The sequence below is a fragment of the Klebsiella sp. GB_Kp056 genome (assembly GCF_040064755.1).
Classification (GTDB): Bacteria; Pseudomonadota; Gammaproteobacteria; order Enterobacterales; family Enterobacteriaceae; genus Klebsiella; species Klebsiella quasipneumoniae.
On the sequence record NZ_JBEAJA010000035.1, the window covers coordinates 169839 to 226853 of the forward strand.

At 59.1% G+C, this 57015-nt stretch carries 55 protein-coding genes and 1 pseudogene (1 of these 56 cut by a window edge); 40 read left to right on the top strand and 16 right to left on the bottom strand.

What is annotated here, in order from left to right; all coding sequences use genetic code 11:
* Nucleotides 1–2 precede the first annotated feature (2 nt).
* From dinI to mdtH, 4 genes are all read right to left on the bottom strand, one after another.
* The gene (gene dinI / locus ABLV52_RS03385) at nt 3–254 is read right to left on the bottom strand and encodes a DNA damage-inducible protein I (protein ID WP_023289125.1); all 252 of its coding nucleotides are present in this window, start codon (nt 252–254) and stop codon (nt 3–5) included.
* A 73-nt stretch (nt 255–327) separates the two neighbouring features.
* Nucleotides 328–1374, bottom strand: a complete 1047-nt coding sequence (gene pyrC / locus ABLV52_RS03390; protein WP_023289126.1) for a dihydroorotase — start codon at nt 1372–1374, stop codon at nt 328–330.
* Between the two features lie 125 nt (nt 1375–1499).
* Complete coding sequence (locus ABLV52_RS03395) at nt 1500–2060, bottom strand: lipoprotein (protein ID WP_004204546.1); 561 nt, start codon at nt 2058–2060, stop codon at nt 1500–1502.
* A gap of 113 nt (nt 2061–2173) precedes the next feature.
* Complete coding sequence (gene mdtH, locus ABLV52_RS03400; protein ID WP_023289127.1) at nt 2174–3382, bottom strand: multidrug efflux MFS transporter MdtH; 1209 nt, start codon at nt 3380–3382, stop codon at nt 2174–2176.
* A 228-nt stretch (nt 3383–3610) separates the two neighbouring features.
* On the opposite strand from mdtH, the gene rimJ reads away from it, so the two are divergent.
* The 4 genes from rimJ to murJ all read left to right on the top strand — a co-directional run bounded on the left by rimJ (nt 3611) and on the right by murJ (nt 7432).
* A complete protein-coding gene (gene rimJ / locus ABLV52_RS03405) occupies nt 3611–4195 on the top strand; it encodes a ribosomal protein S5-alanine N-acetyltransferase (protein WP_348890001.1) in 585 nt (194 codons plus the stop codon).
* Between the two features lie 9 nt (nt 4196–4204).
* Nucleotides 4205–4858: a YceH family protein gene (locus ABLV52_RS03410; RefSeq protein WP_023289129.1), complete on the top strand. Its 654-nt coding sequence runs from the start codon at nt 4205–4207 to the stop codon at nt 4856–4858.
* A gap of 15 nt (nt 4859–4873) precedes the next feature.
* Entirely contained in the window at nt 4874–5785 is a 912-nt protein-coding gene (locus ABLV52_RS03415; protein WP_072096704.1) for a Gfo/Idh/MocA family oxidoreductase, read from the top strand.
* Between the two features lie 111 nt (nt 5786–5896).
* The gene (gene murJ, locus ABLV52_RS03420; protein ID WP_023289131.1) at nt 5897–7432 is read left to right on the top strand and encodes a murein biosynthesis integral membrane protein MurJ; all 1536 of its coding nucleotides are present in this window, start codon (nt 5897–5899) and stop codon (nt 7430–7432) included.
* A 54-nt stretch (nt 7433–7486) separates the two neighbouring features.
* On the opposite strand, the gene ABLV52_RS03425 is transcribed toward murJ, so the two are convergent.
* The gene (locus ABLV52_RS03425; protein WP_023289132.1) at nt 7487–8701 is read right to left on the bottom strand and encodes an MFS transporter; all 1215 of its coding nucleotides are present in this window, start codon (nt 8699–8701) and stop codon (nt 7487–7489) included.
* Between the two features lie 16 nt (nt 8702–8717).
* Here ABLV52_RS03425 and ABLV52_RS03430 point away from each other — a divergent pair, with 16 nt between their 5' ends.
* Complete coding sequence (locus tag ABLV52_RS03430; protein WP_348890009.1) at nt 8718–9746, top strand: LysR family transcriptional regulator; 1029 nt, start codon at nt 8718–8720, stop codon at nt 9744–9746.
* Nucleotides 9747–9785: 39 nt separating this feature from the next.
* On the opposite strand, the gene rne is transcribed toward ABLV52_RS03430, so the two are convergent.
* The gene (gene rne / locus ABLV52_RS03435; protein ID WP_348890002.1) at nt 9786–13028 is read right to left on the bottom strand and encodes a ribonuclease E; all 3243 of its coding nucleotides are present in this window, start codon (nt 13026–13028) and stop codon (nt 9786–9788) included.
* A 699-nt stretch (nt 13029–13727) separates the two neighbouring features.
* Between rne and rluC the strand changes: the two genes are divergently transcribed.
* Complete coding sequence (gene rluC / locus ABLV52_RS03440) at nt 13728–14681, top strand: 23S rRNA pseudouridine(955/2504/2580) synthase RluC (protein WP_012542245.1); 954 nt, start codon at nt 13728–13730, stop codon at nt 14679–14681.
* A 37-nt stretch (nt 14682–14718) separates the two neighbouring features.
* Here rluC and ABLV52_RS03445 read toward each other — a convergent pair whose 3' ends face one another.
* Complete coding sequence (locus tag ABLV52_RS03445) at nt 14719–15303, bottom strand: nucleoside triphosphate pyrophosphatase (RefSeq protein WP_023289135.1); 585 nt, start codon at nt 15301–15303, stop codon at nt 14719–14721.
* Nucleotides 15304–15444: 141 nt separating this feature from the next.
* Between ABLV52_RS03445 and yceD the strand changes: the two genes are divergently transcribed.
* The 22 genes from yceD (at nt 15445) to ABLV52_RS03555 (ending at nt 34420) form a co-directional block, all read left to right on the top strand.
* Nucleotides 15445–15966, top strand: a complete 522-nt coding sequence (gene yceD / locus ABLV52_RS03450) for a 23S rRNA accumulation protein YceD (protein WP_017900733.1) — start codon at nt 15445–15447, stop codon at nt 15964–15966.
* A 16-nt stretch (nt 15967–15982) separates the two neighbouring features.
* On the top strand, nt 15983–16156 hold the full coding sequence (gene rpmF, locus ABLV52_RS03455; RefSeq protein WP_000290724.1) for a 50S ribosomal protein L32: 174 nt from the start codon (nt 15983–15985) through the stop codon (nt 16154–16156).
* Nucleotides 16157–16359: 203 nt separating this feature from the next.
* Nucleotides 16360–17457 carry a phosphate acyltransferase PlsX gene (plsX, locus tag ABLV52_RS03460; RefSeq protein ID WP_201785712.1) on the top strand — a complete coding sequence of 366 codons (1098 nt, stop codon included), beginning with the start codon at nt 16360–16362 and terminating at the stop codon, nt 17455–17457.
* 53 nt (nt 17458–17510) lie between these two features.
* A complete protein-coding gene (locus tag ABLV52_RS03465) occupies nt 17511–18464 on the top strand; it encodes a beta-ketoacyl-ACP synthase III (protein WP_002899288.1) in 954 nt (317 codons plus the stop codon).
* Nucleotides 18465–18479: 15 nt separating this feature from the next.
* Complete coding sequence (gene fabD / locus ABLV52_RS03470) at nt 18480–19409, top strand: ACP S-malonyltransferase (RefSeq protein WP_048334680.1); 930 nt, start codon at nt 18480–18482, stop codon at nt 19407–19409.
* Nucleotides 19410–19421: 12 nt separating this feature from the next.
* The gene (gene fabG, locus ABLV52_RS03475; protein WP_002899294.1) at nt 19422–20156 is read left to right on the top strand and encodes a 3-oxoacyl-ACP reductase FabG; all 735 of its coding nucleotides are present in this window, start codon (nt 19422–19424) and stop codon (nt 20154–20156) included.
* Nucleotides 20157–20366: 210 nt separating this feature from the next.
* A complete protein-coding gene (acpP, locus tag ABLV52_RS03480) occupies nt 20367–20603 on the top strand; it encodes an acyl carrier protein (protein WP_000103754.1) in 237 nt (78 codons plus the stop codon).
* Between the two features lie 89 nt (nt 20604–20692).
* Entirely contained in the window at nt 20693–21934 is a 1242-nt protein-coding gene (fabF, locus tag ABLV52_RS03485; protein WP_002900666.1) for a beta-ketoacyl-ACP synthase II, read from the top strand.
* Nucleotides 21935–22059: 125 nt separating this feature from the next.
* The gene (gene pabC, locus ABLV52_RS03490; protein ID WP_032452437.1) at nt 22060–22869 is read left to right on the top strand and encodes an aminodeoxychorismate lyase; all 810 of its coding nucleotides are present in this window, start codon (nt 22060–22062) and stop codon (nt 22867–22869) included.
* Between the two features lies 1 nt (nt 22870).
* Nucleotides 22871–23893, top strand: a complete 1023-nt coding sequence (gene yceG, locus ABLV52_RS03495; RefSeq protein WP_348890004.1) for a cell division protein YceG — start codon at nt 22871–22873, stop codon at nt 23891–23893.
* Nucleotides 23883–24524, top strand: a complete 642-nt coding sequence (gene tmk, locus ABLV52_RS03500) for a dTMP kinase (protein WP_023289141.1) — start codon at nt 23883–23885, stop codon at nt 24522–24524. The genes yceG and tmk overlap by 11 nt, the downstream gene beginning before the upstream one ends.
* A complete protein-coding gene (gene holB / locus ABLV52_RS03505) occupies nt 24521–25525 on the top strand; it encodes a DNA polymerase III subunit delta' (RefSeq protein WP_048297234.1) in 1005 nt (334 codons plus the stop codon). The genes tmk and holB overlap by 4 nt, the downstream gene beginning before the upstream one ends.
* Before the next feature lie 10 nt (nt 25526–25535).
* Complete coding sequence (locus ABLV52_RS03510) at nt 25536–26330, top strand: metal-dependent hydrolase (RefSeq protein ID WP_032452441.1); 795 nt, start codon at nt 25536–25538, stop codon at nt 26328–26330.
* 296 nt (nt 26331–26626) lie between these two features.
* Nucleotides 26627–28060, top strand: coding sequence for a PTS glucose transporter subunit IIBC (ptsG, locus tag ABLV52_RS03515; protein ID WP_002900680.1), 1434 nt, complete (start codon nt 26627–26629; stop codon nt 28058–28060).
* A gap of 261 nt (nt 28061–28321) precedes the next feature.
* Complete coding sequence (gene hinT / locus ABLV52_RS03520) at nt 28322–28678, top strand: purine nucleoside phosphoramidase (protein WP_032452442.1); 357 nt, start codon at nt 28322–28324, stop codon at nt 28676–28678.
* Nucleotides 28679–28682: 4 nt separating this feature from the next.
* Nucleotides 28683–29057 (top strand): YcfL family protein, encoded by a 375-nt coding sequence (locus ABLV52_RS03525; protein WP_004204572.1) that lies wholly within the window; start codon nt 28683–28685, stop codon nt 29055–29057.
* A 21-nt stretch (nt 29058–29078) separates the two neighbouring features.
* Nucleotides 29079–29717 (top strand): penicillin-binding protein activator LpoB, encoded by a 639-nt coding sequence (gene lpoB / locus ABLV52_RS03530; protein ID WP_072096711.1) that lies wholly within the window; start codon nt 29079–29081, stop codon nt 29715–29717.
* Complete coding sequence (gene thiK / locus ABLV52_RS03535) at nt 29698–30525, top strand: thiamine kinase (RefSeq protein ID WP_080819858.1); 828 nt, start codon at nt 29698–29700, stop codon at nt 30523–30525. Before lpoB ends, thiK begins: the two co-directional genes overlap by 20 nt.
* Before the next feature lie 23 nt (nt 30526–30548).
* Complete coding sequence (gene nagZ, locus ABLV52_RS03540; protein WP_072199202.1) at nt 30549–31559, top strand: beta-N-acetylhexosaminidase; 1011 nt, start codon at nt 30549–30551, stop codon at nt 31557–31559.
* A gap of 35 nt (nt 31560–31594) precedes the next feature.
* A complete protein-coding gene (gene ycfP, locus ABLV52_RS03545) occupies nt 31595–32137 on the top strand; it encodes an alpha/beta hydrolase YcfP (RefSeq protein ID WP_002900775.1) in 543 nt (180 codons plus the stop codon).
* A gap of 245 nt (nt 32138–32382) precedes the next feature.
* Nucleotides 32383–33687 carry an NAD(P)/FAD-dependent oxidoreductase gene (locus tag ABLV52_RS03550; protein WP_348890005.1) on the top strand — a complete coding sequence of 435 codons (1305 nt, stop codon included), beginning with the start codon at nt 32383–32385 and terminating at the stop codon, nt 33685–33687.
* 193 nt (nt 33688–33880) lie between these two features.
* On the top strand, nt 33881–34420 hold the full coding sequence (locus ABLV52_RS03555) for a glycine zipper 2TM domain-containing protein (protein WP_002900781.1): 540 nt from the start codon (nt 33881–33883) through the stop codon (nt 34418–34420).
* A 57-nt stretch (nt 34421–34477) separates the two neighbouring features.
* On the opposite strand, the gene ABLV52_RS03560 is transcribed toward ABLV52_RS03555, so the two are convergent.
* Nucleotides 34478–36667: a TonB-dependent siderophore receptor gene (locus ABLV52_RS03560; RefSeq protein ID WP_048297236.1), complete on the bottom strand. Its 2190-nt coding sequence runs from the start codon at nt 36665–36667 to the stop codon at nt 34478–34480.
* Nucleotides 36668–36735: 68 nt separating this feature from the next.
* Between ABLV52_RS03560 and ABLV52_RS03565 the strand changes: the two are divergent.
* Nucleotides 36736–36857 (top strand): annotated as a pseudogene (locus ABLV52_RS03565) (hypothetical protein).
* A gap of 52 nt (nt 36858–36909) precedes the next feature.
* On the opposite strand, the gene ABLV52_RS03570 reads toward ABLV52_RS03565, so the two are convergent.
* Nucleotides 36910–37545 (bottom strand): TetR/AcrR family transcriptional regulator, encoded by a 636-nt coding sequence (locus ABLV52_RS03570; protein ID WP_023289148.1) that lies wholly within the window; start codon nt 37543–37545, stop codon nt 36910–36912.
* Nucleotides 37542–37661, bottom strand: coding sequence for a hypothetical protein (locus tag ABLV52_RS03575; protein ID WP_044522093.1), 120 nt, complete (start codon nt 37659–37661; stop codon nt 37542–37544). The genes ABLV52_RS03570 and ABLV52_RS03575 overlap by 4 nt, the downstream gene beginning before the upstream one ends.
* A gap of 133 nt (nt 37662–37794) precedes the next feature.
* Between ABLV52_RS03575 and bhsA the strand changes: the two genes are divergently transcribed.
* A complete protein-coding gene (bhsA, locus tag ABLV52_RS03580) occupies nt 37795–38052 on the top strand; it encodes a multiple stress resistance protein BhsA (RefSeq protein ID WP_002900788.1) in 258 nt (85 codons plus the stop codon).
* Between the two features lie 128 nt (nt 38053–38180).
* Here bhsA and ABLV52_RS03585 read toward each other — a convergent pair whose 3' ends face one another.
* Together ABLV52_RS03585 and mfd are read right to left on the bottom strand one after the other, a co-directional pair.
* A complete protein-coding gene (locus ABLV52_RS03585; RefSeq protein WP_023289149.1) occupies nt 38181–39134 on the bottom strand; it encodes a L,D-transpeptidase family protein in 954 nt (317 codons plus the stop codon).
* 165 nt (nt 39135–39299) lie between these two features.
* Nucleotides 39300–42746, bottom strand: a complete 3447-nt coding sequence (gene mfd, locus ABLV52_RS03590) for a transcription-repair coupling factor (protein WP_032452446.1) — start codon at nt 42744–42746, stop codon at nt 39300–39302.
* Between the two features lie 39 nt (nt 42747–42785).
* On the opposite strand from mfd, the gene ABLV52_RS03595 reads away from it, so the two are divergent.
* The 9 genes from ABLV52_RS03595 (at nt 42786) to ABLV52_RS03635 (ending at nt 52062) form a co-directional block, all read left to right on the top strand.
* Nucleotides 42786–42917, top strand: a complete 132-nt coding sequence (locus ABLV52_RS03595; RefSeq protein WP_032428740.1) for a hypothetical protein — start codon at nt 42786–42788, stop codon at nt 42915–42917.
* A 133-nt stretch (nt 42918–43050) separates the two neighbouring features.
* Nucleotides 43051–44250 (top strand): lipoprotein-releasing ABC transporter permease subunit LolC, encoded by a 1200-nt coding sequence (gene lolC, locus ABLV52_RS03600; RefSeq protein WP_023289151.1) that lies wholly within the window; start codon nt 43051–43053, stop codon nt 44248–44250.
* Complete coding sequence (gene lolD / locus ABLV52_RS03605; RefSeq protein WP_032452447.1) at nt 44243–44944, top strand: lipoprotein-releasing ABC transporter ATP-binding protein LolD; 702 nt, start codon at nt 44243–44245, stop codon at nt 44942–44944. Before lolC ends, lolD begins: the two co-directional genes overlap by 8 nt.
* Nucleotides 44944–46188, top strand: coding sequence for a lipoprotein-releasing ABC transporter permease subunit LolE (lolE, locus tag ABLV52_RS03610; protein ID WP_023289152.1), 1245 nt, complete (start codon nt 44944–44946; stop codon nt 46186–46188). The genes lolD and lolE overlap by 1 nt, the downstream gene beginning before the upstream one ends.
* A gap of 48 nt (nt 46189–46236) precedes the next feature.
* Entirely contained in the window at nt 46237–47148 is a 912-nt protein-coding gene (gene nagK, locus ABLV52_RS03615) for an N-acetylglucosamine kinase (protein WP_044522096.1), read from the top strand.
* 14 nt (nt 47149–47162) lie between these two features.
* The gene (cobB, locus tag ABLV52_RS03620; protein WP_017898959.1) at nt 47163–47993 is read left to right on the top strand and encodes a Sir2 family NAD+-dependent deacetylase; all 831 of its coding nucleotides are present in this window, start codon (nt 47163–47165) and stop codon (nt 47991–47993) included.
* Between the two features lie 90 nt (nt 47994–48083).
* Entirely contained in the window at nt 48084–48428 is a 345-nt protein-coding gene (locus tag ABLV52_RS03625) for a hypothetical protein (RefSeq protein ID WP_348890006.1), read from the top strand.
* A 284-nt stretch (nt 48429–48712) separates the two neighbouring features.
* On the top strand, nt 48713–50341 hold the full coding sequence (locus tag ABLV52_RS03630) for a long-chain fatty acid--CoA ligase (protein WP_348890007.1): 1629 nt from the start codon (nt 48713–48715) through the stop codon (nt 50339–50341).
* On the top strand, nt 50338–52062 hold the full coding sequence (locus ABLV52_RS03635; protein ID WP_194859436.1) for an aldehyde dehydrogenase family protein: 1725 nt from the start codon (nt 50338–50340) through the stop codon (nt 52060–52062). Before ABLV52_RS03630 ends, ABLV52_RS03635 begins: the two co-directional genes overlap by 4 nt.
* A gap of 45 nt (nt 52063–52107) precedes the next feature.
* On the opposite strand, the gene potD is transcribed toward ABLV52_RS03635, so the two are convergent.
* From potD to potA, 4 genes are read right to left on the bottom strand one after another with little or no spacing between them, the layout of a single operon-like run.
* Complete coding sequence (gene potD, locus ABLV52_RS03640) at nt 52108–53154, bottom strand: spermidine/putrescine ABC transporter substrate-binding protein PotD (RefSeq protein ID WP_023289157.1); 1047 nt, start codon at nt 53152–53154, stop codon at nt 52108–52110.
* Entirely contained in the window at nt 53151–53936 is a 786-nt protein-coding gene (gene potC / locus ABLV52_RS03645; RefSeq protein WP_004150813.1) for a spermidine/putrescine ABC transporter permease PotC, read from the bottom strand. Before potC ends, potD begins: the two co-directional genes overlap by 4 nt.
* A complete protein-coding gene (gene potB, locus ABLV52_RS03650) occupies nt 53933–54790 on the bottom strand; it encodes a spermidine/putrescine ABC transporter permease PotB (RefSeq protein ID WP_004150812.1) in 858 nt (285 codons plus the stop codon). Before potB ends, potC begins: the two co-directional genes overlap by 4 nt.
* Complete coding sequence (gene potA, locus ABLV52_RS03655; protein ID WP_032452454.1) at nt 54774–55910, bottom strand: spermidine/putrescine ABC transporter ATP-binding protein PotA; 1137 nt, start codon at nt 55908–55910, stop codon at nt 54774–54776. Before potA ends, potB begins: the two co-directional genes overlap by 17 nt.
* Nucleotides 55911–56167: 257 nt before the next feature.
* On the opposite strand from potA, the gene pepT reads away from it, so the two are divergent.
* Nucleotides 56168–57015: the 5' portion of a peptidase T gene (gene pepT / locus ABLV52_RS03660; RefSeq protein ID WP_023289160.1), read on the top strand. It continues 385 nt past the right edge of the window; only the first 848 of its 1233 coding nucleotides appear in the window; it begins with the start codon at nt 56168–56170; its stop codon lies off the right edge, out of view.

Here is a 57015-nt window from a genome sequence, read left to right on the forward strand (position 1 = left end):
CTTCAGGAGAGATCGTGGACAAACCAGTCGTCCGCGCTTTCCCAGGTTTCTTGCAGGATTTCGCTTATCCGGTCTTTGTCTTCTTTCAGGCCGCCGAACACCGAGAGCTGATTGCCCGTGGCGTAGCGGACGCTCACCTGGCTGTCGATGGCCGGGAACTGTTCGGCGATACGGCGAGAGAGTTCGTTATTCAGCGCTTCCAGCGCGCCGTTGGGTAAGGCGGTCGTTTTGGCGATAGAGACTTCAATGCGCATAATTGCCCCCTGTGTTTGATACTGGTTATTTATACAGTATCTGGTGAGCGTTGACAACAGGGGGCCGCGTTTTTTATCGCTTCATGGTCCAGCGGACGGTTTCACCTGCCAGGAACGGCACCAGGGTGTCATTGGGCAACGCAATACTGTCGACGACGGTCGTCTCTTCACGCACCAGTTCAACATAGCTTTCATTGACCGGCAGACCGTAAAAGCGCGGGCCGTTCAGCGAGCAGAAGGCCTCAAAGTGCTGCAGAGCGTTCATTTCTTCAAACACGGTGGCGTAGCTGCCGAGGGCGGTCGGGGCGTTGAAGCAGCCGGCGCAGCCGCAGCTGGCTTCCTTACGATGGCGGGCGTGCGGCGCGGAATCGGTGCCAAGGAAGACGCGGCTAAAGCCGCTGGCGACCAGTTCGCGCAGTGCCTGCTGATGAATATTGCGTTTGAGTACCGGCAGGCAGTACAAGTGAGGACGAATACCGCCGACCAGCATATGGTTACGGTTGAACATCAGATGCTGCGGGGTGATAGTGGCCGCCAGCAGTTCATTGCCGTCACGCACATACTCGGCGGCATCTTTGGTGGTGATATGCTCAAAGACCACCTTCAGGCCGGGCAGGCGCTGGCGCAGCGGCTCCATCACGGTTTCAATAAAGCGCGCTTCGCGGTCGAAAATATCAATCTCGGCGTGGGTGACTTCGCCATGTACCAGCAGCGGCATCCCCAGTTTTTCCATCCGCTCCAGCACCGGCATAATGGCGTCGGTGCTGGTGACGCCGTGGCTGGAGTTGGTGGTGGCATTGGCCGGGTAAAGCTTGGCGGCGGTGAACACGCCTTCGTTAAAGCCGCGCTCCAGCTCCGCCGGGTCGAGGGAGTCTGTCAGATAGCAGGTCATCAGCGGGGTAAAATCGTGCCCGGCCGGGACGGCGTCCATAATGCGCTGGCGATAGGCGATAGCCGCCGCGACGGTGGTGACAGGCGGCACCAGATTCGGCATCACGATCGCCCGGCCATAAAACTCACTGGTATAAGGCACGACGGTTTTCAGCATATCGTCATCACGCAGATGGATATGCCAGTCGTCTGGGCGGCGGATTTTCAATACCTGGGATTGTGCTGTCATGGAAGGCTCCGGCTAATAGGTTCAGTCATCAGGGCTGTTTTTTGCCGGGCACTAAGGATAAGCGTAAACGTTTTCCTTTGCACTCATTTCCGTAAAAAATTGAGGGCGCCGCGGCGCCCTGGAGATTAATTGGTAAAGGGGATGACAATCTCGCCCGGCTTCACCTCTATGCCTTTGGCGTATTTCTTCGCCAGCGCTTCACCGGTGCTGGCGTCCTCACGCAGGACATAGGCAGGCTGCTGGCTGAAGTAACTGCGCAGCGACTGATTCAGATAGGGGAGCAGGGCCTGAATGACCGACTGCAGTTTCTCGGGCGCCACTTTGGCATCCACCACCTCCATTTCCTGCAGGAAGATGGCGCCTTTCTCTCTGTCAAAGGTTGGCAGCGCTTTGAGCTTCAGATCGATCGTCGCTTTCTGCGTGCCGAACAGGGAGTTCAGGTCGACGTTAGCGATCCCGGTCAGCGTGACTTTGCCCGGCTCCTCGCGCCCGATGGCGCTGGTGAGGTTCTGCAGTTCGATATGGGCGTCGGCAACGCCTTTCAGACCAATATCTTTGGCAAAATGGTTTCGCTTCTGCAGGGCCTGGTTAATCTCCTGCTCGCTTACTGTGTATTGGGTCAGCTGATTACAGCCGCTCAGCAGGCCGCTGACAATCAGCGCGGCGGCGATCAAAATCTTTTTCATGGGGGTCCTCTGGCTCATATCTTCATTCATCCTGACACAAAGCATCATGACCTGTCAGCACCCTCGATACCAGCAGAATAGGCTGAAAGCAGGAGAAACCGCCGCCGCGCGCATCAGGTCCGCGGCTCCAGCATGCCGGAGGCAGAGCGTTTCGGACTAAACTGCCACCACAGCGCCAGGAAGGTGATAACCCCGATGGCCCCGAGCATCAGCCACGGCAGCTCGGGCTGACCCGCAGCCTTACCGGCATCGAACAGCCAGCCGCCGCCCGCATATCCCAGCGCGCCGCCAAAGGCGAGCCCCAGGCGGCTGAAGCCCATATAGCTGCCGCGCGCCCGGGCGTCCGCCAGCGAGGCGCCCAGCGTCTCCCGGGCGGGTTCGGCAATGATGGATCCGATGTAAAACAGGCAGATCAGGGTAAACAGCTGTTGCAAACTGCTGGTCATGCCGATGGGGAGCATGGCCAGAGTCATCACCAGCAGACCGGCCATCAGCCGGTGCTCAAGGCGAAAACGTTTTTCGCTCCAGCGGGCAATGGGATAGAGCAGGGTCAGCGAAATGGTGGCTTCGATGGCATACATCCACTTCACGGCGGCCGGCGAGCCGGCGATGTCATTCACCATGATCGGCAGCATCAGCATCACCTGCACCGCCAGCATGTAATAGCCCGTCAGCGTCAGGACATAGGTGACGAAGCGCTTGTCCCGCAGCACCCGGCCCAGCCCCTCGCGGATCGGCGTTTTCACCGTCGAGAGCTTCCATGCCGGCAGATACCAGGCGTTAAATGCCGCGCAGGCGATAAACAGCGCGGCGCCGGCGCTGCACACGAGGCGGAAATCATACTGCAGCAGCCAGCTGCCCAGCAGCGCGCCAATCACCGCGCCGGCGCTATCCTGCATCATCAGGATGGAGAAAAAGCGGCCGCGCTGATGCGGGCGCACCAGCTTAACCACCAGCGCCGCCCGCGGCGGATCGAACAGCGTGCCGCCGAGCCCGGAAAGTATGCACGAGAACCACAGCACCCACGGCTCATGGGCGACGGCCATCGCCGCGAAGCCGCCGGCGCGCATCAGCATACCGGTGACGATCATCGGTTTGGCGCCGAAGCGGTCGGCGATAGCGCCGCCAAAGATACCTAATCCCTGCTGCACCAACTGGCGCAGGCCGAGCGCGATGCCGACCATCAGCGCCGCCCAGCCCATCTGATCGACAAAGCGGATGGAAATCAGCGGGAAGACGACAAAAAAGCCCAACACGACCAGCATGTTATCGACTAACAGGAAATATTTACCCAGGCTCCTTGCCTGCGAGACGCGGGACATTTCCCCTCCAGGGAAAAATAGAGATAAGCGTGGATATTCTGCGGGCAATCTGCTGCTTTTCCCAGCGCCCTTGCGACAATATTTTTTTATCAAAATGCAAGTTCGATTGAGGCTATTCATCGAAAAGAGGAGATGGCGCAGAAAATGGTATGTTGCTGTTTTCACACCGTCGCGCAGGACAGGTATAGTGAAGGCAGCAAGAATGAAGTCAGGGGGACTGAAAAGGAAATGTTTGGCTATCGCAGTAACGTGCCGAAGGTGCGTTTGACGACGGACCGGCTGGTGGTGCGCCTGGTTCACGATCGTGACGCCTGGCGTCTGGCCGATTATTACGCCGAGAATAAGGCGTTCTTAAAACCCTGGGAGCCGGTTCGTGACGACAGCCACTGCTATCCTTCCGGATGGCAGGCGCGTCTGTCGATGATCGCCGAGTTTCATAAACAGGGGTCAGCTTTTTATTTCGCGCTGCTCGATCCGGAGGAAAAGGAGATCGTCGGCGTGGCGAACTTTTCCAACGTGGTGCGTGGATCATTCCATGCCTGCTATCTCGGCTACTCTATTGGCGAGAAGTGGCAGGGGCAGGGGCTGATGTTTGAAGCGCTGACGTCGGCGATTCGCTATATGCAGCGTACGCAGAATATTCATCGCATTATGGCCAACTATATGCCGCATAATCAGCGCAGCGGCGCGCTGCTGGTGCGGTTGGGGTTTGAAAAAGAGGGTTACGCCAAAGATTACCTGCTGATCGACGGGCAGTGGCGTGACCATGTATTGACGGCGCTAACGACGCCGGACTGGTCAGCGGGACGTTAAGGAGAGAGGATGAAATATCAGTTAACCGCGCATGAAGCGCGCGTCATTGGCTGTCTGCTGGAAAAGCAGGTCACCACGCCCGAGCAGTATCCGCTGTCGGTGAACGCCGTCGTGACCGCCTGCAATCAGAAAACCAACCGCGAGCCGGTGATGTCGCTGAGCGAAGGCGAGGTCCAGACGCTGCTGGATACCCTGGTGAAACGCCACTATCTGCGCACGGTCAGCGGATTCGGCAATCGGGTAACCAAGTATGAGCAGCGCTTTTGCAACTCCGAATTTGGCGATCTGAAGCTCAGCGCCGGCGAGGTGGCGGTGGTGACGACGCTGCTGCTGCGCGGCGCCCAGACGCCGGGTGAATTACGCAGTCGGGCGCAGCGGATGCATGAGTTCAGCGATATGGCGGAAGTGGAAAGCGTGCTGGAAGGGCTGGCGACCCGTGAAGATGGTCCCTTCGTCGCCCGTCTGCCCCGGGAGCCGGGAAAACGGGAAAGCCGCTATATGCATCTGTTTTGCGACGAGATGGACACGCTGATCACAACGGTGGAAGCACTCGCGCCGCTGGAAGAGGATGACGATCTGCGAGCCAGGGTTGAAGCGCTGGAAGGCGAGGTGGCGGAGCTGAAAGCGCGCCTCGATTCGCTGTTACACCATCTGGGGGACTAAAACGTGGGGACAAGATTGCGCATCGGAGTGGTTGGCTTAGGCGGCATTGCGCAGAAAGCGTGGCTGCCGGTGCTGGGGGCGGCGGAAAGCTGGACGCTGCAGGCGGCCTGGTCGCCCGGAAAAGAGAAGGCGCTGAGGGTCTGCGAAACCTGGCGGATCCCCTACGCTGAATCACTGGATGCTCTGGCGGCGCAGTGCGATGCGGTTTTTGTCCATACGTCGACGGCTTCACATTATGAAGTGGTGAATCATTTGCTGAATGCCGGGGTTCATGTTTGCGTGGATAAACCGCTGGCGGACAAGCTGAGTGAGGCGGAGATGCTGGTCGAGCTGGCGGCGCGGCGGCGTCTGACGCTGATGGTCGGTTTCAATCGCCGCTTCGCACCGCTCTACCGGGAGCTGAAGGGACGGCTGGGCGAGGCGGCCTCGCTGCGGATGGATAAGCACCGCAGCGATAGCGTGGGCAACGATCTGCGCTTTACCCTGCTTGATGACTATCTACACGTGGTGGATACCGCGCTATGGCTGGCCGACGGTCAGGCGCGTCTGCGCGGTGGCGCGCTACAGATCACTCCGCAGGGCGAGATGCTCTATGCCGAACACCAGTTCAGTTCGCCCCGGCTGCAGGTCACCACCAGCATGCACCGCCGCGCAGGCAGCCAGCGCGAGTGGGTGCAGGCGGTGACGGATGGCGGGCTATATGCCGTCAGCGAGATGCGCGAATGGCAGGAAGAGTGCGGTCACGGCGTGGTCCAGCGCCCGGTCGCCGGCTGGCAAACCACCCTGGAGCAGCGCGGCTTTGTCGGCTGCGCGCGCCATTTTATCGAATGCGTGCAAAATCAGACCGTTCCTGAAACTGCAGGCGAACAGGCGCTGCTGGCTCAGCGGGTGGTCGACAAACTCTGGCGCGACGCCATCAGCGAATAATCCGTTGTAACAACTGACAGTAGTAATTCATGTTGAACCCGGTAGACTATCGCCACTTTCCAGCGCCCGCATTTGCGGGCGTTTTACTCCAGGGTTTGGAATAACAGCGTAATGAACCTTTTAAAATCACTGGCGGCCGTCAGTTCGATGACCATGTTTTCGCGCGTGCTGGGCTTTGCCCGCGATGCGATTGTGGCGCGCATTTTTGGCGCCGGGATGGCGACCGACGCCTTTTTCGTCGCCTTCAAACTGCCTAATCTGCTGCGGCGTATTTTTGCCGAAGGCGCCTTCTCGCAGGCGTTTGTGCCGATCCTTGCCGAATATAAAAGCAAGCAGGGCGAAGATGCCACCCGGGTGTTTGTCTCGTATGTCTCCGGATTGCTGACCCTGGCCCTGGCGATCGTCACCGTTATCGGGATGCTGGCGGCGCCGTGGGTGATCACCATCACCGCCCCCGGGTTTGCTGATACCGCCGATAAATTTGCGCTGACCACCCAATTGCTGCGCATTACCTTCCCCTATATTTTGCTGATCTCCCTGGCCTCGCTGGTGGGGGCGATCCTCAATACCTGGAACCGCTTCTCGGTGCCGGCCTTTGCGCCGACGTTCCTTAACGTCAGCATGATTGGCTTTGCGCTGTTTGCCGCGCCGTACTTCCATCCGCCGGTGCTGGCGCTGGCCTGGGCTGTCACGGTCGGCGGCGTGCTGCAGCTGGCCTACCAGCTGCCGCACCTGAAGAAGATTGGCATGCTGGTCCTGCCGCGCATCAATCTGAAAGATGCCGGCGCGATGCGGGTGGTGAAGCAGATGGGCCCGGCGATCCTCGGCGTGTCGGTAAGCCAGATCTCCCTTATCATCAATACCATCTTCGCTTCGTTTCTCGTGTCGGGATCGGTGTCGTGGATGTACTATGCCGACCGCCTGATGGAGTTTCCGTCCGGTGTTCTGGGGGTGGCGCTCGGCACTATCCTGCTGCCCTCGCTGTCAAAAAGCTTCGCCAGCGGTAATCATGACGAGTATTGCCGGCTGATGGACTGGGGGCTGCGTCTCTGCTTCCTGCTGGCGCTGCCGAGCGCGGTGGCGCTGGGGATCCTCGCTAAACCGCTGACCGTGGCCCTGTTCCAGTACGGCAAATTTAGCGCCTTTGATGCGGCGATGACCCAGCGCGCGCTGGTGGCTTATTCCGTGGGGCTCATGGGGCTTATCGTGGTGAAGGTGCTGGCGCCGGGTTTCTATTCCCGTCAGGACATCAAGACCCCGGTCAAGATTGCCATTGTCACCCTGATTATGACCCAGGTGATGAACCTGGCGTTTATCGGCCCGCTGAAGCATGCGGGTCTGTCGCTGTCCATCGGTCTGGCGGCCTGCCTGAACGCTGCGCTGCTTTACTGGCAGTTGCGTAAACAGAAAATTTTCACCCCCCAACCGGGCTGGCTGGCGTTCCTGCTGCGTCTGATTGCTGCGGTGCTGGTCATGGCCGCGGCGCTGCTGGGCGTCATGCATCTCATGCCGGAGTGGTCGCTGGGGACGATGCCGTTCCGTCTGATGCGTCTGCTGGTGGTGGTGATCGCCGGAGTGGTGGCCTATTTCGCCACACTGCTGCTGCTGGGCTTCCGCGTGAAAGAGTTTGCCCGTCGTACAGCGTAAGCGCTTGAATGGGAATTGATGAACCCGCTTCGCCTCAGGCGAAGCGGGTTTTTTTTATGATGCGCGGCGTTCGGCTGCAACGATACGGGCATTCTCCAGCAAGCGGATCGCCAGGGCGATCGCCCCGCTGACCACCGCCAGGGTAACCACCCCGTTCCAGCCGGCCAGTACGTAAAGCTTGCTGCCCAGCACCGACCCCAGCGACATCCCAATGAAGACCACGGTAAACAGCAGAGCGTTCAGGCGGCCGCGGGCCTGTGGCTCGAGGCCATACACCAGGTTCTGATGCGCCACCAGGCTTGACTGCAGGCCAAGGTCGAAGCCAATCGCCGACAGGGCAATCAGCGCCAGCTGGCCATGCAGTGGCAGCAGCGGCAGTATAAACATCAGGGCGAAGGAGACGGTGACCAGCGCCGCCCCCATTTGCGTCACTTTACCGGCGCCAAATTTATCGGCCAGTCCGCCGGCCAGCGGCGCGGCCAGCGCCCCGGCGGCCCCGGCGATACCAAAGCCGCCCGCTACCGCGCTGCCCATGTGATAGTGTTCGGAGAGCATCACCGCCAGCGTCGACCAGAAGGCGCTGAAGGCGACAGAGAGCGCCCCCTGAGCCAGCGCAGCGCGGCGTAGCGCCGGGTAACGCTGCCACAGATGCGCCATCGAGGCCATCAACTGCGGATAGCTCAGCGTCGAGTGAATGGCGAAGCGCGGCAGCACCCGCCACATCACCAGGCCAATCAGCGCCACGCTGACCGCCGCCGCCTGATACATCACCCGCCAGCCGAACACTGCGCCCACCACGCCGCTGACCGTCCGGGAAAGCAGGATCCCCAGCAGCAGCCCGGTCATCACCGTGCCCACCATTTTTCCCTGCTTGCCCGCCGGGGCGAGGATCGCCGCCGCCGGGACGATATCCTGCGCCATGGTCGCCGCCATACCGATCAGCAGACTAACCACCAGCAGTGAGCTGAGCTGGCCGGTGAGGCTGCACAGCAGCAGCAGGAGCGCCAGCAGCGCGCTTTTCACCAGGATCAGCCGGCGGCGATCGTGGCGGTCGCCGAGCGGAAGCAGGAACAGAATGCCGAGCGCATAACCCGCCTGCGTCAGGGTAGGGACCAGACCCATACCTTCTACCGTCAGGTGGAGATTGGCGCCCATCAACGGCAGCAGCGGCTGCGCGTAGTAGATAGAGGCGACGCTAAAGCCAGCGCCGAGCGCGAGAATGAAGATAATCCAGCCTGCGTCGCGGGCGGAAAGAGAAGTCGGTGTCATGATCAGTGCCTCGTGTATGCGATGGGGCTATTTTTCCCTGAACGCGGCTGGTGCGGTAGCCGGGCTGGTGGTAAAACGGTTATACGTAGCACGTATAGGCAAAAGAAGAATGAAAAGACAGGAGCGTATAGACCGCATTGAGCTAATGCGCACTTATATCCGCATTGTGGAGACAGGATCGCTCTCCGCCGCGGCGGGGCAGATGGATACCACTCAGGCGACCGTCAGCCGCCGCCTGCAGTCCCTTGAAGGGCTGCTGGGGGTCAAGCTGATCCTGCGTACCACCCATGCGATGAAGCTCACTGACGATGGCGAACGCTGCTACCGTCACGCTCGCCAGCTGGTGGATGCCTGGCTGGCGCTGGAAGATGACCTGCGTATTGCCGACGATCGGCCGGTAGGGGTGCTGCGGGTGAGGGCACCGCACGCTTTTGGCCAGCAGCAGCTGCTGGGGCCGCTGGTCGCCTTTCTCCAGCGTCATCCGCAGCTGTCGGTGGAGTGGATGCTGAATGATAATACTGTCGACTTTCTCAGCGATAATATCGACTGCGCCATCCGCGTGGGGGCGGAGGTGGATCCGGCCACGGTCTCCGTGCTGCTGGCGGAAGTGCCGCGCTGCGTGGTGGCCTCTCCTGAACTGCTGGCGAAGTACCCGCCGTTAACCTCGCTGGAGGCATTATCCGGCCTGCCGTGGATCGCCATTAACACCTTTTATCAGCATGAGGTACGGCTCCGACATCAGGTAAGCGGGCAGATCGTCTCCACGGCGATTACCCCCTGTCTGAGCACCGACAGCCTGTACGTCGCGCGCAATACCGCGCTGGCGGGTCTGGGGTTGGCGATGGTGTCCAGCTGGACGGTGGCGGAGGATCTTGCCGCCGGAAGGTTGACAGAGCTGTTCCCGCAGTGGCGTCCCGCCTCGCTGCCGGTCCATCTGGTCTATCCCTGGGCGCGCTATTATCCGACGCGGCTGCGTAAGTTCCTCGACCTGATGCGGGAGATCATGCCGGACCTCGCCGGCATGCAGCCTCCGCAAAGCGCATAAAAAAACCGGCCAGGAGGCCGGTTTTTTTATTTAGCACGCTTACTCGACGGGCTGTGGGCGGGTCGGTTCAGCGGTGGCTTTATGGGTCGCGCTATGACCGCCGGCGGCGCCTTTACCTTCAAAGGCAAATGGCGGCCGCACCCAGGTGCTGTGGCGCGGTGCTTCCGGGACATAGTCCGGCGCTGGCGCACGGGTCATTGGCGCGGTGGCATGGCGATGACTCGCCACCACTACCGGCTTGCTCACCGGTGGCTCGGCTTTGACCGGCTCGACAGGCGCTGCTTCGACAACCGGTGCTTCAACCGCGGTTTCCGCCGCCGGGGCGATGGTTTCCACTGGCGCTTCAACGACAGGCGCCGTTTCCACCACTTCAGGTTCTACCACCACCGGCTCGGCGTCGATCGTCACTGGCGCGATAGCCTGAGGCGCTTCGACAGCCGGCGCTTCGGTGACCAGCTCCTGCGGCGCAGGCTCGACGGCTGCTGGCGCGACAACTTCCGCAGCATCAACGACCACCGGCTCGGCGGCCGCGACCGGCTCGACGACCACAGGCTCAGCGGTAACCGGCTCCATGGTTGCCGGCTCGACGGTGACCGGCGCAGCGGTAACGGTTTCAACGACGGCAACCGGGGCCGCGACGGCCGCGACGGTTTCCACGACGTTGTCGTCCTGAACCTGAACCTCTTCCGGCTGCTGGTCCTGCGGACGAACTACCGGGTAGCGGATCCAGACTTTACCGGAAGCCATCTCCGGCGATGCGCAGGCCACGGTCAGCGGCATTGGCGACTGGGTCGGATAGCGTTCGTCACGATAGCGACGACGACGCTGACCGCTGACGCGCAGGTGACGCGGGGAACGACGTGAACGACGTGGCATACCGTTCGCTTCACGGGATTCGCCATTTTCGTCCTGGTCCGCCACACTCTCCACGACTGCTGGCAGCTCGGCTTTCACCGGCTCGCTGCGCGGAGCGATAACTTCCGCCACTACGGCTTCTGGCTCGATCTCGGCAACCTGCTCAACGACAGCGGACTCGACGCGTACTTTCTGTGCCAGCTGGCGCGGTTTACGACGCGGCAGGGTCTGCACACGCTCTTCCTGCTCCGTCTCCTGCACTACCGGCTCTTCGCGTGTCTGCGCTTTGGCTTCCTGCTGCGCCTGACGTTTGTCGTCATTGCGGCGGCGGGTGCGTTCGCGGCGCGGCTGCTGCTCGTCACGAGATTTCGCTTTTTCCGCATCGTCACCTGAGGTCTGGCGAACATCGCGGGCTTCCACGTTCTGCGACGGCTTCTCGCGACGGTTGCGACGGTTCTCTTCACGCGATTCGCGCGGTTCACGGCCTTCGTTATTCTCGGCACGCGCGTCGCGGTTATCACGGTTGTCGCGGTTGTCTCGATTATCACGATTGTCGCGATTGTCACGACGGTCGTTGCGATCGCGGCGGTTGTTGGCGCGCGGTTTACGGCGCTCCTGCTGACGCTCCGGTTTTTCTTCCGCTTTCTTCTCGACCTGAACTTCAGCCGGTTTGGCCTCTTCGGCGCCAGAGAAGATATTCTTCAGCGCGCTGAAGAAGCGCGAGAGCAGGCCAGGCTGCGCCGGTGCGGCGGCCGCGACCGGGGTCGCTGCGGCGACAGGCGCGGCGGCTGGCTCTTCGAGCATCGGGGCCGGCGGCGCGTCAGGCATGACAAAAGCGGCGAGGGCCGGTTGTTCCGGACGTTTCCGTTCTGCCGGCTCATCGTCGCCCGGCAGCGCCATCTCTTCTTCATGCAGCTTCGGCAGCAGGTAGCTCAGCGTTGAGGTCTCTTCACCTTTGCGCACGCGCAGGACGGAGTAGTGCGGCGTCTGCATTTCGTCGTTTGGCACGATGATCACGCGCACATCGCCCTGGCGGGATTCGATAGCGCTCACCGCGGCACGTTTTTCGTTCAGCAGATAGGAAGCGATCGGTACCGGAACGATGGCATGAACTTCTTTGGTGTTCTCTTTCAGCGCTTCTTCTTCAATCAGACGCAGAATAGAGAGCGACAGCGATTCGTTATCACGCACGGTGCCGGTGCCGGAGCAGCGCGGGCAGACGTGGTGGCTGGATTCGCCCAGCGACGGACTCAGACGCTGGCGGGACATCTCCAGCAGGCCGAAGCGCGAGATATGGCTGATCTGAATGCGCGCCCGGTCCTGACGGACGGCTTCGCGCAGACGGTTCTCCACGGCGCGCTGGTGGCGAACCGGAGTCATATCGATAAAGTCGATAACGATCAGGCCGCCGAGGTCGCGCAGACGCAGCTGGCGGGCAATCTCGTCAGCCGCTTCGAGGTTGGTGTTGAACGCCGTCTCTTCGATATCGCCGCCGCGGGTAGCGCGGGCGGAGTTGATATCGATAGCGGTCAGCGCTTCAGTGCTGTCGATGACGATAGAGCCACCGGACGGCAGACGGACTTCACGCTGGAAGGCGGACTCAATCTGGGATTCGATCTGGTAGTGGCTGAACAGCGGGATTTCACCGGTGTACAGTTTGATTTTGCTGCTGAAATCCGGACGACCCAGCGCGGCGATATGCTGGCGCGCCAGCTCAAGCACTTTCGGGTTATCGATCAGGATTTCGCCGATATCCTGGCGCAGGTAGTCACGGAAGGCGCGGACAATGACGTTGCTTTCCTGGTGGATCAGGAACGGCGCCGGACGGCTTTCCGCGGCTTTCTGAATCGCTTCCCAGTGTTTCAGACGGAAGCTCAGGTCCCACTGCAGGGCTTCGGCGGATTTGCCGACGCCAGCGGTGCGAACGATAAGGCCCATGCCGTCCGGAAGCTCCAGGCTCGCCAGCGCTTCTTTCAGTTCGGTACGGTCGTCGCCCTCGATACGGCGGGAAATTCCCCCCGCGCGCGGGTTGTTCGGCATCAGTACCAGATAGCTGCCCGCCAGGCTGATAAAGGTGGTGAGCGCAGCGCCTTTGTTGCCGCGTTCTTCTTTATCAATCTGCACGATAACTTCCTGACCTTCACGCAGTACGTCTTTGATATTAGGACGACCATGCGCATTGTAGTTGGCGGGGAAGTATTCGCGGGCGATTTCTTTGAGGGGGAGGAAACCATGACGCTCGGCGCCGTAATCAACAAACGCGGCTTCAAGGCTGGGTTCAATGCGGGTGATTTTGCCTTTGTAGATGTTCGCTTTTTTCTGTTCGTGCCCGGGGCTTTCGATATCCAGGTCGTACAGGCGCTGCCCATCAACAAGGGCGACGCGCAACTCTTCCTGCTGAGTTGCGTTGATTAACATTCTTTTCATCGTAACTTACTCATTATTCTTACATTGACGACTAAGCTGCGGGCAGAGTAATGCCTTTCCGGGGGAAAACCGATGGCCTCGTGTCTGGTTCACGTCGCCAACCTCACGGTTGTCGCGCGCTTAAGAGGCGCAGAGTGTCGGTCGCCTGTGTTTCAAACGGAAACACAGCGCAATTATTCAGGGGAACAGCCTGGGATGTATCACCAGAGAATATTCCATTTATACTCGTCGTCTTTCGCGTTGCAGGCATGATGGCTTAACCTGCTCACCTCGATCGGCTGATCCAGATGAGCTCCCGGGAGTCCCGGAGTTGACGCCTTCCTGCGACTTGAAATCCATAGAGCCTGTACCGGTAAGGACTGCAACCCGCAGCCCGCTAACTGTCTGAAAGATCACAACGTCTTACGCCATTGCTGCGTGGGCGATCGGTCAGACAAAATTGGTCATTCCGCTAATGTCTTGTTCTAACAAGATGCAATACGGAAAACGGTCTCATTATTCCATTGCTAACCTTGTTATAGCAAGTTGACTTTCACCTTTTATCACCCGGTTACTCACAGTTTTATCACCTGCCCATACAGATTGTTCTAATAACAAACAATATGGCGGTCAGGCAAACCGTGAAAACAGGATAATGATAAATATAAGCATATAAAAATGAGTGGCGCTAATGCGTCCGGCTATTTAGAATCGCGCACCATGAAAACTGAGACCCCAACCGTAAAAATGGTTGCCATTGCTGCTGATGAAGCGGGGCAACGTATCGACAACTTTTTGCGTACGCAATTGAAAGGCGTACCGAAGAGCATGATTTATCGCATCCTGCGTAAAGGCGAGGTGCGGGTGAATAAAAAACGCGTGAAGCCGGAGTATAAGCTGGAAGCGGGCGATGAAGTCCGTATCCCGCCGGTGCGCGTGGCGGAGCGTGAAGAAGAGGCGGTATCGCCGCATCTACAGAAAGTCGCGGCGCTCTCTGAGGTGATCCTCTATGAAGACGATCATATTCTGGTCCTCAATAAGCCTTCCGGCACTGCGGTACATGGCGGCAGCGGCCTGAGCTTCGGGGTGATTGAAGGGTTGCGCGCCCTGCGCCCGGAGGCGCGCTTCCTTGAGCTGGTGCATCGACTCGACCGCGATACTTCAGGCGTGCTGCTGGTGGCGAAAAAGCGCTCGGCGCTGCGTTCGCTGCACGAGCAACTGCGCGATAAAGGCATGCAGAAAGACTATCTGGCGCTGGTGCGCGGCCAGTGGCAGTCGCATACCAAAGTAGTGCAGGCCCCGCTGTTGAAGAACATTCTGCAGAGCGGGGAGCGAATTGTCCGCGTGAGTCAGGAAGGCAAGCCGTCAGAGACGCGCTTTAAAGTGGAAGAGCGTTATGAATTCGCCACGCTGGTGCGCTGCAGTCCGGTCACCGGGCGCACCCATCAGATTCGCGTTCATACCCAGTATGCCGGCCATCCTATCGCCTTTGACGACCGCTATGGCGACCGCGAATTTGATAAGCAACTCTCAGGTACCGGCTTAAACCGCCTGTTCCTCCACGCTGCTGCGCTGAAGTTTACCCACCCGGGGAGCGGGGAGGTGATGCGCGTTGAGGCGCCGCTGGATAACCAGCTGAAGCACTGTTTACAGGTGCTACGGAAGAGCAAATAAGCGCAACGGCGGAATCAGTTCCGCCGTTTTTTTTGCCTTAGCCTAACAGCGGGTTGTCGTTTTCGCGGCGCAGCATCTGACACAGCGCGATTAAGGGTAACCCGACCAGCGTATTCGGGTCGCGGCCTTCCAGCCGTTCGAACAGCGTAATGCCTAACCCCTCGCTCTTGAAACTCCCGGCGCACTGCAGCGGGTTCTCTTTGCGCACATAGCCTTCGATCTCTTTATCGCTGAGATGGCGGAAGTGGACGTCAAAGGGCTCGCATTCGGTTTGCAGATGACCGCTGGCGGAGTTATACAGCGCCAGGCCGGTATAAAAGGTGACGATTGACCCGCTGGCCTTTCTCAACTGCCTGCGGGCATTTTCCTCGGTGTGCGGTTTACCGGTGATCTCACCGTCCAGTACGCAAACCTGATCGGAGCCTATAATAAGGTGATTGGGGTAGCGCGAGGCCAGGCTCTGCGCTTTGGCCTGCGCCAGCCGGGTGACAAGCTGACGCGCGGATTCTTCAGGACGGGGCGTTTCGTCGACGTCAGGCGCCGCGCATTCAAACGGTAATCCCAGTTTTTCCAGCAGCATGCGCCGCCAGGGAGAGGTTGACGCCAGGATAAGTTCAGACATATTTTTTCATCCACATATAGCGCTTCGCAGAGCATCATCTTAAACTATGCGCCGCAATGTGTGCGAATAAATGGCAAAAGGCAACCTGAGGCTGCCTTTTTCTTTGACTCTATGACATTACAAAGTTAATATGCGCGCCCTATGCAAAAGGTAAAATTACCCCTGACTCTTGATCCGGTACGCACGGCTCAAAAACGCCTTGATTACGAAGGCATCTATGCCCGCGATCAGGTTGAACGTGTAGCCGATTCTGTAGTCAGCGTGGACAGCGATGTGGAATGCAGCATGTCGTTCGCTATCGATAACCAGCGTCTCGCCGTCATTACAGGCGATGCGAAGGTAACGGTAACCCTCGAATGCCAGCGTTGCGGGAAACCGTTCTCCCATCACGTCCACACCACGTATTGTTTTAGCCCCGTCAGAAATGACGAACAGGCCGAAGCACTACCGGAAGCGTATGAGCCGATTGAGGTTAACGAATTCGGTGAAATCGACCTGCAGGCAATGGTCGAGGATGAAATTATCCTCTCCCTGCCCGTAGTTCCGGTGCATGATTCTGAACACTGTGAAGTGTCCGACGCGGACATGGTCTTTGGCGAACTGCCTGAAGAGGCACAAAAACCAAACCCATTTGCCGTATTAGCCAGCTTAAAGCGTAAGTAATTGAGGAGTAAGGTCCATGGCCGTACAACAGAATAAACCAACCCGTTCCAAACGTGGCATGCGTCGTTCCCATGACGCGCTGACCGCAGTCACCAGCCTGTCTGTAGATAAAACTTCTGGTGAGAAACACCTGCGTCACCACATCACTGCCGACGGTTTCTACCGCGGTCGCAAGGTTATCGCTAAGTAATCACGCGATACTCGCAGGATTTCCCGTTGCAGGCCATGGCGGGCGTGTGCGTACCTGGACACTCGGTTAACCCGGTAACCAGAAGCGTCAATGCCCGGATTGTTGCGTCTGCAGCGTGAAAATTCGCGGGTGCCAGCGTGATGAAGCTTAGTGAGGACTCCCCGGGCAACTGGGGAATCACCGAACCGGGCAGCGACGATACCTTGACACGTCTAACCCTGGCGTTAGATGTCATGGGGGGCGATTTCGGCCCATCCGTGACAGTGCCTGCAGCACTGCAGGCACTGAACTCTAATTCGCAACTCACACTTCTTTTAGTCGGCGATCCCGACGCCATCACGCCATTACTCGCCAAAGCTGACTTCGAACAACGTTCGCGTCTGCAGATTATTCCTGCGCAGTCAGTTATTGCCAGTGATGCGCGACCCGCACAGGCTATCCGCAGCAGTCGCGGAAGCTCAATGCGCGTGGCGCTGGAGCTTGTGAAAGAAGGGCGGGCGGAAGCCTGCGTTAGCGCCGGCAACACCGGCGCGCTGATGGGCCTGGCGAAACTGCTGCTCAAACCGATTGAAGGTATTGAGCGGCCGGCGCTGGTGACGGTTTTGCCGCACCAGCAGAAGGGCAAAACCGTGGTGCTGGATCTCGGCGCCAACGTCGACTGCGACAGCACGATGCTGGTGCAGTTCGCAGTGATGGGCGCGGTACTGGCGGAAGAGGTGGTCGGCATTGCCAATCCACGCGTCGCCTTGCTGAACATCGGCGAAGAAGAGATGAAAGGCCTCAGCAGCATCCGCGATGCTGCCGCAGTGCTCAAAACGCTGCCTTCCCTCAACTACATCGGCTATCTTGAAGCCAATGAACTGTTGACCGGAAAAACCGATGTGCTGGTTTGTGACGGATTCACGGGCAACGTCACATTAAAAACCATGGAAGGTGTTGTCAGAATGTTCCTTTCACTGCTGAAATCTCAGGGAGAGGGCAAAAAACGGTCGTGGTGGCTGCTGTTACTAAAACGTTGGTTACAAAAAAGCCTGGCGAGGCGATTCAGTCACCTCAACCCCGACCAGTATAATGGCGCCTGTCTGTTAGGATTGCGCGGTTCCGTGATCAAGAGTCATGGTGCTGCCAATCAGCGCGCCTTTAGCGTCGCGATAGAGCAGGCAGTGCAGGCGGTGCAGCGGCAAATTCCTCAACGGATCGCCGCGCGCCTGGAATCTTTATACCCAGCTGGTTTCGAGCTGCCGGAAAGCGACAGTGACGTGAACGCCCGACAGCAAAGCGGGACGAATGGACACCACTGACGCCGCGGCGGTTGAACGAGGCGGGTATATTACCCAAGAGTGACTGAGCGTACATGTATACGAAGATTATTGGTACCGGCAGCTATCTGCCCGAGCAAGTGCGTACAAACGCCGACCTGGAAAAAATGGTAGAGACCTCTGACGAGTGGATTGTCACCCGCACAGGTATCCGTGAGCGTCGTATTGCCGCAGCGCATGAAACAGTTGCTACGATGGGCTTTGAAGCCGCAAAGCAGGCGCTGGCGATGGCGGGCGTGTCCGCGGAGCAAATTGGTCTGATCATCGTTGCGACCACCTCCGGCACGCACGCGTTTCCGAGTTCGGCTTGCCAGATTCAGTCTATGCTGGGCGTCAAAGGCTGCCCGGCGTTTGACGTCGCGGCCGCCTGCGCCGGTTTCACCTATGCGCTGAGCGTCGCCGATCAGTATGTGAAAAACGGCGCGGTGGATTATGCGCTGGTCGTTGGCGCTGATGTGCTGGCGCGCACCTGCGATCCGGCCGATCGCGGGACGATTATTATTTTCGGCGATGGCGCCGGCGCGGTGGTGCTGGGCGCCTCCGAAGAGCCTGGCATTATCTCGACGCATCTGCATGCTGACGGTAGCTATGGCGAACTGCTGACCCTGCCGAACGCCGATCGCGTCGATCCGGAAAATCCGATCTATCTGACGATGGCCGGTAATGAAGTCTTCAAAGTGGCGGTCACCGAGTTAGCGCATATCGTTGATGAGACGCTGGCCGCGAACAATCTTGAACGTTCAGCGCTGGACTGGCTGGTGCCGCATCAGGCAAACCTGCGGATCATCAGCGCGACGGCGAAGAAACTGGGCATGTCGATGGATAACGTCGTAGTGACCCTCGACCGCCATGGCAACACCTCCGCGGCGTCAGTCCCTTGCGCGCTGGATGAGGCCGTCCGCGATGGCCGCATTCAACGTGGGCAGCTGATTTTGCTGGAAGCCTTTGGTGGCGGTTTCACCTGGGGTTCCGCGCTGGTTCGTTTTTAGTATAAGGATTTAAACATGACGCAATTTGCTTTTGTGTTCCCGGGACAGGGCTCTCAGGCCGTAGGCATGCTGGCCGATATGGCGGCGACCTGGCCGGTCATTGAAGAGACCTTCGGTGAAGCTTCCGCAGCGTTGGGTTACGATCTGTGGGCGCTGACGCAACAGGGCCCGGCAGAAGAACTGAATAAGACCTGGCAGACCCAGCCGGCGCTGCTGACCGCCTCCGTGGCGCTGTACCGCGTCTGGCAGCAGCAGGGCGGCAAAGCGCCGGCGCTGTTGGCAGGCCACAGCCTTGGCGAATACTCCGCGCTGGTTTGCGCGGGCGTTATCGCTTTCGCTGACGCCGTTCGCCTGGTTGAGCTGCGCGGCAAATTCATGCAGGAAGCCGTACCGGAAGGTACCGGCGCCATGTCAGCGATTATCGGTCTGGACGACGCGGCTATCGCCAAAGCCTGTGAAGACTCGGCCGAAGGGCAGGTCGTCTCTCCGGTGAACTACAATTCCCCGGGACAGGTGGTTATCGCCGGTCACAAAGAGGCCGTCGAACGCGCAGGCGCCGCCTGTAAAGCCGCGGGCGCTAAACGCGCGCTGCCGCTGCCGGTGAGCGTGCCCTCCCACTGTGCGCTGATGAAGCCCGCTGCGGAAAAACTGGCGCTTGAGCTGCAGAACATCACCTTCAACGCGCCGACGATTCCGGTGGTAAATAACGTCGACGTGAAGTGCGAAACCGCGCCGGACGCCATTCGCGACGCGCTGGTACGCCAGCTGTATAGCCCGGTTCAGTGGACCAAAACCGTTGAGTTTATGGCTGCTCAGGGCGTCACGCATCTGTATGAGGTTGGCCCGGGTAAAGTCCTCACCGGCCTGACCAAACGTATTGTTGACACCCTGACCGCTTCCGCGCTTAACGAGCCGGCGGCGATGTCTGCGGCGCTTGAGCAATAAAAGAGGAAAACCATGAGTTTTGAAGGAAAAATCGCGCTGGTTACCGGTGCAAGCCGCGGTATTGGCCGCGCCATCGCTGAAACGCTCGTCGCCCGCGGCGCGAAAGTTATCGGTACTGCGACCAGCGAAAGCGGCGCGCAGGCTATCAGCGACTATTTAGGCGCCAACGGTAAAGGTCTGATGTTGAATGTGACCGACCCGGCATCTATTGAATCTGTTCTGGAAAATGTGCGCGCAGAGTTTGGCGAAGTGGATATCCTGGTGAATAATGCCGGGATTACTCGCGACAACCTGTTAATGCGCATGAAAGATGACGAGTGGAACGATATTATCGAAACCAACCTGTCATCGGTTTTCCGTCTGTCAAAAGCGGTAATGCGCGCTATGATGAAAAAGCGTCATGGACGTATTATCACTATCGGTTCTGTGGTTGGTACCATGGGAAATGCGGGTCAGGCCAACTACGCTGCGGCGAAAGCGGGTCTGATCGGCTTCAGTAAATCACTGGCGCGTGAAGTTGCGTCACGCGGTATTACTGTAAACGTTGTTGCTCCGGGCTTTATTGAAACGGACATGACGCGTGCGCTGACCGATGAGCAGCGTGCGGGTACGCTGGCGGCAGTTCCTGCGGGGCGCCTTGGCACCCCAAATGAAATCGCCAGCGCGGTGGCATTTTTAGCCTCTGACGAAGCAAGTTACATCACTGGTGAAACCCTGCACGTCAACGGCGGAATGTACATGGTCTGACCGAGATTTGTGCAAAACGTTCAGGAACCGCGCACTTCGCACGGTTCTGTGTGCGGTTTTGTGCGAAAAGATTTGCGTTCTTAGGGCAAACGGCCTCAAAATAGCGCAAAATCGTGGTAAGACCTGCCGGGATTTAGTTGCAAATTTTTCAACATTTTATACACTACGAAAACCATCGCGAAAGCGAGTTTTGATAGGAAATTTAAGAGTATGAGCACTATCGAAGAACGCGTTAAGAAAATTATCGGCGAGCAGCTGGGCGTTAAGCAGGAAGAAGTTACCAACAATGCTTCCTTCGTTGAAGACCTGGGCGCTGATTCTCTTGACACCGTTGAGCTGGTAATGGCTCTGGAAGAAGAGTTTGATACTGAGATTCCGGACGAAGAAGCTGAGAAAATCACCACCGTTCAGGCTGCCATTGATTACATCAACGGCCACCAGGCGTAAGTGAACATCTCCAGGCGGTCATTCGACCGCCTGAGTTTTATCTTTTTTTTGTCCCACAAGAATCTATTTTCCCTCCCTGGAGGACAAACGTGTCTAAGCGTCGTGTAGTTGTGACCGGACTGGGCATGTTGTCTCCTGTCGGCAATACCGTAGAGTCTACCTGGAAAGCTCTCCTTGCCGGTCAGAGTGGCATCAGCCTGATCGACCATTTCGATACTAGCGCCTATGCAACGAAATTTGCTGGCTTAGTAAAGGATTTTAACTGTGATGACATTATCTCGCGCAAAGAGCAGCGCAAGATGGATGCCTTCATTCAATATGGAATTGTCGCTGGCGTTCAGGCCATGCAGGATTCTGGCCTTGAAGTGACGGAAGAGAATGCTACCCGTATTGGCGCCGCGATCGGCTCCGGTATTGGCGGCCTCGGCTTGATCGAAGAAAACCACAGTTCGCTGGTCAACGGCGGACCGCGTAAGATCAGCCCATTCTTCGTTCCCTCCACAATTGTTAACATGGTGGCCGGGCATCTGACCATCATGTTTGGTCTGCGTGGACCAAGTATCTCCATCGCGACCGCCTGTACTTCAGGCGTGCACAACATCGGTCAGGCTGCGCGCATCATCGCCTATGGCGATGCCGATGCGATGGTGGCAGGCGGTGCGGAAAAAGCCAGTACCCCGCTTGGCGTGGGCGGCTTTGGCGCAGCGCGGGCGCTCTCCACGCGCAATGACAACCCGCAGGCGGCAAGCCGTCCGTGGGATAAAGATCGCGACGGCTTCGTGCTGGGCGACGGCGCGGGCATGGTGGTGCTGGAAGAGTACGAGCATGCGAAAAAACGCGGCGCGAAAATCTACGCTGAGATCGTCGGCTTCGGCATGAGCAGCGATGCTTACCACATGACGTCACCGCCGGAAGATGGCGCGGGCGCCGCGCTGGCGATGGTGAATGCCATTCGCGATGCGGGCATCGAACCGGGCCAGATCGGCTACGTCAATGCCCACGGCACCTCGACGCCGGCTGGCGATAAAGCGGAAGCGCAGGCGGTTAAGTCTGTCTTCGGCGATGCGGCGAGCCGCGTACTGGTGAGCTCCACCAAATCCATGACCGGGCATCTGCTGGGTGCGGCAGGGGCGGTAGAGTCGATTTACTCTATCCTGGCGCTGCGCGATCAGGCGGTTCCGCCGACGATCAACCTCGACAACCCGGATGAGGGCTGCGACCTCGACTTCGTTCCGCACGAAGCGCGTCAGGTTTCCGGTATGGAGTACACCCTGTGCAACTCCTTCGGCTTCGGCGGCACTAACGGTTCGCTGATCTTCAAAAAAGTGTGACAGGGCTTGCCCCGGTACTGCTTTAACAAAAGGCCCGTTCGTCGGGCCTTTTTTATTCGGCTTTCTCCGCTTGTCCTCTGCTCCGTGTCCTGAGACACTCACCGACCTGTGAAAAGGAGTCCTTTATGTTCTTGATAAATGGCGTTGAACAGGACACGCTGGCGGCGAACGATCGCGCCGTCCAGTTTGGCGACGGTTGTTTTACCACCGCCCGTATACAGCACGGGCAGGTTGCGTTACTGGACGCCCATCTGCAGCGTTTGCAGACGACCTGCGAAAAATTACGCATCCCATTTGACGACTGGCTGACGTTGAGCGACGAGATGCAGCGTCTGGCTCGGCCGCACGCCCAGGGTGTGCTTAAGGTGGTCCTCACCCGCGGCGTCGGGGGGAGGGGATACAGCACGGCGGGCTGCACGTCGCCCACCCGCATTCTGAGCGTCTCTTCGCTTCCGGCGCACTACGCGCGCTGGCGGGAGGAGGGCATTACCCTGACCCGGAGCCCGGTGACCCTGGGGCGCAACCCGTGGCTGGCCGGTCTGAAGCATCTTAACCGTCTGGAGCAGGTGCTGATCCGCTCTCATCTTGAACAGACGGACGCCGATGAGGCGCTGGTCCTTGACAGTGACGGGTGGCTTACGGAATGCTGTGCCGCGAATTTATTCTGGCGTCAGGGACGGGATGTCTTTACTCCGCGACTCGATTATGCCGGGGTCAACGGCATAATGCGGCAGCGTTGTATCGCGCAGCTGGCACCATCGACGTTTCGCGTTGTCGAAGTGACAGCGCGTCCCGAGACGTTGCGGGAGGCCGATGAAGTGCTGATCTGCAATGCGCTTATGCCGCTGGTGCCGGTTCGTCGCTGGGAGGAGACCGTCTGGTCCTCTCGCGAGCTTTACCATTTTTTAGCCCCTTTGTGTGAGCTGTCTGGTTAGTATGAAGAAAATGTTACGTTTTATCCTGTTGCTGGTCGTGCTGTTGGGCATCGCCGCGGCGGCAGGAATGTGGAAGGTACGCCAGCTGGCGGACAGCAAGCTGCTGATTAAAGAAGAGACCATCTTTACCCTTGAAGCCGGCACCGGCCGGCTGGCGCTGGGGCAGGATCTCTATCATGAGAAGGTGATCAATCGTCCGCGCGTGTTCCAGTGGCTGCTGCGGATGGAGCCTGAGCTGTCTCACTTCAAAGCCGGGACCTATCGCTTCACGCCGCAAATGACGGTACGCGAAATGCTGCAGCTGCTGGCCAGTGGCAAAGAGGCGCAGTTTCCGCTGCGCTTTGTCGAAGGCATGCGCGTCAGCGACTACCTTCGTCAGCTGCGCGATGCCCCCTACGTGAAGCACACGCTTGAAGACGATAGCTACGCGACGGTGGCTAAGGCGTTAGGTCTTGACCACGCCGACTGGGTGGAAGGTTGGTTCTGGCCGGATACCTGGATGTACACCGCCAATACCAGCGACATCGCCATCCTCAAGCGCGCGCATCAGAAAATGGTCACCGAAGTGGCGAAGGTCTGGGAAGGACGGATGGATAATCTGCCCTATGACGATCAGAATCAGCTGTTGACCATGGCCTCGATTATTGAGAAAGAGACCGCGGTGGCGGAAGAGCGCGATCGCGTCGCGTCGGTGTTTATCAACCGCCTGCGCATCGGCATGCGTTTACAGACTGATCCAACGGTGATCTACGGGATGGGCGAAGGGTATAATGGTAAGTTAACGCGTAAGGATCTGGAGACGCCGACCGCGTACAATACCTATACCATCAGCGGCCTGCCGCCAGGCCCTATTGCGGTGCCGGGCGAAGCGTCGCTGAAGGCGGCCGCCCATCCGGCGAAAACGCCATACCTCTATTTTGTCGCCGACGGGAAAGGGGGCCATACGTTTACCACAAACCTGGTCAGCCATAACCGCGCGGTGCAGGACTATCTGAAAGTACTTAAGGAAAAAAATGCGCAGTAACTATATCGTCATCGAGGGGCTGGAGGGCGCCGGGAAGACCACCGCACGTCAACTGGTGGTGGAGACGCTGCAGTCGGCAGGTATTCACGATATGGTGTTTACCCGTGAGCCGGGGGGCACAATCCTTGCCGAAAAACTGCGTAGCCTGGTGCTGGATATCCAGTCCACGGGCGATGAAGTGATTAACGATAAAGCGGAAGTGCTGATGTTTTACGCGGCGCGCGTCCAGCTGGTGGAGACCGTGATTAAGCCTGCTCTGGCTCGCGGCCAGTGGGTGATCGGCGATCGTCACGATCTCTCCACTCAGGCCTATCAGGGCGGCGGCAGGGGGATTGACCGCACGATGCTGGCGACGCTGCGTGATGCCGTTCTCGGCGATTTTCGACCTAATTTGACGCTGTATCTCGACGTCACGCCGGAAGTGGGGCTGCGGCGCGCCCGCGCCCGCGGCGAACTGGATCGCATTGAGCAGGAGTCCATGAACTTCTTCAATCGTACCCGCGCGCGCTACCTTGAGCTGGCCGCGGCGGATCCTTCTATCCGCACGGTGGACGCGACGCAGCCGCTGGATGCCGTCGCGCGCGATATTCGCGCCACGATCGTCCAGTGGATGGCGGAGCAACCGGCATGAAATGGTATCCGTGGCTGCGCCCCTCGTTCGAGCAACTGGTCGGTAGCTATCAGGCCGGACGAGGCCACCACGCCTTACTGTTACAATCCCTGAGCGGGATGGGCGGCGAGGCGTTGATGTATGCGCTGTGCCGCTTCCTGATGTGCCGCCAGCCCGAAGGGCATAAAAGCTGCGGTCACTGCCACAGCTGCCAGCTGATGCAGGCCGGTACGCACCCCGATTACTACCCGCTGAGCCCCGAGAAAGGCAAGAGCGCGCTGGGTATTGACGCGGTGCGCGATGTCAACGACAAGCTCTATGAGCGCGCGCGCCTCGGTGGGGCGAAGGTGGTATGGATTAGCGATGCCGCCTTGCTGACCGATGCCGCCGCCAACGCGTTGCTGAAAACGCTGGAGGAGCCGCCGGAAAATACCTGGTTCTTCCTCGCCTGCGAGGAGCCGGCGCGTCTGCTGACTACTCTGCGCAGTCGCTGCCGCCTGCACCACCTGTCGCCGCCGACGGAATCTTATGCCCTGGCCTGGCTGGAGCGTGAGGTGAACCTGCCGCAGGAGGCGCTGCTGACCGCGTTACGTCTGTGCGCCAGCGCGCCGGCCGCCGCGCTTGAGCTGCTTAAGGAGCCGCAGTGGACGGCGCGACAGCAGCTGTGTCAGGCGCTGGCGACCACGCTGGCGAGCGGTGACTGGCTGGCGCTGCTGCCAATACTCAATCATGAACAGGCGGCGGTTCGCCTGCACTGGCTGGCATCGCTGCTGGTCGATGCGCAAAAACGACAGCAGGGAATTGCCCTGGTGAGTAATCCGGATGTCTGGCCGCTGCTGGAGCAGCTGGCGCATAGTCTGCCCGCCTCCCGGCTGCAGGCGATTGCCCATGACGTCTGTACCTGCCGCGAGCAATTGCTGAACGTCGTCGGCGTCAACCGCGAACTGCTGCTCACCGAGCGCCTGCTACGCTGGGAACATTACCTGCAACCCGGGACGGTTTTACCCGTCTCCCACCTCTGAGTGAGACATTATGTTTTTAGTCGACTCCCACTGCCATCTTGATGGTCTGGATTATCAAACTCTGCACAAAAACGTCGATGACGTGCTGGCAAAAGCGGCCGCGCGCGATGTGAAATTTTGCCTGGCGGTCGCCACGACGCTGCCTGGCTACCGCAGTATGCGCGAGCTGGTAGGGAGGCGTGACAATGTCGTTTTCTCCTGTGGCGTGCACCCGTTAAACCAGGACGAGCCCTACGAGGTGGAGACGCTGCGCACGCTGGCGGCGGAAGAGGGCGTCGTCGCGATGGGAGAGACCGGGCTGGATTATTTTTATACCCCGGAAACCAAAGCCCAGCAGCAAACCTCATTCCGTGACCATATCCGCATCGGCCGGGAGCTGAATAAGCCAGTGATCGTGCATACCCGTGACGCTCGCGCCGATACCCTGGCCATTTTACGTGAAGAAAAGGTGACGGATTGCGGAGGCGTACTACACTGTTTCACTGAGGACAGGGAGACGGCGGGTAAGCTGCTCGACATGGGGTTCTATATCTCGTTTTCCGGTATCGTCACTTTCCGTAACGCCGAGCAACTGCGCGATGCGGCGCGCTATGTTCCGCTGGATCGTCTGCTGGTGGAGACCGATTCGCCGTACCTGGCGCCGGTACCCCATCGCGGCAAAGAGAACCAGCCGGCGATGGTTCGTGACGTTGCTGAATACATGGCGGTACTGAAGGGTGTGTCGCTGGAGCAACTGGCTCAGCAGACCACCGACAATTTTGCCACGCTGTTCCACATTGACCCCGCCCGCTTGCAACCTGCTTGATCTGCTTATTATTTTAAGGCTCGTAATTAATAGCCAAAGCGAGTAAAGTTCACCGCCACAAAAGTGGCGGTGAAGGTTTTTTGGCAACATCTGGATACAACTTATGTAAGCTGATGTAAATTTTTACCGGAAGGCTGATTGAAACGTGATAGCCGTCAAACAATCATCCCGTTAATTATTTTACTCTGTGTAATAAATAAAGGGCGCTTAGATGTCCTGTCCACGGCGCGGTTCTCCCCCCGGGCCAATGCGTGAAAACGTAAAAAAGTACCAAATACTCAGGAGCACTCTCAATTATGTTTAAGAATGCATTTGCTAACCTGCAGAAGGTCGGTAAATCGCTGATGCTGCCGGTATCCGTACTGCCTATCGCAGGTATCCTGCTGGGCGTCGGTTCCGCAAACTTCAGCTGGCTGCCAGCCGTGGTCTCCCACGTTATGGCAGAAGCAGGCGGTTCTGTTTTCGCCAACATGCCGCTGATCTTCGCTATCGGTGTGGCCCTCGGCTTCACCAATAACGACGGTGTATCCGCACTGGCTGCAGTCGTAGCTTACGGCATCATGGTGAAAACCATGGCGGTGGTTGCGCCGCTGGTGCTGCATTTACCTGCTGACGAGATTGCGGCAAAACACCTGGCTGATACCGGCGTGCTTGGCGGTATTATCTCCGGTGCTATCGCCGCGTACATGTTCAACCGCTTCTATCGCATCAAGCTGCCAGAATATCTCGGCTTCTTTGCGGGCAAGCGCTTTGTACCGATTATCTCTGGTCTGGCCGCTATCTTCACTGGCGTGATCCTCTCCTTCATTTGGCCGCCGATCGGTTCCGCGATCCAGACCTTCTCCCAGTGGGCTGCTTATCAGAACCCGGTGGTGGCGTTTGGTATCTACGGTTTCATCGAGCGTTGCCTGGTGCCGTTTGGTCTGCACCACATCTGGAACGTTCCTTTCCAGATGCAGATCGGCGAATACACCAACGCGGCGGGTCAGGTATTCCACGGCGATATCCCGCGCTACATGGCAGGCGACCCGACTGCGGGCAAACTGTCTGGCGGCTTCCTGTTCAAAATGTACGGTCTGCCGGCAGCGGCTATCGCGATTTGGCACTCTGCTAAACCGGAAAACCGCGCCAAAGTAGGCGGTATCATGATCTCCGCCGCGCTGACCTCGTTCCTGACCGGTATCACCGAGCCGATCGAGTTCTCGTTCATGTTCGTGGCGCCGATCCTGTACGTTATCCATGCCATCCTGGCGGGTCTGGCGTTCCCGATCTGTATCCTGCTTGGTATGCGTGACGGTACCTCGTTCTCTCACGGCCTGATCGACTTTATCGTGCTGTCCGGTAACAGCAGCAAGCTGTGGCTGTTCCCGATCGTCGGTATCTGCTATGCGATCGTGTACTACGTCATTTTCCGCGTGCTGATTAAAGCCCTGGATCTGAAAACCCCGGGTCGTGAAGATACCACCGAAGAGAGCAAAGCTGGCGCAACCAGCGAGATGGCTCCGGCTCTGGTCGCCGCTTTCGGCGGTAAAGAGAACATCACCAACCTCGACGCATGTATTACTCGTCTGCGTGTTAGCGTGGCGGATGTAGCGAAAGTTGACCAGGCTGGCCTGAAAAAACTGGGCGCCGCTGGCGTGGTAGTGGCAGGTTCTGGCGTACAGGCCATCTTCGGTACCAAGTCCGATAACCTGAAAACTGAAATGGATGAGTACATCCGTAACAGTTAAGACGTAGTATCGGGGAGACTAAGGCAGCCAACTGGCTGCCTTTTTTACGTCACCAGATCGGCCTTCCAGAGGCGATAACCCCGCAAACTGTCCGCCAAATGCTTATTCCCTCAGCAGCTAAGTCTATAGTTGAATAAGAAAAAGAGCTTTCAGGTTGAAAGAGAGGGAGGATGTCGCTCATACTCTTACCGTAACCTGTGCGTCCGCGTTTATCTGCAGAAGCAGGCCAGCGTACGGGATAAAACTAATAAGGAATCAGTCATGGCAGAAGAAACGATTTTCAGCAAAATCATTCGCCGGGAGATCCCGTCGGATATGGTTTATCAGGATGAGCTTGTGACCGCTTTTCGCGACATCTCCCCGCAGGCGCCCACCCACATTCTGATTGTCCCGAACGTTCTGATTCCTACCGTAAATGACGTTACCACTGAACATGAACTGGCCCTGGGCCGGATGATGACCGTCGCGGCGAAGATTGCCCGCGATGAAGGCCTCGCCGACGATGGCTACCGGTTGATCGTCAACTGCAACCGTCACGGCGGCCAGGAAGTTTACCATATCCATATGCATCTGCTGGGCGGTCGTCCGCTGGGTCCGATGCTGGCGCACAAAGGCTAACGTCATGCTCAGGACCCTTTTGGGCGCGTGTCTGGCGGCGGGGCTGCTGGCCGGATGTAGTTCACATCCGGAGATCCCGGTTTCTGACCAGCAGGCGCTGGTGATGGAGTCGAGCGTGCTGGCCGCCGGGATCAGCGCCAGCGAGCCTGTCGTCGTGGCGACGGAGATCCAGGCCACCGCCTCCTCTACGCTGTATAACGAGCGCCAACAGCCGGTCACCGTGCATTATCGTTTTTTCTGGTATGACGCCCGAGGGCTGGAGATGCACCCTCTGGAGGCGCCGCGCACCATCGTGGTTCCGGCTCGCTCCTCGGTGACGTTGTATGGCAGCGCCAATATCCTGGGGGCGCATAAGGCCCGCCTTTATCTTTATCTGTAAGGGGTAATTATAATGATGAAAATGTGTCGCTATGCGTTAATCACAGCACTGGCGATATTCCTCGCAGGCTGTGCGGGGCTGCGTGAGCAGCCCGCGCCGGTAGAAGAGGCCAAACCGCAGCCGCAGCAGCCTGCGCAGCCGCAGCCCACGGTGCCGACGGTACCGGCGGTGCCATCCGTCCCGTCACAGCCAGGACCGATTGAGCATCAGGATCAGCAGTCGGGTCAGCCGGCGCCGCGCGTGCGTCATTATGACTGGAACGGCGCGGTGCAGCCGATGGTGGGACAGATGCTGCAGGCGGGCGGGGTCAATGCCGGCAGTATTCTGCTGGTTGACAGCGTGAACAACCGCACCAACGGTTCGCTGAATGCCGGAGAAGCTACCACCGCGTTACGCAACGCGCTGGCGGGCAACGGCAAATTTACCCTTGTTTCACCGCAGCAGCTGGCGGTCGCCAAGCAGCAGCTGGGCCTGTCGCCGCAGGACAGCCTCGGCAGCCGCAGCAAAGCCATGGGCATCGCCCGCAATGTGGGCGCGCAGTATGTGCTTTACTCCAATGCCACCGGCAACGTCAACGCGCCTGAGCTGAAGATGCAGTTGATGCTGGTGCAAACCGGCGAGATTATCTGGTCAGGTAAAGGTGCTGTTCAGCAACAATAAGCTAACGCGCGACGAGCTCTTGTCGCGCTTCTTTCCCCACTATCATCCTGTCGCCTCGCTGAGCCAGACCGGCCTCAGCGGCGGCAGTGTGATTATCAGCGACGGCGACCGGCGACGAGTGCTGCGTCAGCCGCACGACCCGTCTGCCGCTGCCTGTTATTTTCGCCGTCAGTATCGCGCGCTGCGCCGGCTGCCTGCCAGGCTGGCGCCCAACCCCCTGTTTTACTCGCCCTGCTGGATGGTGGTGGAGTATTGCGTGGGTGAGGTGAAAAGCGAGTTACCTGACTGCCCGCAGCTGTCTGGCTTATTGTATGATTTGCATCAGCAACCGCGGTTCGGCTGGCGTGTGAGTCTCGGGCCGCTGTTGGCGCAGTACTGGCAGAGGAGCGATCCGGCCCGGCGTACGCCGCGCTGGCTACGCTGGCATCAGCGGCTGTGCCGCCGGGGCGAGCCTCGTCCTCTGCGCCTGGCGCCGCTGCATATGGACGTCCATGCCGGCAATATTATCCACAGCGACGCCGGTCTGAAGCTGATCGACTGGGAATATGCCGGCGATGGCGATATCGCGCTGGAGCTGGCCGCCGTATGGATCGCCCCGGGTGAGCGCCGCCAGCTGGTGACGGCGTATGCCCGGCGGGCGGCCATCGACCCGCAGCAGCTATGGCGGCAGGTGGCGCGCTGGCGTCCGTGGGTACTGCTGCTGATGGCGGGCTGGTATGAAATGCGCTGGCGGCAGAGCGGGGATCGGCAATTTATCACGCTGGCAGATGAAACATGGTGTCAGTTAGACAACGAACGCAAAGGATAAGAGAGGTCAGTGTGGGCCCAGTGATGTTGGATGTTGAAGGGTATGAACTGGATGCGGAAGAGCGAGAGATTCTGGCGCATCCGCTGGTGGGAGGGTTGATCCTCTTCACCCGAAATTATCACGATCCGGCGCAGCTGCGGGAGCTGGTGCGCCAGATCCGCGAAGCCTCCCGTAACCATCTGGTGGTGGCGGTCGATCAGGAAGGGGGACGCGTTCAGCGTTTCCGCGAAGGCTTTACCCGTTTACCGGCGGCCCAGTCTTTCGCCGCGCTGCTGGGGATGGAAGAGGGGGGCAAACTGGCCGCCGAGGCTGGCTGGCTGATGGCCAGCGAAATGATCGCCATGGACATCGATATTAGCTTTGCGCCGGTGCTGGACGTCGGCCATATCAGCGCCGCGATCGGCGAACGTTCTTATCATGAAGATCCGCAGAAAGCGCTGACGATGGCGCGTCACTTCATTGACGGCATGCACGCTGCGGGCATGAAAACCACCGGCAAACACTTCCCGGGACACGGGGCGGTGACTGCCGATTCGCACAAAGAAACCCCGTTCGATCCGCGTCCGGCATCGGTCATCCGCGACCACGATATGGCGATATTCAAAAGCCTTATCGCCGAGCAGCGTCTGGATGCCATTATGCCGGCGCATGTGATTTATCCGGAGCTCGATCCGCGCCCGGCCAGCGGTTCAGCGTACTGGCTGAAGACGGTGCTACGCGGCGAGCTGGGCTTCGACGGGGTGATTTTCTCCGACGATCTGTCGATGGAAGGGGCGGCGATCATGGGCAGCTATGCCGAACGCGGCCAGGCATCGCTCGACGCCGGTTGCGATATGATACTGGTCTGCAATAATCGTAAGGGCGCGGTCAGTGTGCTGGATAACCTGTCGCCGATCAAAGCAGAGCGTGTTACGAAATTGTATCATAAAGGTTCCTTTTCCCGTCAGGAGTTAAGGGATTCAGCCCGTTGGAAAACGGTGAGTGCCCAGCTGGAGCAGCTTCATGCGCGCTGGCAAGAGGCGAAGTCCGCGTAACGCTCTGCGGGGCGTTGTTGTCTGGTGAGGATGCGATGATTATCTATTTACACGGTTTTGACTCGAACAGCCCCGGTAACCACGAGAAGGTGATGCAGTTGCAGTTTATTGACCCTGACGTGCGGTTGATAAGCTACAGCACGCGCCACCCCAAGCACGACATGCAGCATTTGCTGAAAGAGGTCGATAAAATGCTGCAGCTTACCGCCGATGACCGGCCGCTGATCTGCGGCGTTGGACTCGGCGGTTACTGGGCTGAGCGGATTGGTTTCCTGTGCGATATTCGTCAGGCGGTGTTCAATCCTAACCTGTTTCCGCATGAGAATATGGAAGGCAAAATCGACCGACCGGAAGAGTATGCTGACATCGCCACCAAGTGCGTGACCAACTTTCGCGAGAAGAACCGCGATCGCTGCCTGGTGGTGCTTTCCCGGCAGGACGAAGCGCTGGACAGCCAGCGTTCCGCCGACCTTCTGCACCACTATTATGAAATTATCTGGGATGAAGAGCAGACCCATAAGTTTAAAAACATCTCGCCGCACCTGCAGCGGCTGAAAGCGTTTAAAACCCTCGGTTAAGCCTTTTTCCCCTGTCTCCAAACCCGCGCCGGGTTCACCGCGCGGGTTTTTTCATGTCTACACTTATTGGTTTCGCTGAAAAAATACGCGACAAAACTTGATGCACATCAATTTTGGTATGACCAATGCACCGTTCATGGTATTCTCGACAGTGCTGAATGGTTTCATTGACGTAACTTGTTGTTAAATAAAGGCTATTTTAATAACTTTTATTTAACAATTGGTTAATAATTTTAGGGGTACACATGACTACGCCATTGAAAAAAATCGTAATTGTGGGTGGCGGCGCAGGCGGACTGGAACTGGCAACTCAGCTGGGGAAAAAGTTAGGGCGCCATAAGAAAGCGAAAATCACCCTGGTGGACCGTAACCACAGCCATCTGTGGAAGCCGCTGCTGCACGAAGTGGCCACCGGTTCTCTGGATGAAGGCGTTGATGCGCTGAGCTATCTGGCCCATGCCCGCAACCACGGCTTCCAGTTCCAGCTGGGATCGGTGGTCGATATCAATCGCGAAGGGAAGACCATCACCCTCGGCGAACTGCGCAATGAAAAAGGCGAGCTGCTGGTGGCTGAGCGTAAACTGCCGTACGACACGCTGGTGATGGCGCTGGGCAGTACCTCGAATGACTTCAACACCCCTGGGGTGAAAGAGAACTGCATTTTCCTCGACAACCCGCATCAGGCGCGTCGTTTCCATCAGGAGATGCTCAACCTGTTCCTTAAGTACTCCGCGAACCTTGGCGCTAACGGTAAAGTGAACATTGCCATCGTCGGCGGCGGCGCCACCGGCGTGGAACTCTCCGCTGAGTTGCATAATGCCGTGAAACAGCTGCACAGCTACGGTTACAAAGGGCTGACCAACGAAGCGCTGAACGTCACGCTGGTCGAAGCGGGAGAACGCATTCTGCCTGCGCTGCCGCCGCGCATTTCCGGCGCGGCGCACAATGAGCTGACCAAGCTGGGCGTACGGGTGCTGACGCAGACCATGGTCACCAGCGCCGATGCGGGCGGCCTGCACACCAAAGATGGCGAATATATTGAAGCGGATCTGATGGTCTGGGCGGCCGGGATCAAAGCGCCAGATTTCATGAAAGAGATCGGCGGCCTGGAAACCAACCGTATCAATCAGCTGGTGGTTGAGCCGACGCTGCAGAGCACCCGCGACGCGGATATTTTCGCCATCGGCGACTGCGCCTCCTGCGCCCGTCCGGAAGGCGGGTTTGTGCCACCGCGTGCTCAGGCGGCGCACCAGATGGCCACCTGCGCGCTGAATAACATCCTCGCGCAGATGAAAGGCAAACCGCTGAAGGCGTATACCTATAAAGACCATGGCTCGCTGGTGTCGCTGTCCAATTACTCCACCGTCGGCAGCCTGATGGGCAACCTGATGCGCGGCTCGATGATGGTGGAAGGGCGCATTGCGCGCTTCGTGTACATCTCCCTGTACCGTATGCACCAGATCGCCCTGCACGGCTATTTCAAAACCGGCCTGATGATGCTGGTTGGTCGCATCAACCGCATCATTCGCCCGCGTCTCAAGCTGCACTAATCGCTATCGCGACCCGGAGCGCGCCCTGGCGGCGCCTCCGGGCTCTTCTGCTGAACCGGCGGGGATCCCGCTCGGAATCCTCTGAATACCTTTGATTTGCAGCGAATTCTCGCACTTTTCATCCGCTATCTGATTTGCGCCTTCCCGGGTCCGGTTGCAAAATTGTATCAACAGCAACAAAGGAGGATCTCCCGTGAATAAATCTATGTTGGCGGGTATAGGGATAGGCGTGGCTGCCGCGCTGGGCGTTGCAGCTGTCGCTGGTCTCAACGTGTTAGATCGCGGCCCGCAGTATGCGCAAGTGGTCTCCAGTACACCGATTAAAGAAACCGTGAAAACGCCGCGCCAGGAATGCCGTAATGTCACCGTGACCCATCGTCGTCCGGTACAGGATGAAAACCGCATCGCCGGTTCCGTGCTGGGCGCGGTGGCGGGCGGGGTGATTGGCCACCAGTTCGGCGGCGGTCACGGACGCAGCGTGGCGACGGTGGTGGGCGCGCTGGGCGGCGGCTATGCCGGTAACCAGATCCAGGGCGCGATGCAGGATAACGACACCTACACCACCACGCAGCAGCGCTGCAAAACGGTGTATGACAAATCCGACAAAATGCTGGGCTACGATGTGACCTATAAGATAGGCGATCAGCAGGGGAAAATCCGTATGGATCACGATCCTGGCAGCCAGATCCCGCTGGACAACAACGGCCAGCTGGTCCTGAACAACAAAATCTAAAAACAGATTTGTGTAATGATTAGCCCCTCAATCGCTCAGGCTGAGGGGCTTTTTTTGTCAGAAAGTTAACGCGTAATTCAGACCGAAGGTACGGCCACGGCCTTTGTATTCATACAGCGACGAGCTGCCGTAGGTTGGGCTGTAGAGCAGCGGCGCGCGCTGGCCCCAGATGGTGACATAATCTTCGTTAAGCAGGTTTTCGATACTGAAGGTCAGTTTCCCCACCGGCAGCGCGTAACTGCCGATAAAATCGACGGTATTATAGCCTTCCAGCTTGTTGCCGGCGGCGTCGCTGAGGTCAAACACCTGCTGGCTCTGCACGCGCAGGCTCCACGGATCCGGCGCCCAGCCTACCCAGGCGGTGGCTTTGGACGGCGAGGCGAGGGTGACGTCCCATTTTTGCCAGCGGCCATCGGTCTGCACCTGTGATTTCAGCACGTTGAAGTTGCCGCCGACGCTCCAGTCGCTGTCCGGAATAAAGTAATCGACCGCTCCCTCAACGCCGTAAATACGCCGCTTGTCGGACTGAACATCGATGGTCATGTCGGTACGGTTGACCACGATGGTCTTATCCGAAGTCGAGTAATACGCCGCCAGCTGGGTGCGCAGGTTATCGCCGGTGTAGCGCCAGCCCAGCTCATACGAGTTAACTTTGATCCCCTGTAGCGGCGAGTCATCGACGTTGACGCTGGAGAGCAGCGGCAGATGACCATTGACCGCGGCGCCGTATTTCCCGATGCCATAGTATTTACCCGGATCCGGCAGCTCAACGCCCTGCGAGAAGTTAAACCAGGTCTGTTGACGCTCGGTCAGATGGGCGACGATCCCGGCGTTAAACAGGAAGTTGTCATAATCGGTTTTGCCGCCTTTGATGGCGTCGGCGGAGCGCGCTTTGCCGTTGGCGATATCCTGTTGCTGGGCGTAGCCGACAAAGTCGTCAACCCGGTTTTCGGTCCACTGGTAGCGAACCCCGCCGCTAATGGTAAAGATATCGTTCAGATCGTAGCTTGACTGCAGGAACGGCGCGACGTTGGAGATGCTGTATCCCGGGTAGCGGCCGGTGGTGTAGATCGATTCGTTGTGCAGCCCACCGGAAGCCAGCGATTGTTGCAGATCGAAGAACATCTGATTGGCATTGAAGGTCTCATGATCGGCGTCGAGACCCCAGGTGAGATCCCAGCCCGCCAGCGGCTGACTGTTCAGGGTCAGCTTTGCCCCATACTGATCGGTATCCTGCTGCGACGAGGAGAAACTGCTGACCTGGCCTTTGCTGAGCGTCGGGAACGGATAGAAGGTGAGGGATTCATCGCGATAGTACACCTGGCTCACCAGATTCTGACCGAAGAAGTCGGCATCGGAGTACTGGAGGCTGATCAGATGGCGCTCGGTGCCGGGGATACGATCGGAATTGAGCCCATCGGTGGTGTACGCTTTGCCGCCGCTGGTCACCGCGGACATATTCTTTCCGAGCCACAGGCCATAGTCATCATCGCCCTGGCTTTTATAATACTGGGTGACCAGCTGCAGCTGGCGGTTGTCGTCGATCTCGATCGTCCCCGTTCCCATGACGTCCAGACGGTCAGAGTGCTGGAGCCCCGTTTGGGTGTTATCGAGGAGCAGCGCATCGTTGTTGCCGTCGTACCAGCCGCCGAAACGCTGATAGGCTACCGATAAACGCCCGGACGCGTGGTCTGTCCCGCCGCTGACGGCCGCTGCGACGCGCTCATCATGATCGTTGCTGTTGGCAAACCCGCTCTTGCTGCCCACCTCAAGATCGACCTGCCGATCCTGCTGCCCTTTTTTGGTGACGATGTTGATAAGTCCGCCGGTACTGCCGCCGCCGTACAGTGAGGTCGCCCCGGAGATCACTTCGATATGTTCGATGTTGAACGGATCGATGGCGTCGAGCTGGCGACTGTCGGTGCGTGAGGAGTTGAGCCGGACGCCGTCAATCAGCACGACGATGGCGCGCCCGCGCATGTTCATCCCGTAATTGGTGCGCCCCTGGCTGCTGACATCGATGCCCGGGATCAGCTGCGCCAGCACGTCTTTGAACTCTTTCCCGCCCTGGACCTGCTGCTCAATCTCCTGGCCCTCAATGACCCAGGTGGTTTGGGCCATCTCGGCCACGGTGCGGTGGGTGCGGTTCGCGCTAACGATGATGCTGTCTTCATCAGACTGAGCCGCCAGCGCAGGCAGCGCGCTGGCCAGCAGCAGAGGGTGGAGCACCCAGAGGCGCTTTTTCATATCCATTCCTTTTATGAGCAAGTTGCTTTGTCGTTGTTATGGGCCGGCGTCGGCCGGTATTCGTTACAATGCGAAACATCTGGAAAAACTCAAAAAGGATTTTGCACATAATGAATATCGCAATCAATATCATTTGCGTTTATCTTGCGCGAGAAAAGGTAATAAAAATCAATCTATTTTGTGGGGGTAAAGCGAAACGACGGGCGGTTCCGGCGGCAGAATACCGCCGGAAGCGGGGCGCATCAGGACTCGAGGACCAGCGGCCAGAGACGGAGAGTGGTGTCAGTGATTTGCATCAGTTTGTCGAAATCGGCGCCTTCCCGTGCGCTGATGGACATCCCCTGCAGGACACAGTTGAGAAACTGCGCGAGCTGCGCCACGTCGCGGCCCGCAGGCAGTTCGCCCTGCGCTTGCCGCTGCTGCAGAAACTGGGTTAGCGCCTGCTCCTGCATCGCATGGCGGGATTTGATGGTGTTGGCGATATCCGTCGAGGAGGCAGCCAGCGCGGCGGAGGTATTGATGATAAAGCAGCCGGCCGGCGTCTCTTTGCTGGTAAAGCAGGTGGCGACCGCGGTGAAGTAGTCGCGCAACGCCCGATCGACGGTTTTTCCCTCAGCAAACAGCACGGCTTCGTGCTTCGCGGCAAAGCGCGAAATGTAACGATCCAATACTGCGCGGAACAGTCCTTCTTTATTCACAAATTCCGCATACAGGGTGGGGGCTTTTGCTCCTGTCGCCTCGACCAGATCGGCGAGCGAGGTCGCCTCATAGCCGTGCTGCCAGAAGAGTGTCATGGCTTTGTCCAGCGCCGCATCCCTGTCGAACACCTTCGGTCGGCCACGGCTTTTTTTGGCGCAACTTTGAACGTCAGTTGTCATGATGCCGTTGTACCTATGTTGGTTTGGTGAATGGCCATTATAAAAATAAACGATCGCCGGGGCCAGCGCTGTTGGTTCAAAAATAAATAATTCATATGCGTATGAAAATTAAGCATTTTATAAATAGTTAAACGATCGTTATAAAAATGCGTTGACGTGTGACTTAGATCACATTATTATTTACCTATCGATCGTTAAGTTAATGCTTGCGACCCTACTATAAAATTCATCTGCATAGGTATAATAATCATGAAAACCGTTAATACTCTGGCTATTGCCGCCGTGCTTAGCTCCCTCTCTTTCGCCAGCTTTGCCGCTGTTGAGGTGCAGTCCACCCCAGCCGGCCAGCATAAAGTGGGCACCATCTCTGCGTCCGCAGGGACTAACCTGGGGTCGCTGGAAGACCAGCTGGCGCAGAAAGCGGATGAAATGGGCGCCACCTCATACCGTATTACTTCGGTAACCGGTCCGAATACTCTTCACGGTACCGCGGTTATCTACAAGTAAACCCGATGCGTCGCTGCCCGGCCCCCTTCACCGGTCAGCGATGAGTAAGACCCTGTTGTACCCCTGTTTGACCCTTGCCAACAAAAAACCCGCCGTCAGGCGGGTTTTTTGTTTTCTGCAGCGTGAGGTTACAGCGACTGCGGACCAGGGTCGGCATGACGGGTAACGTCAATGGGCATGCCCGAGCGGTAATTCATCGCGCGCTCCATTACCGTGCCGTCGGTCTGCGGCGCCTGTTTGAACGCCTTCATGGCCGCGTTAAGCGTAATAGGCAGGGTCTGCGGGTCGTCATCGATATGCTCAGACAGCGGCTGGTGGATTTCGACCAGACGGCGGCCGTCCGGCTCCACCGACGCCTTAATCGGCGTGTTGATAATATTCACCTTCGTGCCCGGCGAGATCGCGTTGTACAGCGCCTTGATATCGTTGTCGCGCAGACGAATACAGCCGGAGCTGACGCGCATGCCGATGCCGAAATCGGCATTGGTGCCGTGCAGGAGATAGACTCCGCCATAGGCGGCAAGGCGGATAGCGTGATGGCCCATCGGGTTGTCAGGACCGGCAGGCACCACCGCCGGCAGCTCAATCCCCATCGCTTTGTAGCGCGCGCGAATGTTGGCGGTTGGCGTCCAGGTCGGATTAGCCCGCTTGTCGGACACGGTGGTGACCATCGTCGGTGTGATGGTGGTTCCGCCCAGTTGGCCGATGCCGATCGGGTAGACGGTCACTTCATTCTTGCCCGGCGGGTAATAGTAGAGGCGCAGTTCGGCAAGGTTGATCACCAGCCCTTCGCGCGGCGCATCGGGCAGCAGCGTCTGCAGGGGGATAGTCAGCACGCTGCCGGCGCGCGGAACATAGGGGTCTACCCCGGGATTGGCCTGCAGCAGGGCCAGAAAGCCGACATTGTACTTTTTGGCAATCGCCTCCAGCGAACCGCCGTTATCCTGCACCACATGGAACTGATTCTGCCCCACCAGCCGGCTGCCCGGCGGGGGAAGGGGCCAGGTGTTAGCGCGCGCAGGCAGCGCCAGCGCGGCAACCAGCGCGACCAGCGCCAGCGCCAGGGGAAAACGGTTTCTCATTACCATAACTCCAAAATATATAACTGGTTATTTTTATATGAAAAAGGAGATGAGATTATGGCGTGAGTCTGTGTGGGGAAATCCAGGCGGATTGCAAAATGTTTGTAAAGATTGCCAGATATGTGAAAAGGGAGATACGGCGTACCGGCCGTATCTCCCCCGCGATCAGGCGACGGCGTTCTCTTCCAGCTGGCGCATGAACTGGCGAACCCAATCCATCCGCGTCTTACGCTCCTCGAGATCCTGCATGAACTTCAGGCGCGTCGGCCCGTCCAGGCGGAAGTGCTGCGGCTGCTTCTGCAGCAGGCCGATCAACCACACCGGATTGACGTTGTTTTTCTCGTTAAATTCGATCACGCCGCCTTTTTCATTGCTCTCCAGCTTACGGATCCCCAGCTTCTGCGCCTGCTGACGCAGACGGGCGATATCCAGCAGATTGCGCGCGGCGTCGGGCAGGCGGCCAAAACGATCGATCAGCTCGACTTTGATCTCCTCCAGATCCTGTTCGTTTTTGGCGCTGGCAATGCGCTTATAGAACGATAGACGAGTATTGACGTCGGGGATGAAATCATCAGGCAGCAGGGAAGGCATGCGCAGTTCGACTTCCGTCTGCTGGCTGGTGAGATCTTCCAGGGACGGCTCGCGCCCGGCTTTCAGGGCATCTACCGCATTCTCCAGCAGCTCCATATACAGGGAGAAGCCGATGGTCTCCATCTGACCGCTCTGATCTTCGCCCAGCAGCTCCCCGGCGCCGCGGATCTCCAGATCGTGGGTCGCCAGCGCAAAGCCGGCGCCAAGATCTTCCAGCGAGGCAATGGCTTCGAGGCGCTTTTGCGCATCGGTGGTCATCGCCTTCGGATGCGGCGTCAGCAGCCAGGCATAGGCCTGGTGATGGGAGCGGCCAACGCGGCCGCGCAGCTGGTGCAGCTGGGCGAGGCCAAAGTGGTCGGCGCGTTCGATAATGATGGTGTTGGCGGTGGGAATGTCGATCCCGGTTTCGATGATGGTGGTGCACACCAGCACATTGAAGCGCTGGTGATGGAAGTCATTCATCACCCGCTCCAGCTCGCGCTCCCGCATCTGACCGTGGCCGATGGCGATCCGCGCCTCAGGCACCAGCTCCGCCAGCTTGTCGGCGGCTTTCTGGATGTTCTCGACGTCATTAAACAGGTAGTAAACCTGGCCGCCGCGCAGCGTTTCACGCAGGATCGCCTCGCGCACGACCAGCGCATCGTATTCGCGAACGAAGGTCTTTACCGCCAGGCGGCGCGCCGGCGGCGTGGCGATGATCGACAGATCCCGCATCCCGCTCATCGCCATGTTCAGCGTTCGCGGGATCGGCGTGGCGGTGAGGGTCAGGATATCGACATCGGCGCGCATCGCTTTGATGCGCTCTTTATGCCGCACGCCAAACCGGTGCTCTTCGTCGACGATCAGCAGCCCCAGATCGCGCAGCTTCACCTCGCTCTGCAGCAGCTTATGGGTGCCGATCAAGATATCGATTTTGCCTTCCGCGGCCTGCTCGAGGATCTGCGCCTGCTCTTTAGCGCTGCGGAAGCGGGAGAGCATTTCGATGCGTACCGGCCAGTTGGCGAAACGATCGCGGAAGTTGTCATAGTGCTGCTGAGCCAGCAGGGTGGTCGGCACCAGTACCGCCACCTGTTTGTGGTTCTCCACGGCGAGGAAGGCGGCGCGCATGGCCACTTCGGTCTTGCCGAAGCCCACATCGCCACACACCAGGCGGTCCATGGCCAGCGGCTGGCACATATCGCTGAGGACGGCGTTGATCGCCTGCGCCTGATCCGGCGTGGTTTCAAACGGGAAACCGTCGCAGAACAGCTGATACTGTTCGCGGTCGTGTTTAAAGGCAAACCCGGCTTTCGCCGCGCGCTGGGCGTAGATATCCAGCAGTTCGGCCGCTACGTCGCGTACCTTCTCGGCCGCTTTTTGCCGCGCCCGGGTCCAGGCATCGCCACCCAGCTTGTGCAGGGGCGCGTTCTCTTCCGCTCCGCCGGCGTAGCGACTGATAAGATGCAGGGAGGAGACCGGAACGTATAATTTGGCATCGTTGGCGTAGGTCAGCATCAGGTATTCGCCGGTGATGCCGCCCGCCTCCAGGGTAGTCATCCCCGCATAGCGGCCCACGCCGTGTTCCAGGTGAACGACCGGCTGGCCGATATGCAGTTCGGCAAGGTTGCGAATTAGCGTGTCAGGGTTAATGGTGCGACGGGAATCCTGACGACGGCGCGCTACGCGCTCGCCGAGCAGGTCGCTCTCGCAAATCAGCGCCAGGCCGCGCTGGCTGTCGATAAACCCGTGCTCGGCGGCGCCAATCATCAGATAGCGCCCGTTGCCGGTGGCTTCCTCCAGGCGCAGCAGGTGTTTCGGCGCAATTTTGATCCGCGCCAGCATTTCGCTCAGCGCTTCCCGGCGACCCTCGCTTTCAACGGAGAAGATCACCGGACCGGCAAACGCGTCGAGGAAGCGGCGCAGATTATCCAGCGGCGCTTTGTTTTGCGCCTGGACGGCGAGGTCCGGCAGCGTCTGGTAGCCCAGGTTGGTATTCGCTGCTTTTTCCGCCAGGCGCTCGGTTTTCAGCTGAACGCGCGGCCACTTTTTCAGTTCGCTGAACAGCTCATCGCTGCGCAGCCACAGCAGTTCCGGCGGCAGGAGCGGGCGCATCGGATCGACGCCGCGGTTTTCAAAGCGGGCGCGGGCTTCATTCTGAAAACGCTCCGCGCTGGCCTCGAGATCGCCGGTGTTGACGATCAGCGTGCTGGCCGGGAAATAGCTAAATAACGGCGGCAGCGGCTCGCTGAAGAACAGCGGCTGCCAGTATTCGATACCGGCAGGCAGCGTCCCTTTACTGACCTGCTGATAGATATGCTCGGCGTCGCGCTTCACCTCAAAGCGGTCGCGCCACTGGCTGCGGAACAGCTCGATGGCGGTCTGGTCGGTGGGGAATTCGTGCGCCGGCAGCAGGTTAATGGCCGCCACTTCCTCCAGCGTGCGCTGGCTGTCGACGTCGAACAGGCGCAGGCTGTCGATTTCATCGTCAAAGAAATCGAGGCGGTAGGGCTGGTCGCTGCCCATCGGGAACAGGTCGAGCAGCGCGCCGCGGGTGGCGTATTCGCCATGCTCCATCACCTGATCGACATGGCGGTAGCCGGCCCCCTCGAGCTGATCGCGCAGCGCATCGCGCGACAGGCGCTGACCCTTTTTCATCACCAGCGCGTGGCCGTGAAGGAAGCTGTGCGGACAGACGCGCTGCATCAGCGTGCTGACCGGGACGATCAGCACGCCGCGCTGCATAGTGGGTAACTGGTAAAGGGTGGCAAGACGGGAGGAGATGATGTCCTGATGCGGCGAGAAGCTGTCGTAAGGGAGCGTTTCCCAGTCCGCCAGCCCCATCACCAGGCTGTCGGTGAACTGCCTGATCTCGTCGTTCAGACGCAGCGCGTTTTGCATGTCAGGCGCCACCAGCACCACCGGGCCCTTGTGGCGTTCGGCCATCTCCGCCACCAGGGTGGCGCAGGCTGCACCGGTCAACTCGCCAAGCTGGCGCTGGTCACCGGCTTTCACCGGCAATGAGTATCGATATTGTTCAGGCATAGACGGTTTCATGGTCTCTTAGGGATTCGCTCTGCCGATATGGAGGGCAACTCGCTGATATTCAATAGTGAGATTATCCGCGATTGGTCTGGATTCGCCAACCCGAATTGCCATCGCGTGTTGAGTGAAGAAAGGTCAGCGCTGTCGATAAGCGTAAAGATTAATAAGTAAGTACTTATCTATCCGTTTGTATTTGCTTGATTTTTAGGATTATTGCTAATAAAGTCGTCAGGTATCAGTCATTTACGCTGCCCCTAATCGCTTATATACTCGGGAATCGGCTATCAGCAACCAGATGGATGACATGTACCAACCTGCCGCACTCTTTATCGGCCTGCGCTATATGCGCGGGCGCGCAGCCGACCGCTTCGGTCGTTTCGTCTCCTGGCTTTCCACCATCGGTATTACCCTCGGCGTCATGGCGCTGGTGACGGTCCTGTCGGTGATGAACGGCTTTGAACGCGAACTGCAAAACAACATCCTGGGGCTGATGCCCCAGGCCATTCTTAGCGCCAAACAGGGTTCGGTGAATCCCCAACAGCTGCCGGAGCGCGAGGCGAAACTCCAGGGCGTCACCCGCGTGGCGCCGATCACCACCGGCGACGTGGTGCTGCAGAGCGCGCGCAGCGTGGCGGTCGGCGTGATGCTGGGCATCGACCCGGCGCAGAACGATCCCCTGACACCGTACCTGGTGAACGTCAAACAGAGCGATCTGCAGGCGGGCAAATATAACGTGATTCTCGGCGAGCAGCTGGCGGGCCAGCTGGGGGTGAATCGCGGCGATAAAATTCGCGTGATGGTCCCCTCCGCCAGCCAGTTTACGCCGATGGGACGCGTGCCGAGCCAACGTCTGTTTACAGTCATCGGCACCTTCGCCGCCAACAGCGAAGTCGATGGTTATCAGATGCTGACCAACATCGACGACGCTTCCCGTTTAATGCGCTACCCGCTGGGGAATATCACCGGCTGGCGCCTGTGGCTGGATAAACCGCTGCAAGTGGATACCCTCAGCCAGCAGACGCTGCCGTCGGGCACCCAGTGGCAGGACTGGCGCGAGCGCAAGGGCGAACTGTTCCAGGCGGTGCGTATGGAGAAAAATATGATGGGCCTGCTGCTCAGCCTGATCGTCGCCGTCGCGGCCTTCAACATTATTACCTCGCTGGGGATGATGGTGATGGAGAAGCAGGGCGAAGTGGCGATCCTGCAGACCCAGGGGCTGACGCCGCGACAGATTATGGCCGTCTTTATGGTGCAGGGCGCCAGCGCCGGGATCGTCGGCGCGCTGCTGGGAGCCGTGCTTGGCGCGCTGCTGGCCAGCCAGTTGAATAATTTAATGCCGATCATCGGCGCCTTCCTTGACGGCGCGGCGCTGCCGGTGGCGATTGAGCCGCTGCAGGTCGTCGTGATCGCCCTGGTGGCGATGGCGCTGGCATTGTTGTCTACGTTGTACCCTTCCTGGCGCGCTGCCGCCACTCAACCCGCTGAGGCTTTACGTTATGAATAAAATCCTGCTGCAATGCGACAACCTGTGCAAACGCTATCAGGAAGGCAATGTGCAAACCGATGTCCTGCACAATGTCAGCTTCAGCATTGATGAAGGCGAGATGATGGCCATCGTCGGCACCTCCGGCTCCGGCAAAAGTACCCTGCTGCATCTGCTGGGCGGCCTCGATACGCCCACCTCTGGCGACGTGATTTTCTCCGGCCAGCCGATGAGCAAGCTCTCTACCGCCGCGCGCGCCGACCTGCGCAACCGCGAGCTGGGCTTTATCTATCAGTTCCACCATCTGCTGCCGGACTTTAGCGCGCTGGAAAACGTGGCGATGCCGCTGCTGATTGGCAAAAAGAAGCCGGCGGACATTGAACGTCAGGCGAAAGCGATGCTGCATGCGGTCGGGCTTGAACACCGCAGCCATCACCGTCCGTCGGAGCTCTCCGGCGGCGAACGCCAGCGGGTGGCGATTGCCCGCGCGCTGGTGAACAAACCGCGGCTGGTATTGGCGGATGAGCCGACCGGTAACCTCGACGCCCGCAACGCGGACAGCATCTTCCAGCTGCTGGGCGAACTGAACCTCGCGCAGCGCACCGCGTTTCTGGTGGTGACCCACGACCTGCAGCTGGCGAAGCGGATGAGCCGCCAGCTGGAGATGCGCGATGGCCGCCTGACCGCCGACCTGACCCTGATGGGGGCCGAGTAATGGCCTCTCCGTTATCGTTATTAATTGCATTGCGTTTCAGCCGCGGCCGGCGGCGCGGCGGCATGGTGTCGCTGATCTCGGTGATCTCCACCATCGGTATTGCGCTGGGGGTGGCGGTGCTGATCGTCGGTCTCAGCGCGATGAACGGCTTTGAGCGCGAGCTGAACCACCGCGTGCTGGCGGTGGTGCCGCACGGTGAAATCGAACCCGTGAACCAGCCGTGGAATAACTGGCAGGAGGCGCTGGCGAAGGTGCAGAAGGTGAAGGGGATTGTCGCGGCGGCGCCCTATATTAACTTCACCGGCCTGGTGGAGAGCGGCAGCAATATGCGCGCCATCCAGGTGAAAGGGGTCGACCCGCAGCAGGAAACCCGGCTCAGCGCGCTGCCCACCTTTGTGCAGAATAACGCGTGGGCCGGCTTCAAGGCCGGCGAACAGCAGGTGATTCTGGGTAAAGGCGTCGCCGATGCCCTGCACGTGAAGCAGGGGGACTGGGTGTCGATCATGATCCCTAACGCCGACGCCGACCATCAACTGCTGCAGCCGAAACGCGTCAGGCTGCATGTGACCGGTATTTTACAGCTGAGCGGCCAGCTCGATCATAGTTTTGCCATGATCCCGATGCAGGATGCGCAGCAGTACCTGGAGATGGGCGGCAGCGTGACCGGCATCGCCATCAAGGTCACCGACGTTTTCCATGCTAACAAGCTGGTGCGCGACGCCGGCGAGGTGACCAACAGCTACGTCTACATCAAGAGCTGGATTGGCACCTACGGCTATATGTATCGCGATATCCAGATGATCCGCGCCATTATGTACCTGGCGATGGTGCTGGTGATCGGCGTGGCCTGCTTCAACATCGTCTCGACGCTGGTGATGGCGGTCAAAGACAAAAGCGGCGATATTGCGGTGCTGCGCACGCTTGGCGCAAAAGACGGCTTAATTCGCGCGATTTTCGTGTGGTATGGTTTATTAGCCGGATCGGTAGGCAGCCTGTTCGGGGTGGTGATCGGCGTGATCTGCGCGTTGAATCTGACGTCAATCATCAACGGCATCGAATACCTGATTGGGCATAAATTCCTCTCCGGCGACATCTATTTTATTGACTTCCTGCCGTCTGAACTGCACTGGCTGGACGTCTTTTATGTGCTGGTGACAGCACTGTTGCTGAGTTTGCTGGCCAGCTGGTATCCCGCCCGCCGCGCCAGCCGTATCGACCCGGCGAGGGTGCTGAGTGGCCAGTAATTTATCGTCATCGTCGGCCTGGCTGACGACACAAGAGGAATTGCTGAAATGTACTATGGATTTGACATTGGCGGCAGCAAGATAGCGCTGGGCGTATTTAATCAGGAGCGGCGGCTGCAGTGGGAAAAACGCGTCGCCACGCCGAAAAGCAGTTATGAGGATTTTCTCCAGGCGGTGGAGGCGCTGGTCCGCGAGGCCGATGCGCGCTTCGACCGGCAGGGGACGGTTGGGATCGGTATCCCGGGGATGCCGGAAACGGCGGACGGTACGCTGTATGCCGCTAACGTGCCTGCCGCCAGCGGCCGGCCGCTGCGCGCCGACCTCAGCGCGCGACTGGGGCGCGATGTGCGCCTCGATAATGACGCCAACTGCTTCGCGCTGTCGGAAGCGTGGGACGATGAGTTTACGCAATACCCGCTGGTGATGGGGCTGATCCTCGGCACCGGCGTGGGCGGCGGCCTGGTGTTGAACGGTAAATCGATTACCGGACATAGCTATATCACCGGCGAGTTTGGTCATATTCGTCTGCCGGTGGATGCCCTGGAGGTGGTCGGGCGTGATTTTCCGCTGCTTCGCTGCGGCTGCGGCCAGCTGGGCTGCATTGAAAATTATCTCTCCGGCCGCGGTTTCGCCTGGCTGTATGAACATTTTTATCAGCAACCGCTTACCTCGCCGGAGATTGTGGCGCAGTGGCAGCAGCACGATCCGCGCGCCCAGGCGCATGTAGAGCGCTATCTCGATCTGCTGGCGGTGTGTCTGGGAAATATACTGACCATTGTCGACCCGGATTTGCTGGTGCTCGGCGGTGGATTATCTAACTTTACGGCCATTAGCGAAGGGCTGGCGCAGCGATTGCCGCGCCATCTTCTGCCGGTCGCCAGGGTACCGCGCATTGAGCGCGCGCGCCACGGCGATGCCGGGGGAATGCGCGGTGCGGCCTTCCTTCATCTGAGCCATTAACCACAGAGGTAGCTATGCAGTCGCGCCGTTTACATCGATTGAGCCGTTTTCGTCGCAATAAACGTCAGTTGCGTGACCGTCTGCGTCAGCGGATTTTCTTTAGGGAGGACAGGATGAAGCCTGAAGCGATGGCCAAACCGAGAGTGGTGGTGTTAACCGGCGCGGGCATATCGGCGGAGTCGGGGATCAAAACTTTCCGCGCGGCCGATGGCCTGTGGGAAGAGCATCGGGTGGAAGATGTGGCGACGCCGGAAGGCTTCGCCCGCGACCCGGCGCTGGTGCAGGCGTTCTACAACGCCCGCCGTCGTCAGCTGCAGAGTCCGGAGATCGCGCCGAACGCGGCGCATCTGGCGCTGGCGCGTCTGGAGGATCTGCTGGGCGACCATTTTCTGCTGGTCACCCAGAATATCGATAATCTGCATGAACGCGCCGGCAACCGCCGGGTGATCCATATGCACGGCGAGCTGCTGAAGGTGCGCTGTTCGTGGAGCGGCCAGGTGCTGGAGTGGACCGGGGACGTCACCGCAGAGGACAAATGCCACTGCTGCCAGTTCCCGGCGGCGCTGCGTCCGCACGTGGTCTGGTTTGGCGAAATGCCGCTGGGGATGGACGAGATCTACAGCGCGCTGGCCGAAGCGGATATCTTTATCGCCATCGGCACCTCCGGCCACGTCTATCCGGCGGCCGGCTTTGTGCACGAGGCGCGACTGCACGGCGCCCATACCGTTGAACTGAACCTCGAGCCCAGCCAGGTGGGCAGCGAGTTTGCCGAAAAGCACTACGGGCTGGCAAGCGAAGTGGTACCCGCCTTTATCGATAAGCTGCTGCAGGAAAACGCGCTGTAAACTGAATCAGCCTGCCGGGGGCCAGGGCGATGCCCACCGCTTCCGGCAGCGCTGTTGACAAGGATGTCACGTCATGACAGGAGTCAGACCATGCATCATCCCCTGGTCATTGCATCGATCGCCTTGATCGCGGCCATTATCATTGGCGTCTGGAGCCTGCGTGCGCTACCTGAATACGCCGATAGCCGACCGATCCTCTTCCTGCTGTGCCTGTTGATCGGCACCGGCAGCGCGTTGTGCCTGCTGCTGGATGGCTTAGCCCTGCTGTTCACCGGTCAGGTCGCGACGGGCGGTGTGCGGATATACGGCCCCATGCTGCTGCTGGTGGTGCTGTGGAAACCCCTCAACGGGCTCTTCGGCATCATTGAAGATTTTGTGCAACGGCGAGCCGAAAAAGGGAAGGACAAAGGCCAGCGCGACGGTGGGCGACGTTGATCCGCTTTCCTCTGAGGCGCGCATCACGTACTCCAGGCTATCTTCAGTCCCCCGGCGGTCGCTCTGGCGATATCGCCCGGACCGGCGCCGGGCAATGCCCTTCATCATATCATTCTCGGCTTCTCCTTTCTGAGCGATTACCCGCGATAATTTTGTGCGTGACCGCTGATTTCCGTACGTTTTTTTGTGCAGACCGGCAAATGTAGACCAGATTCAATAGGCGTCCGCACGTTCGCGCCGCGACCCTGTTCCCCCGCCCGGAAGTCTGTAAAGGAGACCCCGCCATGCCGTCACCGATGATTTATCAGGATCTCACTACCACCGCGCTGCTCAGCCATGCGGCGCAATACCACAGCGAGACGGAGATCGTCTCGGTGGGCGCCGGCGGTGAGAAGGAGCGCAGCAGCTGGGGGGAAGTGGCCAGCCGCGCTCAGCGGCTGGCATCGGCGCTGGCGTCGCTGGGGCTGCCGCCGGGCGCCCGCTGCGCCACCCTCGCATGGAACAATCGCCGCCACCTGGAGATCTATTTTGCCGTCGCCTCCGGCGGCTGGGTGACGCACACCGTCAATCCGCGGCTGTCGGTTGACCATCTGCGGTATATCCTCAACGACGCTGCCGACGAGGTGCTGTTCTTTGACCAGACCTTTTTGCCGCTGGTGGCGCAGCTCCTGCCGCAGCTGCCGACGGTGAAACACGTCGTGCTGATGGCGCCCCGCAGCGAAGCGGCGCTCAGCCAGCTGCCCTCATTGCTGTTTTTTGACGAACTGTTGCAGCAGGGGATGGCAGACTATCGCTGGCCGCCGCTCAATGAACTGACGCCGGCCTCGCTCTGCTACACCTCGGGGACCACCGGCCGACCGAAAGGGGTGTTGAATACCCATCGTTCGCTGGTCCTGCATGCCCTGAGCGGCAATCAGCCGGACGCCGCCGGGATCTCGGCCAGGGATAGCCTGTTGCCGGTGGTGCCGATGTTCCATGTCAACGCGTGGGGGACGCCGTTTATCGCCGCCATGGTCGGCGCGCGGCTGGTGCTACCGGGGCCGCACCTCGATGGCGACAGCCTGCTGCAGCTGCTGGCCGCCGAGAAGGTGACGGTGGCGTTCGGCGTGCCGGTGATCTGGGTCGGTCTGTTGGCGGCGATGCGGCGGTCGGACATGCGGCTGCCTGATTTTAAACGCGCGTTTGTCGGGGGCTCCGCGCTGCCGCCGTCGATGATGGAGGCCTTTCAGCACGATTACGGCATTACGCTGATCCACGCCTGGGGAATGACCGAAACATCGCCCATCGGCACCATTAACACGCTGTTGAGCAAACATGACGCACTCCCGGCGCGGGAGCAGCAAAAACAGCGTACCGGTCAGGGGCGGCCTATTTTTGGCATCGAGCTACAGGTGGTGGATGTCGAGGGCGACCCACTGCCGATGGACGGTCAAAGTCAGGGATATCTGCAGGTCAGAGGGCACTGGGTGGTGGAGCAGTACTATGGTCAGGACGAAAGCGCCCTGACCGCGGCAGGCTGGTTTGATACCGGCGATATCGGTACGCTCGACGCCAATGGTTATCTGGTGATCAGCGATCGGGCAAAGGATATCATCAAGTCCGGCGGCGAGTGGATCTCCACCGTTGAGCTGGAGAATATCGCCATCGCGCATCAGGCGGTGCGCAGCGCGGCGGCCATCGCCGCCCGCCACCCGCGCTGGGACGAGCGGCCGGTGCTGCTGTGCGTTCGCGTGGAAGGGGGCGAAGTGGAAGAGAGCGAACTGCTGGCCTGGTTTGAGAAACGGGTGCCCAAATGGCAGATCCCGGACCGGGTGATATTTGTCGATGCGCTACCGGTCAGCGCCACGGGCAAGGTGCTCAAGAATCAGCTGCGCCAGGCCTATGGAGAGATTTTAATGAGTGAGGGAAAATGAGCCACGCGCGACCCGGTCTGACGACCTGCTCTCAGTATGACGCAGCGCTGCACGCCTTGTCGGCGGCGCGCCAGCGCTGGGCGGAGACCTCAGTGAATCGTCGTCTGGCGCTCCTGCGCCAGATCAAGGATGCCCTGGCTTCAATTGCTCCTGCGTGGGTGGAGGCGGCGGCGAGGGCCAAAGGACTACCGCCAGGCGATCCGCTGACGGGCGAAGAGTGGCTGGCAGGCCCCTGCGCGCTGATGGTCGGCTGCAACGGGCTTATCGCCACCCTGGAGCAGCTGGAGGAGAAAACCTTTCTGCGGCGGATCCCGCTGCGGACGCTGGCGGACGGCCGCCTGGCGCTGCGGGTGGTGCCCGGCACGCTCTGGGATCGACTGTTGCTGTCTGGTGTTCGCGCTGAAATTTGGATGCAGCCGGGGGTCACCCGGGCCAATCTCGATCGCTGCGCGGCAGCCGCATACGATATCCCGCCGGCCGCGCGGCAGGGCAAGCTGGCGCTGGTGCTCGGCGCCGGGAATGTGGCCTCTATCGCGCCGCTGGACGTATTACACAAACTGTTTATTGAAAATCAAGTCTGCCTGCTGAAGCTCAACCCGGTGAATGATTATCTGCACGATCTGCTGGCTCAGGCTCTGGCGCCGCTGATCGCCATGGATGCGCTCCGCATCGTCACCGGCGACGCCCAGGCGGGGGCGTGGCTGACCACCCATCCCGCTGTCGATGAGATCCATATCACCGGCTCGCGGGAGAGCCATGACGCTATCGTCTGGGGCGATGGTGAGGCGGCTCGCCAGCGTCGGGCCGCCGGGACGCCGCTGAACCCGCGTCGGGTGACCTCGGAGCTGGGCGGCGTCAGCCCTACCATTATCGTCCCCGGTCCGTGGAGCGAGGCGGATATCGCTTTTCAGGCGCAGCAGCTGGCGACGCAGAAGATGAACAATGGCGGGTTTAACTGCGTGGCCAGCCAGGTGCTGATCCTGCAGCAGGGCTGGGAGCCGGCGTCGGCCCTGCTTAGTCAGCTGTACCGGCTGATCGCCGCCAATACCCGTCCGGACTATTACCCCGGCGCGGAAAACCGGCTGACTGACTTTCGCCTGCGCGCCCGTCAGCCGCTGGAGATAGCCCGCGGCGACGCGCTGCCGTTGATTGTGGCGAACACCGAGGATGATCCGGACTTCTGCCAGCAGGAGGTCTTTGGCCCGGGGCTGTCGATCACCCGCCTTGAGGCCGACAGCGCGGAAAGCTTTTTGCGCCAGGCGATCGGCTATGCCAATCAGCGGCTGCAGGGCACGCTGGGGGCCAATATTGTGATCCACCCGCGCACCCGCAAGGCGATTGGGCGTAAGCGTTTTAACGCGCTGATCGCCGAGCTGCGCTATGGCACAGTGGCGATCAACTGCTGGAGCGGGGTGGCCTTCCTGTTAGCTCCCTGCCCGTGGGGGGCGTTTCCCGGCCACAGGCTCGACGATATTCAGAGCGGGCAGGGCAAGGTGCATAACAGCTTTATGCTGGAGAAAACCGAGCGCACGGTGATTGAGGCGCCGTTTCGGCCGTTTCCGCGCAGTCTGTGGCATGGCGAACTGACGCTGATGCCCCTGCCGCCCTGGTTTATTACTCACCGGGGGCAGGAAGCGGTGGCGCAGCGGCTAGTGGATTTTTACCATCGGCCGCGCTGGCGCAAGCTGCCGGCGATCCTCTGGTGCGCGCTGAGGGGCTAAAGTGAGAGCAAAAAAAGGGCGGAACCGCGGTTCCGCCCTGCGGGATTAGCGGCCCGCTTTCAGCTTCTGGTAATACTCTTCATAAATAGCGCTGGCGCTGCCGACGTCATTTTGCCATTCGCCTTTCTCGATGGTGGCGGCGTCCGGATAGAGCGATTTATCGTTGGCCACGGCCGGGCTGAGCATTTTGCGCGCCGCCAGGTTTGGCGTGGGGTAGCCGATGGTTTCCGCGACCTGCTTGGCGACATCCGGGCGTAGCAGGAAGTTAATCAGCTTCAGCGCGCCGTCGACGTTTTTCGCATTTGCCGGGATCGACAGGCTGTCCATCCAGAAGATGCCGCCTTCTTTCGGCCAGATCACTTCCAGCGGCGTACCAGCCTGGCGGGCGACGTAAGCCGAACCGTTCCATACCATGCCGAGGTTCACTTCGCCTTCCATATACGGGTTCGCCGGGTTATCGGAGTTAAACGCCGCGACGTTGGGCATCAGTTTTTTCAGCTCGTTATAGGCGGCTTCAATCTCTTTCGGGTCGGTCGTGTTGCCGGAATAGCCCAGCTTACGCAGCGCTATCTGGAACACTTCGCGCGCGTCGTCGGTCAGCAGCAGGCTGCTTTTGTATTCCGGCTTCCACAGGTCGGCCCAGCTGGTGACGGTTTTCGGATCGATAGCGTCGCTGTTGACGCCGATGGCCGTCGCCCCCCAGATGTAGGGGATGGAGTAGTCGTTATTCGGGTCGAACGGTTTGTTCAGCATCTGCGGATCGAGGTTGCTGAAGTTAGTCAGCTTGCTCTTATCGATCTTCTGCAGCATGCCTTCTTTACGCATCTTGTCGACGAAGTAGGTCGACGGGACGACCAGGTCGTACGCCCCGTCTTTATAGGTCTTGAGCTTGGCGTACATGGTTTCGTTCGACTCGTAGGTCGAGTAGATAACCTTGATGCCGGTCTCTTTGGTGAACTGCTCCAGCAGGCCCGGCGGCACATATTCGGTCCAGTTGTAGAAGTAGAGCGTTTTGCTGTCGTCCGCGTGGGCGGCGCTCATGCCGATTGCCAGAGCGCCCGCCGCGAGCAGGTGGCGTGACCATTTTTTCATTTTAACGTCCCCTGAGTTTTATCACGTGCAATTAACTGACTGGCGATGACCATCACCAGCGACAGAACCAACAGTATCGTTGCCAGAGCGTTCACCTCTGGCGAAACGCCGACCTTGACCATCGAATAGATCTTCAGCGGCAGGATTTCATACCCCGGACCGGTGACGAACGAGGAGACCACCACGTCATCCATCGACAGCGTGAAGCTCAGCAGCCACCCGGCCGCCACCGCCGGCAGGGCCAGCGGCAGGATAATTTTGCGCAGGATGGTCATCTCGCTGGCGCCCAGATCTTTCGCCGCCTCCAGCATCCGCACATCAAAGCCTTTCAGCCGGGAGTAAACGGTGACCACCACAAACGGCAGGCAAAAGGTGATATGCGAAAACAGCAGCGACCAGAAGCCAAGCTGGACGCCAATCAGCATAAACAGCACCAGCAGGGAGATGGCCATGACAATATCGGGCGACATCATCACCACAAACAGCATGCCGCTAACGAACGGTTTGCCGCGAAAACGGTAGCGGTACAGCGCCACGGCGGTTAGCGAGCCGATAAGGGTGGCGAAGGTCGCCGACAGCACCGCCATGGTCAGCGAGTGCTGGGCGGCCTGCAGCAGGCTATCGTTGTTCATCAGCAGACTATACCAGTCGGTGGTGAACCCCTGCCAGTTGATGCCGAAACGCGACCGGTTAAACGAGTTAACGATCAGAATAATAATAGGGATGTAGAGATACGCGTAGATGGCGGTCATAAAGCCGCCGCGCAGCAGTCGACCGATCATTCCAGCTCCACCTTTTTATTCAGCAGGCGCGCCGCGCGCCAGTAAATCAACAGCATCAGGCCCATCACCAGGGTTAAGGTAATGCTGGTTGCCGCGCCGAACGGCCAGTCGCGAATATTGAGGAACTGGCTCTTGATCACATTGCCGATCAGCAGGTTCTTGGCGCCGCCCATCAGGTCGGAAACGTAGAACAGCCCCATCGCCGGCAACATGACCAGCAGGCAGCCGGCGATGATCCCCGGCATGGTCAGAGGAATGATGATGCGGATAAACGTCTGCAGCTTGCTGGCACCGAGATCTTTCGCCGCTTCCAGCAGCGGCCGATCCAGTTTCTCAATGCTGGAGTAGAGCGGCATCACCATAAACGGCAGCAGGATATACACCAGGCCGATAATCACCGCCGACGGGGTGAACATAATGCGTATCGGCGTGTCGATCACTCCCAGCCACAGGAGAAACTCGTTCAGGTAGCCTTTGGTGCTGAGGAAAATCTTCAGCCCGTAGATGCGGATCAACGAGTTGGTCCAGAAGGGAACGATCAGCAGGAACAGCAGCAGGGGCCGCACCTTCTGCGGCAGCCGGGCAAGGAACCACGCAAACGGGTAGCCCAGCGCCAGGCAGGCGAGGGTCGCCAGCAGCGCCATGTTCAGCGAATGCAGCAGCACGTCGTAATAGAGCGGATCCAGCAGCCGCGAGTAGTTGTCCAGCGTGAAGACCAGCTTGACGAAGTTAGCGTCGTCGCGGGTCAGGAAGCTGGTGGCGATGATCATCAGGTTGGGCAGAAAGACAAACAGCACCAGCCAACCGACGATGGTGGCGATCACCACATTCTGGAATTTACTGGTGTTCTTCATCGGCCAGCACCACCTCCCAGCTCTCCACCCAATTGATAGACATTTTCTGGTCAAGAGAGTGGTCGAAATCCGGGTCGTCTTCGTTAAAGAATTCGCTGACCATCACCATTTTGCCGTTTTCCAGCTCCACCACCGACTCGAGGGTCATGCCCTTATAGTTGCGCTCGCGCACATAGCCGATCAGGCCGTCGGCGTCGCTGTTGTGGTGGATCTCATCGACGCGCAGATCTTCCGGGCGCAGCAGGACATGCAGACGCTGGCCGGCCTCCACCGCAAAATTGACGGTGATGTTGCATTCACGCCCTTCCACGCTGGCCCGCACGCGCTGTTCGTCGAGGCGTTCAATGACCGTGGCGTCGAAGATATTAATCTCGCCGATAAAGCTGGCGACGAACAGGTTTTTTGGCTCTTCGTAGATCTCGCGCGGGGTGCCGTCCTGTTCGATTTTGCCATCACGCATCACCACGATGCGATCGGACATGGTCAGGGCCTCTTCCTGGTCGTGAGTGACGAAGACGAAGGTGATGCCGAGCTTACGCTGCAGCGCTTTCAGTTCGTTCTGCATCTGCTTACGCAGCTTGTAATCCAGCGCCGAAAGGGATTCATCGAGCAGCAGCAGGCGCGGTTTGTTGACCACCGCGCGGGCGATGGCCACGCGCTGCTGCTGGCCGCCGGAGAGCTGGTGCGGTTTGCGCTGGGCAAACGTCTCCAGCTGCACCATCTTTAAGGCATCCATCACCCGCGGAGTGATTTCCGCCGCCGGGGTTTTCTGCATGCGCAGGCCGAAGGCGACGTTCTCGAACACCGTCATATGCGGAAACAGGGCGTAGCTTTGGAATACGGTATTAACGTGGCGGTTTTCCGCCGGAACATGAGTGATATCGTGATCTTCGAGATGGATCCGTCCGCTGTCGACGTTTTCCAGGCCGGCGATAAGGCGCAGAACGGTGGTTTTACCGCAGCCAGAGGGGCCAAGCAGGGTGAGAAACTCACCATTGTTGATGGTCAGGTTAAGGTTATCGATGACCGTTTTACCATCAAAGCTTTTGCGAATTCCCGCCAGTTGCACCAGCGGCGAACGCGAACGCGGTTGTATATTCAATTTTTGACTCTGTCCCATGTAGACGCAACGGAAACTTCCGACCGCTGCGGGGTTTGTGATTAACCACCTTTGGGGTTGCACGTTTTTAATAAGGGCCAGCATTCTACGGCAAACGAGGGTAATCGCCAATCCTTGATACGCCTGCATAGTCTACCTTTACACCATAACGTCGGTTCCGTTATTAAATTTCGCTTTACGGGCTAAGAATGACCTGACGCAATATTTGTCTTTTCTGGCTTATCAATAATGTTGTCACAAAAGAAGAGGGTGGCTACATGGATAAATTGCTTGAGCGTTTTTTGCAGTACGTTTCTTTGGACACGCAGTCGAAGCCTGGCGTTCGTCAGGTCCCCAGCACGGAAGGGCAGTGGAAGCTGTTACGCCTGTTGCAGGCGCAGCTGGAAGAAATGGGACTGGTCAAGGTAACGCTGAGTGAAAAAGGGACGGTAATGGGAACCCTGCCTGCCAACGTCGAGGGCGATATCCCGGCCATCGGCTTTATCTCTCACGTCGACACCTCCCCGGATTTCAGCGGCAAAAACGTTAACCCGCAGATTGTCGAAAACTATCGCGGCGGCGATATTGCGCTGGGTATCGGCGATGAGGTGCTCTCCCCGGTGATGTTCCCGGTTCTCCATCAGCTTTTGGGGCAGACGCTGATCACCACCGACGGGAAAACGCTGCTGGGGGCGGACGACAAGGCCGGCATCGCCGAGATCATGACCGCGCTGGCGACCCTGCAGGCGAAAAATATCCCCCACGGCGATATCCGCGTGGCCTTCACCCCCGATGAAGAGGTCGGAAAAGGGGCGAAACATTTCGACGTCGAGGCCTTTGACGCCCGCTGGGCCTATACCGTTGACGGCGGCGGGGTCGGCGAACTGGAGTTTGAAAACTTCAATGCCGCCTCGGTGACCATTAAGATCGTCGGCAACAACGTGCACCCCGGCACTGCGAAAGGGGTGATGGTCAACGCGCTGTCGCTGGCCGCGCGGATTCATGCCGAAGTGCCGGCCGACGAGGCGCCGGAGACTACCGAAGGCTATGAAGGCTTTTATCATCTCACCAGTATCAAAGGCAGCGTCGATCGGGCCGAGATGCACTACATCATCCGCGATTTTGA

Coding starts and splice junctions, on each gene's coding strand:
- lpoB (WP_072096711.1), top strand. CDS start 29,079: ATGTGTCGCTATGCGTTAATCACAGCACTGGCGATATTCCTCGCAGGC.
- ABLV52_RS03625 (WP_348890006.1), top strand. CDS start 48,084: ATGCATCATCCCCTGGTCATTGCATCGATCGCCTTGATCGCGGCCATT.
- potC (WP_004150813.1), bottom strand. CDS start 53,936: ATGATCGGTCGACTGCTGCGCGGCGGCTTTATGACCGCCATCTACGCG.
- ABLV52_RS03570 (WP_023289148.1), bottom strand. CDS start 37,545: ATGACAACTGACGTTCAAAGTTGCGCCAAAAAAAGCCGTGGCCGACCG.
- fabG (WP_002899294.1), top strand. CDS start 19,422: ATGAGTTTTGAAGGAAAAATCGCGCTGGTTACCGGTGCAAGCCGCGGT.
- ABLV52_RS03630 (WP_348890007.1), top strand. CDS start 48,713: ATGCCGTCACCGATGATTTATCAGGATCTCACTACCACCGCGCTGCTC.
- murJ (WP_023289131.1), top strand. CDS start 5,897: ATGAACCTTTTAAAATCACTGGCGGCCGTCAGTTCGATGACCATGTTT.
- lolD (WP_032452447.1), top strand. CDS start 44,243: ATGAATAAAATCCTGCTGCAATGCGACAACCTGTGCAAACGCTATCAG.
- cobB (WP_017898959.1), top strand. CDS start 47,163: ATGCAGTCGCGCCGTTTACATCGATTGAGCCGTTTTCGTCGCAATAAA.
- ABLV52_RS03510 (WP_032452441.1), top strand. CDS start 25,536: ATGTTTTTAGTCGACTCCCACTGCCATCTTGATGGTCTGGATTATCAA.
- ptsG (WP_002900680.1), top strand. CDS start 26,627: ATGTTTAAGAATGCATTTGCTAACCTGCAGAAGGTCGGTAAATCGCTG.
- lolC (WP_023289151.1), top strand. CDS start 43,051: ATGTACCAACCTGCCGCACTCTTTATCGGCCTGCGCTATATGCGCGGG.
- mdtH (WP_023289127.1), bottom strand. CDS start 3,382: ATGTCCCGCGTCTCGCAGGCAAGGAGCCTGGGTAAATATTTCCTGTTA.
- yceD (WP_017900733.1), top strand. CDS start 15,445: ATGCAAAAGGTAAAATTACCCCTGACTCTTGATCCGGTACGCACGGCT.
- potB (WP_004150812.1), bottom strand. CDS start 54,790: ATGAAGAACACCAGTAAATTCCAGAATGTGGTGATCGCCACCATCGTC.
- mfd (WP_032452446.1), bottom strand. CDS start 42,746: ATGCCTGAACAATATCGATACTCATTGCCGGTGAAAGCCGGTGACCAG.
- rluC (WP_012542245.1), top strand. CDS start 13,728: ATGAAAACTGAGACCCCAACCGTAAAAATGGTTGCCATTGCTGCTGAT.
- holB (WP_048297234.1), top strand. CDS start 24,521: ATGAAATGGTATCCGTGGCTGCGCCCCTCGTTCGAGCAACTGGTCGGT.
- hinT (WP_032452442.1), top strand. CDS start 28,322: ATGGCAGAAGAAACGATTTTCAGCAAAATCATTCGCCGGGAGATCCCG.
- ABLV52_RS03395 (WP_004204546.1), bottom strand. CDS start 2,060: ATGAAAAAGATTTTGATCGCCGCCGCGCTGATTGTCAGCGGCCTGCTG.
- pyrC (WP_023289126.1), bottom strand. CDS start 1,374: ATGACAGCACAATCCCAGGTATTGAAAATCCGCCGCCCAGACGACTGG.
- ABLV52_RS03560 (WP_048297236.1), bottom strand. CDS start 36,667: ATGAAAAAGCGCCTCTGGGTGCTCCACCCTCTGCTGCTGGCCAGCGCG.
- acpP (WP_000103754.1), top strand. CDS start 20,367: ATGAGCACTATCGAAGAACGCGTTAAGAAAATTATCGGCGAGCAGCTG.
- rne (WP_348890002.1), bottom strand. CDS start 13,028: ATGAAAAGAATGTTAATCAACGCAACTCAGCAGGAAGAGTTGCGCGTC.
- rimJ (WP_348890001.1), top strand. CDS start 3,611: ATGTTTGGCTATCGCAGTAACGTGCCGAAGGTGCGTTTGACGACGGAC.
- tmk (WP_023289141.1), top strand. CDS start 23,883: ATGCGCAGTAACTATATCGTCATCGAGGGGCTGGAGGGCGCCGGGAAG.
- dinI (WP_023289125.1), bottom strand. CDS start 254: ATGCGCATTGAAGTCTCTATCGCCAAAACGACCGCCTTACCCAACGGC.
- ABLV52_RS03425 (WP_023289132.1), bottom strand. CDS start 8,701: ATGACACCGACTTCTCTTTCCGCCCGCGACGCAGGCTGGATTATCTTC.
- ABLV52_RS03550 (WP_348890005.1), top strand. CDS start 32,383: ATGACTACGCCATTGAAAAAAATCGTAATTGTGGGTGGCGGCGCAGGC.
- ycfP (WP_002900775.1), top strand. CDS start 31,595: ATGATTATCTATTTACACGGTTTTGACTCGAACAGCCCCGGTAACCAC.
- ABLV52_RS03445 (WP_023289135.1), bottom strand. CDS start 15,303: ATGTCTGAACTTATCCTGGCGTCAACCTCTCCCTGGCGGCGCATGCTG.
- yceG (WP_348890004.1), top strand. CDS start 22,871: ATGAAGAAAATGTTACGTTTTATCCTGTTGCTGGTCGTGCTGTTGGGC.
- ABLV52_RS03465 (WP_002899288.1), top strand. CDS start 17,511: ATGTATACGAAGATTATTGGTACCGGCAGCTATCTGCCCGAGCAAGTG.
- bhsA (WP_002900788.1), top strand. CDS start 37,795: ATGAAAACCGTTAATACTCTGGCTATTGCCGCCGTGCTTAGCTCCCTC.
- ABLV52_RS03635 (WP_194859436.1), top strand. CDS start 50,338: ATGAGCCACGCGCGACCCGGTCTGACGACCTGCTCTCAGTATGACGCA.
- ABLV52_RS03430 (WP_348890009.1), top strand. CDS start 8,718: ATGCGATGGGGCTATTTTTCCCTGAACGCGGCTGGTGCGGTAGCCGGG.
- nagK (WP_044522096.1), top strand. CDS start 46,237: ATGTACTATGGATTTGACATTGGCGGCAGCAAGATAGCGCTGGGCGTA.
- ABLV52_RS03575 (WP_044522093.1), bottom strand. CDS start 37,661: ATGCTTAATTTTCATACGCATATGAATTATTTATTTTTGAACCAACAG.
- ABLV52_RS03595 (WP_032428740.1), top strand. CDS start 42,786: ATGGAGGGCAACTCGCTGATATTCAATAGTGAGATTATCCGCGATTGG.
- potA (WP_032452454.1), bottom strand. CDS start 55,910: ATGGGACAGAGTCAAAAATTGAATATACAACCGCGTTCGCGTTCGCCG.
- ABLV52_RS03410 (WP_023289129.1), top strand. CDS start 4,205: ATGAAATATCAGTTAACCGCGCATGAAGCGCGCGTCATTGGCTGTCTG.
- nagZ (WP_072199202.1), top strand. CDS start 30,549: ATGTTGGATGTTGAAGGGTATGAACTGGATGCGGAAGAGCGAGAGATT.
- fabD (WP_048334680.1), top strand. CDS start 18,480: ATGACGCAATTTGCTTTTGTGTTCCCGGGACAGGGCTCTCAGGCCGTA.
- potD (WP_023289157.1), bottom strand. CDS start 53,154: ATGAAAAAATGGTCACGCCACCTGCTCGCGGCGGGCGCTCTGGCAATC.
- ABLV52_RS03525 (WP_004204572.1), top strand. CDS start 28,683: ATGCTCAGGACCCTTTTGGGCGCGTGTCTGGCGGCGGGGCTGCTGGCC.
- lolE (WP_023289152.1), top strand. CDS start 44,944: ATGGCCTCTCCGTTATCGTTATTAATTGCATTGCGTTTCAGCCGCGGC.
- rpmF (WP_000290724.1), top strand. CDS start 15,983: ATGGCCGTACAACAGAATAAACCAACCCGTTCCAAACGTGGCATGCGT.
- pabC (WP_032452437.1), top strand. CDS start 22,060: ATGTTCTTGATAAATGGCGTTGAACAGGACACGCTGGCGGCGAACGAT.
- ABLV52_RS03585 (WP_023289149.1), bottom strand. CDS start 39,134: ATGAGAAACCGTTTTCCCCTGGCGCTGGCGCTGGTCGCGCTGGTTGCC.